General features: G+C 43.3%; 51 protein-coding genes. 37 read left to right on the top strand and 14 right to left on the bottom strand.

Annotated features, from left to right (window positions below; genetic code table 11):
* Positions 1-35: 35 nt before the first annotated feature.
* Positions 36-377, bottom strand: coding sequence for a YciI family protein (locus JMY02_RS05485; RefSeq protein ID WP_201596066.1), 342 nt, complete (start codon positions 375-377; stop codon positions 36-38).
* Between the two features lie 197 nt (positions 378-574).
* Positions 575-1,126: a septation protein IspZ gene (gene ispZ, locus JMY02_RS05480; RefSeq protein ID WP_201596064.1), complete on the bottom strand. Its 552-nt coding sequence runs from the start codon at positions 1,124-1,126 to the stop codon at positions 575-577.
* Between the two features lie 207 nt (positions 1,127-1,333).
* Between ispZ and JMY02_RS05475 the strand changes: the two genes are divergently transcribed.
* Together JMY02_RS05475 and JMY02_RS05470 are read left to right on the top strand one after the other, a co-directional pair.
* Positions 1,334-2,215: a PHP domain-containing protein gene (locus JMY02_RS05475; RefSeq protein WP_201596062.1), complete on the top strand. Its 882-nt coding sequence runs from the start codon at positions 1,334-1,336 to the stop codon at positions 2,213-2,215.
* A 160-nt stretch (positions 2,216-2,375) separates the two neighbouring features.
* Complete coding sequence (locus JMY02_RS05470; RefSeq protein WP_201596060.1) at positions 2,376-3,836, top strand: GGDEF domain-containing protein; 1,461 nt, start codon at positions 2,376-2,378, stop codon at positions 3,834-3,836.
* Here the strand turns inward: JMY02_RS05470 and truD are convergent.
* Complete coding sequence (gene truD, locus JMY02_RS05465) at positions 3,831-5,114, bottom strand: tRNA pseudouridine(13) synthase TruD (RefSeq protein ID WP_201596058.1); 1,284 nt, start codon at positions 5,112-5,114, stop codon at positions 3,831-3,833. The two genes, JMY02_RS05470 and truD, sit on opposite strands and share 6 nt — an antisense overlap.
* Before the next feature lie 252 nt (positions 5,115-5,366).
* Between truD and JMY02_RS05460 the strand changes: the two genes are divergently transcribed.
* Together JMY02_RS05460 and JMY02_RS05455 are read left to right on the top strand one after the other, a co-directional pair.
* The gene (locus tag JMY02_RS05460) at positions 5,367-7,001 is read left to right on the top strand and encodes an FAD-dependent oxidoreductase (RefSeq protein ID WP_201596056.1); all 1,635 of its coding nucleotides are present in this window, start codon (positions 5,367-5,369) and stop codon (positions 6,999-7,001) included.
* Between the two features lie 237 nt (positions 7,002-7,238).
* A complete protein-coding gene (locus JMY02_RS05455) occupies positions 7,239-7,847 on the top strand; it encodes a GNAT family N-acetyltransferase (RefSeq protein WP_201596054.1) in 609 nt (202 codons plus the stop codon).
* Between the two features lie 237 nt (positions 7,848-8,084).
* Here the strand turns inward: JMY02_RS05455 and JMY02_RS05450 are convergent, their stop codons facing one another.
* Complete coding sequence (locus JMY02_RS05450) at positions 8,085-8,297, bottom strand: hypothetical protein (protein ID WP_201596052.1); 213 nt, start codon at positions 8,295-8,297, stop codon at positions 8,085-8,087.
* A 215-nt stretch (positions 8,298-8,512) separates the two neighbouring features.
* Here JMY02_RS05450 and JMY02_RS05445 point away from each other — a divergent pair, with 215 nt between their 5' ends.
* Both JMY02_RS05445 and JMY02_RS05440 read left to right on the top strand, forming a co-directional pair.
* On the top strand, positions 8,513-8,881 hold the full coding sequence (locus JMY02_RS05445) for a hypothetical protein (protein ID WP_201596050.1): 369 nt from the start codon (positions 8,513-8,515) through the stop codon (positions 8,879-8,881).
* Positions 8,882-8,981: 100 nt separating this feature from the next.
* Entirely contained in the window at positions 8,982-10,058 is a 1,077-nt protein-coding gene (locus JMY02_RS05440) for an XAC2610-related protein (protein ID WP_201596048.1), read from the top strand.
* A gap of 44 nt (positions 10,059-10,102) precedes the next feature.
* Here JMY02_RS05440 and JMY02_RS05435 read toward each other — a convergent pair whose 3' ends face one another.
* Together JMY02_RS05435 and JMY02_RS05430 are read right to left on the bottom strand one after the other, a co-directional pair.
* Positions 10,103-10,555 carry a threonine/serine exporter family protein gene (locus JMY02_RS05435; protein WP_201596046.1) on the bottom strand — a complete coding sequence of 151 codons (453 nt, stop codon included), beginning with the start codon at positions 10,553-10,555 and terminating at the stop codon, positions 10,103-10,105.
* Position 10,556: 1 nt separating this feature from the next.
* Complete coding sequence (locus tag JMY02_RS05430; protein ID WP_201596226.1) at positions 10,557-11,357, bottom strand: threonine/serine exporter family protein; 801 nt, start codon at positions 11,355-11,357, stop codon at positions 10,557-10,559.
* 301 nt (positions 11,358-11,658) lie between these two features.
* Here JMY02_RS05430 and JMY02_RS05425 point away from each other — a divergent pair, with 301 nt between their 5' ends.
* From JMY02_RS05425 to JMY02_RS05415, 3 genes are all read left to right on the top strand, one after another.
* Complete coding sequence (locus tag JMY02_RS05425) at positions 11,659-12,384, top strand: hypothetical protein (protein ID WP_201596044.1); 726 nt, start codon at positions 11,659-11,661, stop codon at positions 12,382-12,384.
* 40 nt (positions 12,385-12,424) lie between these two features.
* Positions 12,425-12,706, top strand: coding sequence for a DUF503 domain-containing protein (locus JMY02_RS05420; protein ID WP_201596042.1), 282 nt, complete (start codon positions 12,425-12,427; stop codon positions 12,704-12,706).
* Between the two features lie 371 nt (positions 12,707-13,077).
* A complete protein-coding gene (locus JMY02_RS05415) occupies positions 13,078-13,539 on the top strand; it encodes a DUF2846 domain-containing protein (protein WP_201596040.1) in 462 nt (153 codons plus the stop codon).
* Between the two features lie 126 nt (positions 13,540-13,665).
* Here JMY02_RS05415 and JMY02_RS05410 read toward each other — a convergent pair whose 3' ends face one another.
* Together JMY02_RS05410 and JMY02_RS05405 are read right to left on the bottom strand one after the other, a co-directional pair.
* The gene (locus JMY02_RS05410; RefSeq protein WP_227678424.1) at positions 13,666-14,169 is read right to left on the bottom strand and encodes a hypothetical protein; all 504 of its coding nucleotides are present in this window, start codon (positions 14,167-14,169) and stop codon (positions 13,666-13,668) included.
* Between the two features lie 342 nt (positions 14,170-14,511).
* A complete protein-coding gene (locus JMY02_RS05405; RefSeq protein ID WP_201596038.1) occupies positions 14,512-15,243 on the bottom strand; it encodes a hypothetical protein in 732 nt (243 codons plus the stop codon).
* A 195-nt stretch (positions 15,244-15,438) separates the two neighbouring features.
* Between JMY02_RS05405 and JMY02_RS05400 the strand changes: the two genes are divergently transcribed.
* Positions 15,439-16,068 carry a LysE family translocator gene (locus JMY02_RS05400; RefSeq protein WP_201596036.1) on the top strand — a complete coding sequence of 210 codons (630 nt, stop codon included), beginning with the start codon at positions 15,439-15,441 and terminating at the stop codon, positions 16,066-16,068.
* A gap of 155 nt (positions 16,069-16,223) precedes the next feature.
* On the opposite strand, the gene JMY02_RS05395 is transcribed toward JMY02_RS05400, so the two are convergent.
* Both JMY02_RS05395 and uvrA read right to left on the bottom strand, forming a co-directional pair.
* Positions 16,224-17,243, bottom strand: coding sequence for a hypothetical protein (locus JMY02_RS05395; RefSeq protein WP_201596034.1), 1,020 nt, complete (start codon positions 17,241-17,243; stop codon positions 16,224-16,226).
* 211 nt (positions 17,244-17,454) lie between these two features.
* Positions 17,455-20,361: an excinuclease ABC subunit UvrA gene (gene uvrA / locus JMY02_RS05390; RefSeq protein WP_201596032.1), complete on the bottom strand. Its 2,907-nt coding sequence runs from the start codon at positions 20,359-20,361 to the stop codon at positions 17,455-17,457.
* 584 nt (positions 20,362-20,945) lie between these two features.
* Between uvrA and JMY02_RS05385 the strand changes: the two genes are divergently transcribed.
* From JMY02_RS05385 to JMY02_RS05320, 14 genes are all read left to right on the top strand, one after another.
* Complete coding sequence (locus JMY02_RS05385; RefSeq protein ID WP_201596030.1) at positions 20,946-22,310, top strand: MFS transporter; 1,365 nt, start codon at positions 20,946-20,948, stop codon at positions 22,308-22,310.
* A 95-nt stretch (positions 22,311-22,405) separates the two neighbouring features.
* A complete protein-coding gene (locus tag JMY02_RS05380; protein WP_265087956.1) occupies positions 22,406-23,008 on the top strand; it encodes a DUF3833 domain-containing protein in 603 nt (200 codons plus the stop codon).
* 446 nt (positions 23,009-23,454) lie between these two features.
* Complete coding sequence (gene ssb, locus JMY02_RS05375; protein WP_201596028.1) at positions 23,455-24,069, top strand: single-stranded DNA-binding protein; 615 nt, start codon at positions 23,455-23,457, stop codon at positions 24,067-24,069.
* A 551-nt stretch (positions 24,070-24,620) separates the two neighbouring features.
* Complete coding sequence (locus tag JMY02_RS05370; protein ID WP_201596026.1) at positions 24,621-25,265, top strand: hypothetical protein; 645 nt, start codon at positions 24,621-24,623, stop codon at positions 25,263-25,265.
* Positions 25,266-25,369: 104 nt separating this feature from the next.
* Positions 25,370-25,894, top strand: coding sequence for a BLUF domain-containing protein (locus tag JMY02_RS05365; protein ID WP_201596024.1), 525 nt, complete (start codon positions 25,370-25,372; stop codon positions 25,892-25,894).
* A gap of 53 nt (positions 25,895-25,947) precedes the next feature.
* Positions 25,948-26,385, top strand: a complete 438-nt coding sequence (locus JMY02_RS05360) for a BLUF domain-containing protein (RefSeq protein ID WP_201596022.1) — start codon at positions 25,948-25,950, stop codon at positions 26,383-26,385.
* A 285-nt stretch (positions 26,386-26,670) separates the two neighbouring features.
* The gene (locus JMY02_RS05355; protein ID WP_201596020.1) at positions 26,671-26,994 is read left to right on the top strand and encodes an H-NS histone family protein; all 324 of its coding nucleotides are present in this window, start codon (positions 26,671-26,673) and stop codon (positions 26,992-26,994) included.
* A 207-nt stretch (positions 26,995-27,201) separates the two neighbouring features.
* Positions 27,202-28,026, top strand: coding sequence for a type II secretion system protein N (gene gspN / locus JMY02_RS05350; RefSeq protein ID WP_201596018.1), 825 nt, complete (start codon positions 27,202-27,204; stop codon positions 28,024-28,026).
* Positions 28,027-28,923, top strand: coding sequence for a type II secretion system protein N (locus JMY02_RS05345; RefSeq protein WP_201596016.1), 897 nt, complete (start codon positions 28,027-28,029; stop codon positions 28,921-28,923).
* Positions 28,924-29,047: 124 nt separating this feature from the next.
* Positions 29,048-31,300: a type II secretion system secretin GspD gene (gene gspD, locus JMY02_RS05340; RefSeq protein WP_201596014.1), complete on the top strand. Its 2,253-nt coding sequence runs from the start codon at positions 29,048-29,050 to the stop codon at positions 31,298-31,300.
* Positions 31,301-31,495: 195 nt separating this feature from the next.
* Complete coding sequence (locus JMY02_RS05335) at positions 31,496-31,711, top strand: hypothetical protein (RefSeq protein ID WP_201596012.1); 216 nt, start codon at positions 31,496-31,498, stop codon at positions 31,709-31,711.
* 168 nt (positions 31,712-31,879) lie between these two features.
* Entirely contained in the window at positions 31,880-32,851 is a 972-nt protein-coding gene (locus JMY02_RS05330; protein WP_201596010.1) for a TatD family hydrolase, read from the top strand.
* 173 nt (positions 32,852-33,024) lie between these two features.
* Entirely contained in the window at positions 33,025-33,840 is an 816-nt protein-coding gene (locus JMY02_RS05325; protein WP_201596220.1) for a tRNA threonylcarbamoyladenosine dehydratase, read from the top strand.
* A 16-nt stretch (positions 33,841-33,856) separates the two neighbouring features.
* Positions 33,857-35,695 (top strand): GAF domain-containing hybrid sensor histidine kinase/response regulator, encoded by a 1,839-nt coding sequence (locus tag JMY02_RS05320; RefSeq protein ID WP_201596008.1) that lies wholly within the window; start codon positions 33,857-33,859, stop codon positions 35,693-35,695.
* A 209-nt stretch (positions 35,696-35,904) separates the two neighbouring features.
* On the opposite strand, the gene efp is transcribed toward JMY02_RS05320, so the two are convergent.
* On the bottom strand, positions 35,905-36,477 hold the full coding sequence (gene efp, locus JMY02_RS05315; protein ID WP_201596006.1) for an elongation factor P: 573 nt from the start codon (positions 36,475-36,477) through the stop codon (positions 35,905-35,907).
* A gap of 157 nt (positions 36,478-36,634) precedes the next feature.
* Between efp and epmB the strand changes: the two genes are divergently transcribed.
* The 8 genes from epmB (at position 36,635) to JMY02_RS05275 (ending at position 47,515) form a co-directional block, all read left to right on the top strand.
* Positions 36,635-37,642 (top strand): EF-P beta-lysylation protein EpmB, encoded by a 1,008-nt coding sequence (gene epmB, locus JMY02_RS05310; RefSeq protein WP_201596004.1) that lies wholly within the window; start codon positions 36,635-36,637, stop codon positions 37,640-37,642.
* A 223-nt stretch (positions 37,643-37,865) separates the two neighbouring features.
* Entirely contained in the window at positions 37,866-39,680 is a 1,815-nt protein-coding gene (locus tag JMY02_RS05305) for a hypothetical protein (protein ID WP_201596002.1), read from the top strand.
* Positions 39,681-40,004: 324 nt separating this feature from the next.
* Positions 40,005-42,089 (top strand): EAL domain-containing protein, encoded by a 2,085-nt coding sequence (locus JMY02_RS05300; protein ID WP_201596000.1) that lies wholly within the window; start codon positions 40,005-40,007, stop codon positions 42,087-42,089.
* A 104-nt stretch (positions 42,090-42,193) separates the two neighbouring features.
* Positions 42,194-42,652 (top strand): c-type cytochrome, encoded by a 459-nt coding sequence (locus tag JMY02_RS05295; RefSeq protein WP_201595998.1) that lies wholly within the window; start codon positions 42,194-42,196, stop codon positions 42,650-42,652.
* Positions 42,653-42,738: 86 nt separating this feature from the next.
* Positions 42,739-43,731 (top strand): AAA family ATPase, encoded by a 993-nt coding sequence (locus JMY02_RS05290; protein ID WP_201596218.1) that lies wholly within the window; start codon positions 42,739-42,741, stop codon positions 43,729-43,731.
* 99 nt (positions 43,732-43,830) lie between these two features.
* Positions 43,831-44,868 carry a hypothetical protein gene (locus JMY02_RS05285; protein WP_201595996.1) on the top strand — a complete coding sequence of 346 codons (1,038 nt, stop codon included), beginning with the start codon at positions 43,831-43,833 and terminating at the stop codon, positions 44,866-44,868.
* The gene (locus JMY02_RS05280) at positions 44,865-47,177 is read left to right on the top strand and encodes a transglutaminase family protein (RefSeq protein ID WP_201595994.1); all 2,313 of its coding nucleotides are present in this window, start codon (positions 44,865-44,867) and stop codon (positions 47,175-47,177) included. The genes JMY02_RS05285 and JMY02_RS05280 overlap by 4 nt, the downstream gene beginning before the upstream one ends.
* A 20-nt stretch (positions 47,178-47,197) precedes the next feature.
* A complete protein-coding gene (locus JMY02_RS05275; RefSeq protein ID WP_201595992.1) occupies positions 47,198-47,515 on the top strand; it encodes a DUF4031 domain-containing protein in 318 nt (105 codons plus the stop codon).
* A 7-nt stretch (positions 47,516-47,522) separates the two neighbouring features.
* On the opposite strand, the gene JMY02_RS05270 is transcribed toward JMY02_RS05275, so the two are convergent.
* Positions 47,523-48,413 carry a LysR family transcriptional regulator gene (locus JMY02_RS05270; RefSeq protein WP_201595990.1) on the bottom strand — a complete coding sequence of 297 codons (891 nt, stop codon included), beginning with the start codon at positions 48,411-48,413 and terminating at the stop codon, positions 47,523-47,525.
* 410 nt (positions 48,414-48,823) lie between these two features.
* Here JMY02_RS05270 and JMY02_RS05265 point away from each other — a divergent pair, with 410 nt between their 5' ends.
* Positions 48,824-49,948: an S-(hydroxymethyl)glutathione dehydrogenase/class III alcohol dehydrogenase gene (locus JMY02_RS05265; RefSeq protein ID WP_265087954.1), complete on the top strand. Its 1,125-nt coding sequence runs from the start codon at positions 48,824-48,826 to the stop codon at positions 49,946-49,948.
* 153 nt (positions 49,949-50,101) lie between these two features.
* Here the strand turns inward: JMY02_RS05265 and JMY02_RS05260 are convergent, their stop codons facing one another.
* Together JMY02_RS05260 and JMY02_RS05255 are read right to left on the bottom strand one after the other, a co-directional pair.
* On the bottom strand, positions 50,102-50,797 hold the full coding sequence (locus JMY02_RS05260; RefSeq protein ID WP_201595988.1) for a haloacid dehalogenase type II: 696 nt from the start codon (positions 50,795-50,797) through the stop codon (positions 50,102-50,104).
* A 29-nt stretch (positions 50,798-50,826) separates the two neighbouring features.
* Entirely contained in the window at positions 50,827-51,480 is a 654-nt protein-coding gene (locus tag JMY02_RS05255; protein ID WP_201595986.1) for a DsbA family oxidoreductase, read from the bottom strand.
* A gap of 466 nt (positions 51,481-51,946) precedes the next feature.
* Here JMY02_RS05255 and JMY02_RS05250 point away from each other — a divergent pair, with 466 nt between their 5' ends.
* The 4 genes from JMY02_RS05250 (at position 51,947) to JMY02_RS05235 (ending at position 57,540) form a co-directional block, all read left to right on the top strand.
* Complete coding sequence (locus JMY02_RS05250) at positions 51,947-52,606, top strand: 2Fe-2S iron-sulfur cluster-binding protein (RefSeq protein WP_201595984.1); 660 nt, start codon at positions 51,947-51,949, stop codon at positions 52,604-52,606.
* Entirely contained in the window at positions 52,603-53,595 is a 993-nt protein-coding gene (locus JMY02_RS05245) for an FAD binding domain-containing protein (RefSeq protein WP_201595982.1), read from the top strand. The genes JMY02_RS05250 and JMY02_RS05245 overlap by 4 nt, the downstream gene beginning before the upstream one ends.
* 2 nt (positions 53,596-53,597) lie before the next feature.
* Positions 53,598-56,036 carry a xanthine dehydrogenase family protein molybdopterin-binding subunit gene (locus JMY02_RS05240; protein WP_201595980.1) on the top strand — a complete coding sequence of 813 codons (2,439 nt, stop codon included), beginning with the start codon at positions 53,598-53,600 and terminating at the stop codon, positions 56,034-56,036.
* Positions 56,037-56,148: 112 nt separating this feature from the next.
* Positions 56,149-57,540, top strand: a complete 1,392-nt coding sequence (locus JMY02_RS05235; protein WP_201595978.1) for an XdhC family protein — start codon at positions 56,149-56,151, stop codon at positions 57,538-57,540.
* Positions 57,541-57,671 lie beyond the last annotated feature (131 nt).

Raw genomic sequence — 57,671 nt, 5'->3', positions numbered from 1 at the left:
ATAGATGCGACTATTTAATAAAAATAACCACTGACTCACGATACTGTTACCTTTGTAGATGGTTTATTTTCAGAAGTGTCTTTAGGGGTCGGTAACGCTTGCACAAATGGTTTGATATCCACATGACTGTATACGCCATCACGCAAATAAGGCTCAGCGCTTGCCCATGCTTGTGCCGCATCGAGAGACTCAAAATCAGCGATAATAAGGCTGCCTGACATCTCGTTTTTACCGTGTTCGATGGGTGTGGGGCCTGCAATAATAAGACGCTGTTCGCGACTCAATGCTTGTAAACGTTCAACATGCTCAGCACGTGTCACCTGACGTTGGGCACTGCTATCTGCAACGTCGTAACCTATAATGGCAAATAAGGACATGAGGCTTCCTCAATGAATAATTAAGAATAAAACGCTATAGTCAGATCAATATACAAAAGATTTAGCGGGACTGGGATAAGTTTTTTGCTGCCTCTGGCAGCAACGGCATAGCAAGCAAGAAAAAATTATCCCAGTCCGTCATTATAATATCGCGTATCGATTTTATTTCGTATCGACTATGGTATAAGATAATAAAACTACTTGGCTGTTTTGTCAGTCAATGCGGGGTTGAGATGCTTTTTTAACACCGCAAATTGGGCGACAACGAATACCAGCATAATCGGAATCCAGCCATAGGTTTTAAAGTTAATCCACGCCTCATCTGACATCGTAAACGCTGTGATATAATGCAATACGCCCATAAAAGCGAAAAATAGCGCCCAAGCGATGGTCAGTTTTTTCCAGCCGCTTAACGTAAGCGTAAAGACGTCTTTCATTGCCAGTTGCATCAATGGCTTATTAATCGCGGCACTGACCAATAACGTCAGAGCAAAGATACCGTTGATAATGGGTGATTTCCAGCGCAGATAGATATCATCGCGCAAGAGTAATGTACCACCGCAAAACAAAATGGTTAATAATAAGACAACCCATTGCTGTTTATCGAATTTACCTTTTTGGCGAATAAAATGAATCGCATAAATAATAATGGTGGCAACGAGCAAGGCGCCAGCTGCCGCTAAAATACCGTTATAACGAGCGGCAATAAAAAAAGCAATTAACGGAATGAAGTCTAATAAGGCTTTCATAAAAAATAGGATGTCCAACAAAAACGTATGGGGTAGTTTACACGTCTACTGAGCCAAAAAAAAGCAATCAACACGATTATCGTCCTATATGACATGCCTTAGGCATTTGCAACTCGTTTTACTGATAACATAGCTATCGTCATTATCGTATTTTAAGTGACAACATCCTTATATTGACAACACATTCAAAATCTTAAGGACGGCTTTATGAAAATCGACTTACATTGTCATAGTACTTGCTCTGATGGTACTTATGCACCAGCAGAAGTGGTACAACGCGCCCATGCAGCTGGCATCACTGTCTTGGCATTGACCGATCATGATACGCTGGCAGGTATTGATGAAGCGCGCGCGGCTGCCAATGCTTGCGATATGCAACTCATTAATGGAGTTGAGATCAGCTGTGAGCATACGTTAAACGGTGGTTATGGCAAAAACAAATCGACCAATAAAATTGTCCACGTGCTTGGGCTTGATTTTACAGATCGTGAAAAAATGCACCAAACATTGCAGCAATTGCAAGACAGTCGGGCAACCCGTGGGCAGCGCATTACCGAAAAGCTCAGTGAATTGTTGGATATCAACTACGACGAGCTATGGCAAGCGGTACTTGATAAAGCTGGCGGCAATCCGCAAGCGGTTGGGCGTGCGCATATTGGTCAAGTATTGTTTGAGCGCGGTGAAGTCAAGACGGTACAAAAAGCCTTTGATAAGTATTTGGCGGACAATAAACCCGCTTATGTGGCTATCGAAGCACTGACGATGCAGCATGGCATCGAGCTGATACATGCCTGCGGTGGTAAGGCGGTGCTGGCACATCCAACACGTTATCAGCTATCAGCGACGAGAGTACGCAAGCTTATCGAAGAGTTTGCACAGCTTGGTGGCGATGCCTGTGAGCTACCTGCTAATAGTGAGCCCGTTAGTACTCGTAAAATGGTTGATCGCAGCATCACCGAGCACAATCTTGTCACGTCGATTGGTAGCGACTTTCATGGGAGCAATATGCCATGGCGACGTTTGGGTGATGTCCCAACATTGACTCCTGATCAGCAGGGCGTTTGGCAGTCTTTTGCAGCATTATCTTAAAAGCATTGTCTTAAAAAACCGTCATGGAGTAATGCAGGAACTTCTCAGACCAACCGATAGATATCCAAGACAAACATTGCTACATTCAATAAGTCAGTTTAAGCTGTATCTCTGATCTGGCTTTAGCTTCCTAACCTTCTCTGTCCGCGGTAGCCCGATTATGATTGTATCGATATCTCATCTAGGCTATAGAAAACTCTCTCGAGTGATTTTTGAGTGGCAAGCTGCTGATCGGACATCGCTGCTGGCGTTGTTTATTTTAATGGAAGTTTTCTCACATTGGCTGTGGTGTTTTTTTGTTTGGTGTCGTCAAGATATCTATGGTGCCTATGTTGATATGACGTTGCTGTATCCTTTATGGGTTGGCGTGACATTGATGGGTGCGTTTTCTTTTTGGATGAGTGGCCGTTTTTCGCCCATCAAAAAAGACAATGGCTCGTTACATAAGTGGCAGGCCATTTTAGTGACGCTTTACAGCACTTATATTGCTTTGGTGATTTTAGTCATGGGACACAGCAGTTTGGTGTCTGGAGTTTCGCTAGTCGGTGGAGCGATGTTGGCAATGATGCTCATACGGCGTCGTTATGTATGGCGGGCGTTTTTAGGGCATGCTGCGGTGATTTTAGCAGTGACACTCATTCCGTATTTTGGTGTGGCTCTACCCAATCTACGTCAAATAACGATTACCTCTTTTCCTTTAAATATGAATAACTATCTGGCCTATAACGAAATGAAGGCAATTGAAAGTGCGATCTCTGCCTCTGCGTTAAAAAATGGTCTACTAAGCTGGGATAGCTTGAGTCAACTACGTTTTTCCTCAGCGTTTTTTTGGCGCAGTACACATATTTATATGGCGCTTCCCAAAGCTCTTTTTATTGTTTATATATTTCGAGCGTTGTTGGCGATATTAGACGACAGCAAAAAAGAAATCTTGCAACATGCCAATCAAGACGAGCTGACCCAGCTTAAAAGTCGCCGTTATGGTTTGACACAAATGAAACAAGCACTGGCGGCAGTAAAAGACAGGCAAGACTTTAGCGTGATTTTATTGGATTTGGATTTGTTTAAGGAAATCAATGACAATTATGGTCATGAGGTTGGTGATCGAGTTTTGGTAGAAGTGGCACAAACGTTATCACAATCTTTAACGGACGAAACCATCATTAGCCGTTATGGCGGTGAAGAGTTTTTAATCGTGCTGACAGATACCAGTCACGATAGTGCGATGCTCATTGCTGAGCAGTTGCGGCAAAGCATTGCAAAGCGAGTCATTGCAGTCAATGATAATCTCACTTTCAATGTGACCACCAGTTTGGGCGTGTATACTTTAACGTATGACGAGCGCACCTGTATCAAAAAAGCCCATAAAAAATTCGTTCAAAAAGATGATGAGAGTCAGTTTGCAAAGCCACAAACGTTTAGGTCACGCAGTAGCAAACGAGGTAATCGTCCGCTTTCAACAGCAGCACAGTTACCTCATGATATTTGTCAGCGCTTAATTTGTATGGCGGATAAAGCTTTGTATGAAGCTAAAAACTGTGGTCGCAATCACGTCGTGAGCGCCAACGAGATGTCAGCAGAAGATAATAGTATGGAGTCACTTTATGGTACTCAGTTATGAGATCAATTGCTGTACCAAGCTTGCCAATACACTGGTCGCAAAACTGCCAGTGGTTAACGTAAAATTTAGCACCAGTGTTTGATCGTTATCCCATCTCCAAGACAGTGCTTCGATAGGTAATCGCAGCGCTCGCCGTTGTGCCTTGATGTCGCGCGTCTCTAAGCCTTTTGCGAGCGGCATTAATAGTGGATTGCCCTGAACAACGTCCTGCTCGATGGCGGCGGCTGTGCCACTGACTTTGTCGTTATCCACACCCCATAACACTCCAGTTGGATGGATATCACCGCTGGCAAGTCGCGCGCGCAGAGTATCGTCGATCGTTTCGCTCGTAAATATCGATCCCGAGCCATCTAAGTTAAACACTTCACCTGCTAGACCATTATTCCAACTGCCATCACTGACGCGTGCTGCCAATATCTCATTGAATATCAAGCTACGCGCAGCAGACAACTCCATGGTGTTTTGCTCACGTGGTACGCGCTTGCGTTTGCTCTTTTTTGCTTGGGGTTGCGGCGCGCGCGGTGGACGCGCAAACAATGCCAAGGCTTCTCTAACATTATTGCCATTACGTCCAAAGCGCTGCGTGCCAAAATAATTGGGTACACCATGCGCACTCATGTTTTCTAAATGCTGCTCGATATGATACTTAATATCTATGGTTTCAGACATTTCAGTGTCTAAAGGTGCAAACTCGATATTGCGCAACGTGATAATAAATTCATTGGCTCTGTGAGTACCGCGATTGAGCTTTTTGTTGTGCCAATGCTGCGCGAGAATAACGACGGATTCGCTTTCGCCAATATCTACTGGCGCAAATTCAGTAGGTGGCAATTGCTTTTTGGGTATTCGTAAGCTAAACCACTGTGTGGTCAGGGCATGACGGTCTTTGAGACCTGAGTAACCCACATCTCGTAACGGAATCTCAGCCCATTCTGATAGGAGTTTGGCAAGATAAGCGGTATTCATGCCTGATTTTTGGATATGCAACCACAAGTGCTCGCCTTCGCCAGTAAACTCTAACGGCAATAGCTCGTTGACAATAAAATCTGTGGTATTGGCTTTATAGTGTGCTTGTTTTAACGGTGGCTGTACGGGCTGCGGTAAGCGTGAGGTGTCAGTCGCTACAGCTATATCGATATTTGAGATATCGCATGCTTCATTATGCACAGGCTTATTATCCAAAGCCTCATTATTTAGCACCTCATTTTTCAGTGCTATCTCTTGAGCCGTAGAGGGAGGATTGGTTGTCAGGTTGATATCTTTCTCTTGAGAAGTCATAAAACGGTCTTTTATTTTTGATGATAAGTTTTAAAGGGATATGGTAAAGGGCGGTGTTAAAAGCAAGTAATTACGTTTTGCAACGCAGCAAACCTACAAAAAAACAGCGTAAGCCAAGTGGTCTTGCTACTATCAATATATAGGTACTGATGGATATAGACATACGTCACTTGAGACGACTGGCAGCACAGGCTGCAATCAGGAAATAATAGCATTCAATTAGAAAATAATTATAACCGTTAAGGAAAATTTATGAGCAACGCAACCATTAAGACAGTCACTATTAGCAAAGCGGATATTCCAAGTGGCGGTATGAAATCCTACAAACAGGATGACGATAGTATCATTTTAATCACTCGTGATGAGGACAAATTTAGCGCCTTTGATGGCAAATGTCCGCATGCTGGGGCTGATTTAGGATCAGGCTTGCGCTGTGGTAATCGTGTGGTCTGTCCTTGGCATCATGCAAGCTTTGATAGCCAAGATGGCACGTTACTAGAGCCAATAGCGATAGAAGGCTTGACCCGATATGAGCTGACAGATGATGGTGACAGCGTGACCGTGACGACCTCCGCCAAGATAAATAAGTCGATTGAAAAGGACAAATTGATCGACACACATACCATCATCGTGGGTGGCGGCGGTGCAGGCTTTATGACGGCGCATCAGCTACGTCAAACGGGTTATGGTGGCAAGATCACGCTTATCAGTGCTGATGAGTCCGCGCCTTATAACCGTCCTTTGTTATCCAAAGCATTTTTGGCAGGCAAGATGGATGCAGAAAAACTGCTACTGGGCGGTGCTGATTGGGCGAGTAACAACAATATTGAGCTGCGTTTAAACCAAACGGTCAGTGCAGTATTGCCCAATGAGCGTACCATCGTGATTGAAAATAAAAACGGTCAAAGCACACAGCAAACTGCCGATTTTTTAGTCGTAGCGACAGGGGCGCAGCCTAAGATACCACCCTTTAAAGGTGCTGAGCTTGATGGCGTTTATACGTTACGCAGTATGGATGATGCCAAATTAATAAAGGCGACCAGTCATGACCAGCGTGTGGTGATTGTCGGTACCGGTTTTATTGGTATGGAGGTCGCTTCTGCATTAGCACAAGCGGGTACAACCGCTTCTATTACCGTCATCGGACAAGGCAATCGTGTGATGGGTAATATTGTCTCTGAAACCGTTAGCAATGCGCTCATTAAGCTGCATGAAGAAAATGGGATACGGTTCGTCTTTGATGCCAGCGTGACCGAAATCGTTGAGCTCGAACAAGCCGATGATAGTGAAAACAATTTCTCACGAGTGAGTGGTATTAAATTAGCAAATGGTGAAAGTATTGATGCAGATATCGTGATTTTAGGGACGGGCGTCGCACCACGTACTCAACTGTTCGAAGAAGTAAACGCGCCAGATGGCGTGCAAGTAGATAGTCATTTGCAACTGCGTGATGGCGTTTATGCGTTGGGCGATATCGCCAAAGCGACTAACCAGATGGGACGACTGCGTATCGAACATTGGCGTGTGGCCTTGCAGCATGGTTTGGTGACGGCGGCCGTGATCATGAACGATGACACGGTTGACTCACTGGAGGCGCGCATTCCTTTCTTTTGGACGATGCAATATGGCAAAAGCCTGCGTTATAGTGGTCATGCCGCGACACCCGATCACGGCATTTTATTTGGTTCGCCAGACACGCTCGATTATATTGAGTACTATTTCGCTGACGATGCCGATGAGAGGCGTGCCAGTGCGGCAAGTACGCTTGGACGTGACAAAGAGTTGGTGGCTTTCTCTGAGCTACTGCGCCGTGGTCATGCACCAACGCGTGCGCAGATTGATGCTGGGTTCGATATTATTGACCAAGCGCATGCATTATCGCACTAGCCTGTAACAGGGTATAAGCCTTATGATAAAGGCTGGCCTGTTGATTCAGGTCAGTCTTTTATAATAAGTTGATACTGAATAAAATGGATACACAATATTATGATGCGAGACTGGTACAAATTTTTCTCGCTTGCTGTGTGCTTTGCACTCCAGAGGCGTCAAAAAATTTACCCCAGTCTCGCTGACTCTCTTTTATATTAGCCTAACTATAAGTCAATAAAAAAGGAAAATTAGAATATGAATAAGGATGCTGTGTTTTTACGTCAAGCCAAAACGGATGATATTGGCGCACTTGAACAGTTATTAAATTGCTGTTATCGGGAGACAGCGGGCTGGACCAATGAGGCGGATTTGGTCAGTGGTATTCGTATCACCCCAGATGAGCTTGCGAGCACCATAGCTAATCCCACACACTATTTATTTGTCTATCCAAAAACGACCACAGGTGAGCGTGATGGAGAAGAGACAGGTGAGATGCTTGGTTGTATCGCAGTCGATATGAAAGTCGATGCTGACGCGAACAAGAGCGCGTATATTGGTATGTTTGCCGTCCATCCTGAGCTACAAGGGCAGGGCGTTGGTCATGAGGTATTGCAAGCGGCAGAGACGTTTGCCGAAAGACATCTACAATCAAGCACTGGCGTCTCTGATAAAAGCATTAATGAAAAGCCTGCACGTCTGACCATGTCAATTTTGAGTCATCGGCCTGAGCTTTTGGCTTATTATCAGCGCCGTGGCTATGAGCTAAACGGTAATAAAATGCCGTTTCCAAATGATGGTAATAATGGCGAGCCAAAGCGTCAAGATCTAGAGTTATTGGAATTAGAAAAAATCGTTAGCGAGTAAATGCTATCTTGATTAGGGCGTGCTTGATATTCACAAATAGGCACTGCTGATCGCTAAAACTGTTCTAGACAAGGTGCAAGTCGATGATAATGTGAATACCTTAGCGAGACTTGCAACACCGTATGGGGCAGTTTTAGCATCAGCCCCATCATAAAAACAGGGGACAGGACTATTTTTAGCACAGAAGCGGCAAAAAATAGTCTCTGTCAGTGCCATGGTTGAATTATCAAACACGCCCTAACCCCAAAAATGACCAAACGTCATAAACAGTCCGATGCTTAGTAAAATAAATGCCACAACAATTAAGCGCTTAAACCAGTTAAACGCTGGTAAGCGCGTGGCATTGTCATCAGACATCAGATAAGCAAAAAAGAACAGCAAACTTGCCGCAAGCGTCATGATGCCAAGACCAATTGGTAATATAAAAAGGTAAATTTGCCACACAGTCATTTCTCAACAGTCAGTATTAATCGCATCATAGCAGGATCGCTGTATTTATTTTATAGTGGATCGACGATGTGAGCCACACTTTAAGTCTTTTAAAGGGATTGATTTGTAAAACACGCAGGGTTCAATTAAGACGGCAAAAAAACATAAAATTAAGTTGGGTTTTAAGTGGTAATTCTATATAGTTTAAATAATTTTATAAAAATAGTGAGAACGACATGACCCACTTTAAAAAATTAGCGGTGATCGCAGTATTAACTCCATTATTTGCCGCATGTTCGAACGCGCCTCCCGAAAGTACAGTTAAAGGCCTAATTGAAGCTCAATATGAGCAAGCAAATACGATGGTAAATGATGCGGTAGCGAATGCAGGTAATGACGAGATGGCAAAAGCCATGAGCGGCATGATGGAAGGCATGATGCCAAAACTTGAAAAAGTCGAGAATATAAACTGTGATACCACGGAAGGTAAAAACACCTATATATGTACGGCTGATATCACGCAGGCAATTGCTGGCAATAGCCGAACCAACAAGACAAATTTTAAGGTGTATCAAGTGAATGATGAATGGGTGTTGGGCAATTAAAACTAAGCCATTCTTTTGCATATTATTCACGACAAAAATAGTAAAGCTTTTCACGCATAAACAGTCTTATTTTTATTTTCTCATGTCGTTAAGGATATATATGAATATCGCTTTTATGCCTAAAGGGTCATTTAAATCAGCCACTTTACTATTAATATTACTTTTTTTCATGTCTCCAGCCGTTGCTAAAACCTATCAAATCCAAGATTTTTCTGACGACTACTATGCCGTCATTAAGCCTCACTCAAGTACCGAATCAAACACCGATGAAGACAGCGAAACAAACAGCCTCATAGAGATTATCAATACCAAGACTAAGAAGATTCTTATTAGTCAGCCTGCTGATATCGATATAGAGTATGAACTGGATAACAGTCAAGAACATCAGCTGGGCGAAAAAATAAGCGCCAATATCGTCAGTCTTCCGTATGGCGAAAGCAGCGTCTTGATTTATGATGATTTTAATTTTGATGGTCAAGAAGATTTGGCAGTGAGAGATGGCCGCTATGGCTGTTATGGCGGACCTTCTTATCAAGTGTATTTAAAAAAAGGTGCCAAATTCGTTCATAGCAAGGCGTTTACCGAACTGGCACAAGGCTATTGCGGGTTTTTTGATGTTGATGAAGACAGCCAAACCTTGAGTACTATGACCAAAAGTGGGGCAGCGTGGCATCAATATTCAGAGTATAAAGTGATCAATAATAAGCCCGTTGCCGTTCATATTATTGAGGAAGAAGGCAAGGCAAATGGCTTGTTTGCTATTACTGAAAGCACCAGAGTCAATGGCAAAATGGTGGTCGATCATTATGACATGCTACCGATGTACGATGATTCAGAGACTGATGGCAAATCACCTTTTATCTACACGTTTGATTTAGACAATGGCAAAAAAATGGTGATAGACAGCAGTTATAGCAATGATACTGACGGCGAGCAGCTATTTTATGTATTTGCGGACAAAGGCGGTAGAGTGGAGCTGTTTTACGACGGGCAGTTTGATTATGATGTATCGACGCAGACGCTTCGCTTCACCAATAAACCCGTACGCTATTACATTAATAAGCAAGGCATCACGGTAAAAGTGTCTAATAAGACGGTTTCGTTAAAGTCGCAACCCAAAAGCGTGCAAGGCAGTTTGGACAATCTTGCCAAATTTGAGAATGTAAGTGTTAGATAAGTGATGATGGATCATCTAAAAAATAGCCTGCTATTTAAACCTGCTTAGACAATGGCACGACGTCTATAAAACAACAGTCCAGGAATAGACAAACCCAGCACCAATCCTGAGGTTACAAACAATGCCTCAAAAAAATAGACCATCATTTGACTAAATAACTCGTCCGAATAGCCAAAATAACCGATCTGCACCATACTGACCATCGCCTTATAAGCGGCGATACCGGGCATCATACAGATGACACTGGGCGAAATCAGCGCTTTGGGCGGTAGGGTATATTTTTTAGAAAAATAGACACCCAAAAAGCTGGCAAGCATCGCCCCAAAAAAGCTAGCAACCACGAGATGTACCTGCTGATAGACAAGGGCGGTTTTTAATCCAAAACCAAACGCGGTCATCAGTAAACACGGCAAAATATAGCGTTTGGGGACGGTGAACATCAGCGTCCATCCAAGAGTAATGATGCAAGCGAGGACAACCGTTTCAATGAACCACATCTTAAAACCCCCAGTGCTGTATTTGCAGTAAGACCAGCGCCATCACGATGCCAACGCAGGCGGACAACGTCAGCATATAAGTAAATACCGCGCGGCCAATCCCAATATTGACATAGCCTTTTAAAATATCTGAAAAAGAATTGATCAACGGAAAGCTAGGTATCAGTAGCAGCACGCTAGAGGCAACGGCGATATCTGCGTTGTTGCCAATATCAAAATAATAGGTCGTCGCACCAATAAGCGAGGCAATAAAAGCCGTCACAATGACGGTGATAAAGGGGTTAAAGTGGTGCTTGGACAGATAAATACGTGTGAGCATTGCCACCATACCAGCGATAAAGGTCACGGCAGTAATCGACCAACTGCCGCCATTCAGATAGGCGAACGCCGCACAAGACGCGCCAACAAAAATGCTCACTAGCCACGGTGGATAGACCGCTTTATCTAACTCATCAAACGCCAGTGTGGTGCGTTCAGTCAGTTCGGATTTCAGGTTATCATTGTCTGTAATGGCTTCGGTTCTATTAACGATTTGCTGAATTTGCACCAATAAATTGACATTGATGCTTTGATTGATCGTGTCTCTGGTGGTGGTGATACAGCGTTCATCACAGATGGTGGTCAGTGTAAGCGCATTAAAATTGAGAGAACACTCTACGCTGTTCATTCCCAAGGCAAGCCCTAAGCGTTTGGATAAGTCCACCACAACGGCAGACTCAGCACCATACTGCATAAGGAGCAATCCGCAGCGCACGCACAATCGAGTGATGCGCTGCTGCTGGACGTAACTGATAGAAGTCATGGGTAGGATACGCAACTTGGTCATTGATACGCTATTATAAAGGGTCTGGGTGGTGATGGGGTATGGTTTGGCTAAGGTAATCGCATAACTTGAGATATTTATTTAGGTGAGGTAGATATATGGGGCTAAACTGCGTCTCAAGGCAGCTATTTAGAGTTAAGTATCATGGGCGCTCTTGCTGGGTGCTGCGCTTTTTACTAAATCTATTTGCTATAAATAAGCTATATTTAGTTATACGTTTCTAATATTCCAATTATTCGGGTATTCAATGTTCATTAAAAAACTAAGCAAGTTGATTGCTATGATGGTGATCTTTACGCTCATCACATCTTGTAGCGACTTATTTTCTGAAAATTATATTGGTGATTTGGGTGGTGTTCCCGTTGATCTAACCAAAAACCTCGTACATTTGGTTGAGTATAACGGCGATCCTGCATGGGGTAAAAAACGGGAAGGTCCAAAACCCACACGCAGCTATGACTCAAAAATCAATAGCTTTGGCTTTGATGTGCGTTATACCGATAACACCATACTTGATAAAAGCGATAAGAGCCTTAAACGCGCTTATGATGAAGAAAAAAACTTAGGGAATAGTCCTTGGGTATCGGTCAATGTCACTTCTGGAGACAGGTATCATGGAGCAGGTGGAATCCATCGTATGGGCGATGGAACGATTAGTGCAAGTGACGTAAACCCTGTTTATCGGTATGAACAGCTTGATAACAATCAATATGGATTAGAAGTCTATGCACAGCCAGGTATCGACCCGAAGACCAATAAACCATGGCGTGAAGACAGTGATGCAGAAGATGTGTTTATTCAACGAGATAAAATGGGACAAATCATAACCTATATAAAGTGTAGTAACAGAGACGTGCCAAGCCCGCCTTGTCAACACCTTTTCGATTTAGAACCACAGATGGCATTAGATCTTAGTGTGCAATATTCTCGCCATAAGCTGGCTGATTGGCAACAGATAGAGCAAGTAGTCAGACAACAGGTTTTAAACTTTCGTAAAACGTCATAAGTGTTGCTATCAAACTTAATTTAGGAGTACGGAGAATAAAATGCATATCGCTATCTTAACGCTCACCTTTACTTTACCCGGATGTGGCTCGTTAAAAGAAAAACGCCAACGTATGGGCGGCTTGCATGAGCGCTTCGGTCGTAGTCCAAGCGTGGCAGTGTGTGAAAGCGGCGAGCGTGATCGCCATGACGCCAGCGAGTGGACGTTTGTCGTCGTAGGACTGTCCAAACGTGAGGTCGAGTCACAGTGTCGTGAGATTGAAGAGAAGATAGAGCGTATTGTGGATGCGCGGGTGATGGATGTTGAGAGGGAGTTTGTTTAGGAAGTGGCTTTTATAGAAAACTAACACCTAATCTGCCATTTTAATCACGTCCAAGTTGTGCTCCGTGACCACGATGGTATTACCTTTTATCTATTGGCATTACCTGAGCCTAATAAAAAATAGATTTCCAAAATAATATAAGCAAATATCGATAAATTAAGTTGAGTTTTAAGAGGATTATCTGTATTGTACTGTAACAAAATTTATACATTGAAGTTATGATAAAGAGATCGTAGAAGCTACGAATAGCTTGCCAACCAAGCGATAAGCTAGTGGTCAGTTATTAGGTCTAAGTCTTGATTTCTCTATTCTCAACCGTAGTGGCATTAAAATTTTGTCAGTCAGGTCAACTTTATCACTAGAGAAATATTATGCTAAAAAAAATCGCTTTTTTAACCATGACTTCAGTCCTATTTGCTGGTTGTGCTTCTATTCCTACAGAACAAGCGCAAGTATCTGATGTCTTAAAGCAAGTTCAACCGCCTGCAAACGATAAAGCAGGATTATATATCTATCGCTCTAACAGTGTAGTTGGTGGCACTTTGAAGAAAGATATTTTGATTGATGATGAGTGTGTTGGTGAGACAGCACGCGGAACATTTTTTCACCAAGAAGTGCAAGGAAATATGACGCATAAAGTATCTACTGAGTCTGAATTTTCTCCAAACGATTTGATGGTAAATACGACAGCGGGTCAAAACTACTTTATCAAGCAATATATCAAGCCGGGCGTATTTGTTGGTGGGGCTGGACTTAAATTGGTTTCAGAATCTGAAGGCAAAGATGCAATCTCAGGTCTTAAGCTGGGTGTAAAAGGTAAGTGTAGTGAATAGCAAATAATATGATTTATTTTAGTATAGACTAGAGCCTCATAAAAACCTATTACTGCATTAAAAAAGCATCAGCTTGTTAACTGATGCTTTTTTAATGGTTCATAACAAAAGGGCTTTTTAATTTGACTAACTGTTATTGTTAATCCACTCGATAATATGAGGCAACTGATTTCCCAAATTTTGTTTTAAGTGAGGCGCACTGTTATTTGTCCACGTCTCATCGCACCAATCACAGCTATTGTATAAATTGCCAAGCCAACAAGGGTAGTATGCAACGTTAGCAGGTAAATCTCTCGGAGCGTCCATAAAACCAAAATCAATATTATTAATGACTCTACAGATATCCATAGGAGTAATTTCATCATTTAGATACCTTTCAACTAAGTGAATTAAATATTTAGCTGCTAAGATTTCTGCACTCAATGATTGAGGTGAAAAATCTGGTTCCGTAGCTACAGTTAGTCTGAAAAGAATATCTTCAAAATGATGTTTTGGCGCATAAAAAAGTTCAAATACTTCTTCAGGAATGTTGTCGTGATTTCTAACGAATGTATCAGCCCATTGGATGATTGACTCTATGTCTGTTTTGTCATACCAACATTCTACTAATATTTCTTGACTAGTTTTCATAGTGTTACTCAGAATATGACGCACTAATATAAATCATCCACTATAACGACTCCATTTAAATCTGAAACCAAATCGATACCAAATCGAGGTTCAGCATAGATATCCATAGCTCTATTAAGATACTCAATATAACCAAATACACTTTCCTTGAAGACTAGATTTGTATTCTTATCTTTGTAATAGTAGAACTGACCTTGCGTGCTACAGAGGTCATCTTCCTGCCAATAGGTAAATAATTTTTCACATGTATCTAATAATGTATTCCCAAAGGTTGTTCTACTATAGTTAAGACAAGTATATCTAGGATTAAGATAAATAAATTTCTAAAAGCATAACTCTGCTTTAGATTGTTTTTATGACTCCACCGACACCTTTTTCTGGAAAGTCCTCAGCATTTATCGTAAGTTCATCAAATCTAGAAGGGTCTTTTTCTGTCCATTCATTACAAATGCTAATCACATCGTCTTCATCTAATATAGATATAATAAGATCATTTTCAACGTTTTCATCACTAAACATTACTTCGGTGGCCTCACTATTGCTTAACCCTGATAAGTTGACGAACCCTAGATGCTTTTCCTCTGGAGTCTGTGAGCCAATGTTTACTAACACTTCACCATCAGCATAAGCAAAATGCCTGATTATTTCGCTGTTTTCGACCTGCTTCCATGCTACAAAACCTACAATACGATAACTACCAAATGCATAAAAATTTGCTACTACATTATCTAGTAGATCCAGATGTGACTCTATAGAATGAATGACATAAATCCAGCCGTCGAAAGCTGATGAAATATATATCTGTTTCTCCTTATTGTTTAAATATTTATAGCCAAAGCCGACGCCATCATTCCAAGACATAGGCTGTTGTTCTTGAATATTCATTGCATTAGCAAGATCGAAAATCGTCCAATCTTTAGCAATTAATTCAGACTCAGGAATCATATACCAATTAATCTTATAGCCAAATCCTGACAGTGGTTCACTTTCTATTAAGGGGTTCGGTGATACAGATTCATCAACTTCTATAACAGACTGGTCACTATTGAAAATTTTTTTTAACCATGAAAACATAGTTTTATCTCTATTTTTGAAAGTAGATTGGTTTCGAGATGTGAGACTCAGTAAGATATCTCAACTTTACATTAGATCATACAATGCTCATAGGTATTTTGAGCCTGTAAATTTTCTAAAATAATAAGATTAAAATAGAAGTTTGTTTATTCACTCAATTATACTTAGGTATTAATGTACATATAAAGGACTGTCATGACCATCACCACTATCCAGCTATTTACCTTCATCATTGCTGTATTCATATTTATTATGACGCCGGGTCCTGGTGTATTTGCCACGATTGCCAAAGCCATGACACAAGGCTCCTGGGCGGCGCTGCCCTTAATCATTGGCCTTGCCGCAGGCGATACTATTTATATGGTGTTCTCAGCTTATGGACTGAGCGCGTTAGCAAGTAATTTCAATACATTGTTTACTATAGTCAAGTTTGTAGGTGCGGGTTATTTATTTTACTTGGCGTATAAAATGTGGACGACGGTGCCGCCTGAGATTGTCACCGAAAATGTAGTATTAAAAAATAAGAATGAGGGGTTAAAAAGTGTGATGTCAGGCTTTTTGGTATCCATCAGCAACCCAAAAGTTATTTTATTCTACATAAGCTTATTACCTAGCTTTTTCCCAGTGACTAGCCTGACAGGAATAGATATTACGATTCTATGTCTGGTGATTTTCAGCTGCGCTATTGTTGCCATGATGATGTATGCCTTTATGGCGAGTTACGCGCAAAAACGTCTGAAAAGTCCTAAAGCTCGTCAGAAATTTAACCGAGTAGGGTCTTCATTTATGGGGTTGGCTGGCACATGGCTGATAGCGAAGGGTTAGATTTCTGATATTTGGAAAACTTTGTATCGGCTAAACATAGGCAACGTAATCCAAATAGTGATACCTAAATGAATATTTCATTAGCTAGTCATTTGCCAAAATGGATAAAAGCTGCCAAAAATCGTGAGCAGGTTTTAATGAGGAAAAGCTAAGGTTTATAGTTCTTGAGCTATTTTTATAAAGTCCGATAGGCTTTTCCCTAAAATTGCCATCCCTGCACTGTGTGGATTTTCTAACTTGTAACGATTCTGTGCTGAGCCATTCAAAGCGTAGTCAAACCCCTTAATTGTAACGATACACCAATGACTTTCTCTACATTCAACAATTACTTCATCTGCATAAAAAGGCCAATTTTCATTATATTCCGACCTTAGAATTTTTTTTGATTTATATTCTGGGTTTGTTCTTCTTTGAACTTCGTCAAGCATTGTTCTCTTGTGTACCTTTTGGGGTCTCTCCTTATATCTTGTAGTTTCATGCCTGTAATCCTTCATACCAAAGTCTTTCTCATATAACATTCCATAGTTGAAAAAGCTTGTGCCTGAAAGGCTTGTGGCCTCTTCACCTAAACACTTAAAAATAAACTGTCTTGAAAGGGCGGAGACGTATCTTTCAAAAACTATTATTATGTAGGTTGATATTTTTTGATAGACTTCGTGGTTCAGGTTTAAGTCTGCTAGTTTTTTATAATCCTCTAAATCAAGAATTTTATTCTCAAAATCACTCCACTTTTCTCTTGTATTTATGCCAATTTTTGTATTACCAGTGATTAAATCAAAGTTATAATATCGTGCTAATTTACCAAACTCGGAAAGTATAGCAAGCAGTTCTTTTAAGTCTTTGTTTGTTCTAATAAAGTTGTTATCTAACTCAAATTGATGTCTTTCATAGTCAAAAAAATAATTATCAACTATCTTTTGTAGTAGTTTTTCTAAGTCATGACCCCAAATATGGTTGGCATTTGGGAGATTTTGACATTTATGGAAGTGACCTAAGCAAATATAGGCTTTCATAAACCTTTCAAACCCTTGCGATAAAAGTTGAAAAGGAAGAAAGTAAAAATTATTGCTAGGATTGATATTTTGAAGTTCACCAAAGCCTAGAGCAATTAATTTTTCAGAAGTTTCCAGTTCCTCCAAAAGTGCAAAGTATTTTCTGGTTTCAATTTCTAGCATAAAACTTCTCTCTTAAGTCTATTCATTCTTGGCTTCTATATTCTCTAAAATAACAATAACACGGTTTAGGCAAGTTGCCGATGCTTAGTGTTGAAATGATATTGAAGCAACAAAATCTCTTAAATCTTAGCTACTGTTTTGTCGAGAATGGCTACACAAAAAAGGCCACCCTATAAAGAGTAGCCTTTTACAAACAATGAACCAATTTGTCTTAACTCACGTCTTTTAACCCTTGCTCAAGCATTGGCTTTAAGAACTCACCCGTATACGAGCCTTTGACTTCTGCCACTTCCTCAGGCGTGCCTTCAGCGATGATGAGTCCGCCACCTTTACCGCCTTCAGGGCCAAGATCAATGACCCAATCCGCCGTTTTGATAACGTCAAGATTATGCTCGATGACCACGATGGTATTGCCTTTATCGCGTAGGGCATGCAGGATATGTAGCAGTTTATCGATATCATGGAAATGCAAGCCAGTCGTTGGCTCATCCAAGATATAGAGCGTCTGCCCCGTATCACGTTTGGCAAGCTCACGAGCTAATTTAACACGCTGGGCTTCACCACCTGATAGCGTGGGCGCAGACTGACCCAAGCGAATATAACCAAGACCAACATCCATCAACGCTTGCAAACGACGATAAATCGCTGGAATGGCTGAGAAGAACTCAGTCGCATCTTCAACCGTCATATCGAGTACGTCGGCGATGCTCTTGCCTTTATAGTGAATCTCTAAGGTCTCGCGGTTATAGCGCTTGCCTTCACACGTATCACACGGCACATACATATCAGGCAAGAAATGCATCTCAACTTTAATGAGACCATCACCTTGGCACATCTCACAGCGTCCGCCTTTTACGTTGAAGCTAAAGCGACCGGCTTTATAACCACGGGCACGCGCTTCTTGTGTTTGGGCAAACATTTCACGCACAGGAGTAAACACGCCCGTATACGTCGCTGGGTTTGAGCGCGGCGTACGACCAATCGGGCTTTGATCGATATCGACCATTTTGTCCAAATGCTCAAGTCCACTGATACTATCATGCTTGTCCGCAATCAGCGTTGAAGCGTTATTCAGCTGAGTGGCGGCCAATGGCATAAGCGTACGGTTAATCAAAGTCGACTTACCTGAGCCAGAGACACCTGTAATACAAGTCATGATGCCAATAGGTAAGGTCAAATCAACATCGTGCAGGTTATTGCCAGATGCACCTTTTAGCTCAATCGTCATCGGGACTTGTTTGGGCTTGGCTTTCCCTTTGACTTCCATATCTATCGTTTTGGCTTTATGACGAATGGCTGGAATCTCGATTCTTTTCTTACCAGACATGTATTGTCCAGTGAGTGATTCTTTGTTTGCCATGATGTCATCGACCGTACCCTGAGCGATGATGTGACCACCGTGAACACCTGCGCCAACACCGATATCGATGACGTGATCCGCTTGGCGAATGGCGTCTTCATCGTGCTCCACGACCAATACGGTGTTACCCAAATCACGCAAGCGCGTTAAGGTTTTTAGCAGGCGATCATTGTCACGCTGATGCAGACCAATGGACGGCTCATCGAGCACGTACATCACGCCCATCAGACCCGCGCCAATTTGGCTGGCAAGACGAATACGCTGCGCTTCACCGCCTGATAGGGTTTCGGCAGAGCGGGCAAGCGATAGATAATCAAGACCAACACTGACGAGGAAGTTTAGACGCTCATTGATCTCTTTAAAGATTTTTTCTGCAACTTCGCCTTTATGACCGCCAATCTTTAGCGTTTTATAATAGTCAGCCGCGTCACCGATAGACAGTTTGACGATTTCGGCGATGGTATGATCCTCAACACGGACATTGCGTGAGATTTCATTGAGACGCGCGCCATCACAGACGTTACACGTAGTATCCGCCAAATATTTCGCCAGCTCATCACGTACAAGATTGCTTTGGGTTTTGGCATAACGGCGTTCTAAATAAGGAAGCACGCCTTCAAATGGCACGGTCTTGTTGGTTTTACGACCACGCTCATCGGTAAAGTTAAAAGTCAGCTTCTCTTTGCCAGATCCTTGCATGATGAGTTCTTGCTGCGCTTTTGGCAGGTCTTGCCACGGGCTGTCCATATCAATTTTAAAATGCTGGCAAACTGTCGAGAGCAAACCAAAATAATAAGCATGACGCTTATCCCAACCGTTGATCGCGCCTTGATTGAGCGATTTTTCGTGATGAGTGATGAGTTTTTCGGCAGAGAAATATTGACGTTTACCAAGACCATCACAGCTAGGACACGCACCATATGGATTGTTAAAACTGAACATACGCGGCTCAAGTTCAGAAACCGCACGATCACAAACGGGGCATGAGTGCTTGGCCGACATCACTTGGTTTTCGTCGCCCCCTTCTTTTGGATTGCCATCCATAAAGTGTAGCGTGACTAATCCTTGACCCAAGCGTAGAGCGGTCTCTAAACTTTCAGCGACGCGGTTACCCAAGTCATCACGTACTTTGAAGCGATCGACCACCACTTCGATGGTGTGTTTTTTCTTTTTGTCCAATGTTGGTAACTCGTCGGTATCGTAGACATCGCCATCGACACGTACACGTACGAAACCCTGCCCAATTAATTGCTCAAGCAAGACCGTGTGCTCGCCTTTACGCTCACGAATGACCGGTGCCAAGATCATGATCTTGGTGTCAGCGGGTAATCCCATGACTTGATCGACCATTTCAGTGACTGATTGCGCGACCATGGGTTCGCCATGTTCAGGACAAAAGGGTGTACCGATACGCGCATAAAGCAGGCGCAGATAGTCATAAATCTCGGTAATTGTTCCGACTGTTGAGCGCGGATTATGGTTGGTAGATTTTTGCTCAATAGCAATTGCAGGTGATAGACCTTCGATACTATCGACATCCGGTTTTTCCATCTGCGAGAGGAACTGACGCGCATACGCGGACAAGCTCTCGACATAACGACGTTGTCCTTCGGCATAAAGGGTGTCGAATGCCAGCGAAGATTTACCTGAGCCAGACAAACCGGTAATCACCACAAACTTGTCTCGTGGAATGTCTAGGTCGATGTTTTTTAGATTATGAGTACGTGCGCCGCGTATTGCGATATGGTCATGTGCCATCGGTGATAGGTTTCCTATTTGCTAAAATGGTATTTGAAAAGATGTCTAAAACGTAAAAGGGTCAATGAAGATGAATTCACTGCTTAATCAAAATTATGAATGGTTGTTTTTATTTTAATCTTACTGAACGAATTTAAATCAAATGAGGGTTAAGTAACAGGGGGTGTTTGTTATAGATTTAGTCAGATACTGTCATTCTGGTTTGATACTCTCATTGAGCACAGTTATTTTATAGTGCCGTTTGGCATTTAAAGTTTATGAGACAATATTGCTAATGACGTTGTACTTTATTGTCATGATCGGCAGATTATTCAAGGTATGGCGATGCCCCAGATGCACTTAGTAACAAAAGTATCGCCTCGCATGTATGGGGAACGCAGGAATGATTGGGATAACGTAGAAGTGGCTAGAGTAATGGCAAAAAGACAAAAGTCTCGGCAACCTGACGGCGAATGTCTTATACTATGGGGCTTGATTTATCGGCTGGCATTTTGCCATAGCAGCAGTGATAAATTAGCAGTGCAGTAATGATGAATCAGTAGGGCAGTATGATAAACCAGCAATGAGCAACCAGTGAGGCAAGTATGAATAGCGTAGAAAAACGGGCAATTCTTGGGGTCGGTGGTATATTTGCTTTGCGGATGATTGGCTTGTTTATGATTGTGCCTGTGTTTTCGGTATACGGTGATAATTATGCGCATGCCACACCATTTTTGATTGGTCTGGCAGTTGGTATTTATGGCTTGGGTCAGGCTATTTTTCAGATACCAATGAGCCTTGCTGCTGATAAGTTCCCGCGTAAACCAATTATATTTTTGGGTTTAATTTTATTTGCCGTTGGAGGCATCATCGCTGCTAATGCGACGGATATCTATGAGGTCATCATTGGTCGAGCGCTGGCGGGTAGTGGTGCGGTCTCTGCGGTGCTCATGGCACTATTGGCAGATGTGACTCGTGAGGAGATGCGTACCAAAGCAATGGCGACGATGGGACTCACCATTGCTACCTCTATCATGCTGGCTTTTGCTTTTGGCCCCTTGCTTGTGGGTTCGCTTGGTATTTCAGGGTTGTTTTGGCTGACCGCAGGCTTTGCTGTGTTGGCGATGGTGTTATTGTTGGTTGTACCCACACCGTTACGCGTACTCAAGCACAATTTAGACAATAAATCGATTGGTGAGCAGTTAGCAACCGTCCTCAAAATCGGCGATTTGAATCGCTTGCATATCGGTATCTTTGCGCTACATCTGACTATGACGGCAATATTTGTCATTTTGCCGCACCAATTAAACGAGGTGATGGGGCTGTCGGTACGTCAGCAAGGCTTGGTGTATTTGCCTTTATTATTTATCGGCTTTGCGGTAGCGATTCCCTTTATCATCATTGCCGAAAAGAAACGTAAGATGCGCCAAGTGTTTTTGGGCGCAATTGCATTAATGACCGCTTCTTTGGTCATACTGGCGCTCGGTAGTCAGGTCGGTGTTGGTATTATTTTTGGGTTATTATTATATTTTATGGGTTTTAATCTACTTGAGGCGACGATTCCTTCGTGGATATCGAAGCGCGCACCAGTGGCCAATAAAGCGACCGCGATGGGGCTCAATTCATCCAGCCAGTTTTTTGGTGCGTTTGTCGGTGGTGCAATGGGTGGGTTACTATTGAGTCAGCCGAATGTGCTGGCGTGGGGGATATTGGCATTCATCATGGGTGCGGCATTGCTGCTAATTATACCCATCGCTCAGCCGCCTTATCTATCGAGCACGACAGTCACGATTCCCAAAAACATCAATATTCAAGACTGGTCACGGCAAATGCTGGCAGTAGATGGCGTTGATGAGCTGGTTGTGATGGCAAAAGAACAAGTCGCTTATTTGAAGTTAGATAAAACGCAATTGACAGAGGATTCACGGCAGCAGCTATCGAGCTTGGCACAAAGTCCATTGGATATTTAGGACGTGCTGAGCCGTTGCTATCAGTGCCACAGTCACAATCATAGCCAAATTTATAATACACCTTAAGTTTTTATCTCTATTTAAAAGGAATTAATATGAGTAAATTTAATACGTTATCTAATATGATTGGCAAGACAAACTTGTCGACCATAACTAAGTTTGGAACAGGTCTTGCGTTGTCAGTCACTTTATTGATCTCAGGCTGTGCCACCCAAAATATTCAAACTTATCAAAACACCACACCAACGCTCGATATGCATGAGTTTTTTTCAGGTCAGATTGATGGCTGGGGCATGTTTCAAGGACGAAGCGGCGAGGTCAAAAAACGTTTTTATGTGGATATCAATGCGACCCATGAAGGGGATGATGTCATTGTTTTAGACGAAAAATTCTCATGGGCAGATGGTTCAAAGTCACAGCGTATATGGCGTCTGACGCAGCAAGCTGACGGTAGCTGGAAAGGCACGGCTGGTGACGTCATCGGTGAGGCAACAGGGGAAGTGGTTGGCAATACGTTGCATTGGCAGTATCTATTAGAGCTACCTGTCGATGATAAAACTTATAAAGTCAATTTTGATGATTGGATGTATTTAATCGATCAAGATGTCATGCTCAATCGTTCAGTAATGAAAAAATTCGGTGTGGAATTGGGTAGTGTGACGTTAAGCTTGCATCGCAATAACACTGACGCCAAATAATGTTGGTTGATAAGCTTACTTTAAAAACAGTGGTGATTGCTGGTGTTCATCCACTTATTAAAATGGCAAAATAGTAGCTGTATTATTTTTAATCTATAAAAATATCGATGAATATATTTCTTGCGACAAGTGCTGTCGCATCCAGCCGATGGCTTGTAGATATTTAAACAAAAATTGGTTAATATGCCATTATATGATTGATAGTATGTATTAGGGCGTGTTCTCATTTTGAAAATGGTTATAAAAATGAGATAAATTGAAGCCAAACAAGGAAAATAGCGCTGATAATATCGGGATATTAACCAGCTATTTGACGCAGTTTGGCGAATATTTAGCCATTTTTAACGCATTTAGTGGCTATCGTTCAGATTGAGGACATGCCCTAATGCTATTCAATGACGATTAAAACGATTCATCAGATTATTCATAAGTAAAAGGACGGTATCATGCGCGGAGTTAATAAAGTTATCATCATCGGTAACCTTGGAGCAGATCCTGAGGCACGTCAATTTAACAATGGCGGTAGCGTGACCAATATTTCGGTTGCGACATCAGAGCAATGGACAGACAAACAGAGCGGTGAAAAAAGAGAGGCGACGGAGTGGCATCGCATCTCATTATTCAACCGTCTAGGAGAGATTGCCGCGCAGTATTTGCGTAAAGGCAGCAAAGTCTATATCGAAGGCAGCTTGCGTACCCGTAAATATCAAGACCAAAGCGGACAAGATCGTTATATTACCGAGATTCGTGCTGAGCAAATGCAGATGCTAGATGGTCAAAGTGGTGGTCAAGAGAGCGGTGGTGGATTTGGTGGCCAGAACTCAAACAGCTATAGCAATCAAGGCGGTCAAAGCAACCAGAATAACTTTGGTCAGCAAGCAAACAATCAGCCAGCACAGCAAGGCGGCTACAACAATCAAGCTAGTGGTGGCCAGAATAGCTTTAACAATCAAAGCGCACCTGCTCAGCAAAATCAGTTCAATCAACCAACGCAAAAACCGGCTCAGTCAAAGCCGACTGCCATGCCAGATGGCCCTGTAGATGACGATATTCCGTTTTGAGGAATACATAATTAAGTAATATTGATCAAATAAAAAACTCTGCTACGGCAGAGTTTTTTTGTGTTTGATTATAAATATGATTGGTTCTAAATAAAAAAAGCATCTTGAGATAACACTCAATAATAAAACGTTTGTTCGTTTTTAATCAAAAAATTTATATTTTTTAATAAATTTTTTTCAACAAAGTTTTATTAAAATATTTAGGGAGAAGAAGAATAAAAAATGTTTTTTTGACTTTGCTTATTATATGTTTATTGCCGATATTTTATCAATGTCGTCTTAAAATTTATAAGGCATACCGTTCATACCTTATATCAACCGTTCACTCTATTCGATTTAATTAATGCTAACCATCCGCTAAAAGGGGTTGCTATAATCCTTTCAAATAATAGTTCGAGTAATATTAATTATTGAGTATCTACTTAAAGTAATTCTTAATAATTAATGAAAATTCAAAGTTTGGCCATTTAATGGCGTAAAACATAATAAGTCATTTGGTCGGTCGCTCAAGATAAGCGCGCCTATCTTACGGTTACTGCTAGGTATACAGAATGAATTATAGTGATGTGTTTCGAAAAAGCGATCTTGGAAGAGAGGAAATACAGTCTCAAAGTCTGGGTATATTGCCACGAGAAGCAAGAACGTTACTCATTATGATTGATGGCAAACGAGATTATCGAAGCTACCTAGAGACACTTGACGATAGCAAAATGTTTGCGGGTTTTGGTGGCGTAACACCACTTTTTGAGCTGCTTTTAGAGCTTGAATATATTGAAATGGTAGGCGTTGCCTCTACGGCTACCAGAGCAGATATATCGCCACAAATGCCTGTGGCTCGTCCTGTCGTTCCTGAGTCTCAACCAATATCACAGTCTATTGATACAAATATTGAGACAGATTTTGAGCGTACGTTCAATAATAACAACTCAAATAAAATCACTACGTCAGGCAAAAACGCAATCGGTAATATCTTCAAAAATAAACTGTTCAAAACCAATGACGAAACAATAAAGTCGGATTTGGCCACTTATATCGAAAAAAATGCGCCTCCTGCAGAGGCTTGGGGGTATCTGCTTATGTTAGAGCAGTGTGAAAATAACTCGCAATTATCGATTTTGGTGCAGGAAATACAGAATACCAGCAGTGAAAATTTAGCGCGTGGTATGAATGAATTTATCAGAAGAATTCAACAGTAATACTAGGGCGTTTCCTAAATTTTTTTATGCAATAAATAAAAATTTGTTGAAGACTAACTGAATTGTGATATTTGAAAAATTCAACAAACTACTTGGAGTGTTTTATGGAATCCGTTGATATCTCAGAATTAAATCGTTTAAAAATGCTTCATGGTGAACATATCATTTTACGCTTAACTTATATCAGTCGTTATAATAATGACAACCCTAATGGGGAAGTGACGCGTATTCTTGATCAGGCGCAGCAAAATAATGAGTGCAATGGCATCACAGGTGCTTTGGTGTTTAACCACAATTATTTCTTGCAAAGTATTGAAGGGGCCAGACCGGTCATCAATGAACTGCTTAGAAAGCTGGTGAAAGACGATCGACATCATGCCTTGCAAATTATTGAATGCTGTGAAGTTGAACAACGTCGCTGGAGTAAGTGGTCAATGAAATATTTGATTCCAAGCGAAGAAAACAAAGGGCTGGCATTGAAGTTTTCTACTGGCACTCAATTCAACCCTTATTTGATGAGTACTAATCAAATTATGATGTTGATTGATACGCTTTCAGAGATTCAAGAACAAGAACAAGAAGAAAAGAACGTTTCTAAAAAGAAAAAGCCTTGGTTTTCTATCGGTTAGTTGACCTTTAGCAAAAATATCCGACCCCATAAAATTTTTATGAGAGACATAATATGACATCAGTCATTGCAGATGCGCACATTTTAATGAGCATGACATATGCGAGCCGCGCCAACCCAGACGTGTCTGCTAAAGATTTTCATGAAATCTTGAAGCAAGCACAAATAAACAATGCCGCCAATGGTATCACTGGTATGCTGACGTTTAATAAAGATTATTTTTTGCAGACAGTCGAAGGACCAAGGGCGCAGATTAATCGTTTATTGTATAGTTTGATTGCTGATCAGCGTCATCATGATTTACAAGTCATCGAAACGCGTGAATTGACTCACAGAGCATGGGCTGAGTGGTCAATGAACTATGCGTCTCCAACTGAAAAAAACGCGGCGATTTATCTAAAATATTCTACGACTGTTGATTTTAATCCGTATTTATTGAGTGCCGCATCCGCGCATGACTTAATGAACGCGCTTAGCGATCAACAAGATTAGTGAACGAAGAACTTTTTAATAAATCAAATATAGCGATAAATTTTTGGGCCATATGTTTGGCGTTCGTAGCTATTTTAATTTTATTAGCTATTGGCTTTTGTTATAAAAAATAATCTGCTATTGTTTTAACACGGCTTTTTGGTTATATTGTCTGCGCTTATAAACACTGTGGTTAATTATGCTTTTGGCAGTTGAAAAAGACAGTAATTCGTTACATTTATGACGAATGAATAGAAATTTTTAGTTTTTTAAAATGACATTCCTTATTTTACAGTTGGATTTACTATGAGCAAAAATAACGCAATGGATTTAAACAGTTTAAATGTCGATGAGCTACGTGCCATCGCCGAAAATGCCCAGCAGCTTATCGCTAAAAAACAGCATCAGCGTTTGTATGATGCTTATATGCAGTTTGAAACAATTGCAGAAGAGAGCAATGCTACTATTGAAGATATTTTAAAAGCTGGTGAAAAACTAGAGAAAAAACGCAGTATCAAATATCGTAATACTGACAACAAAGAAGAGACTTGGACTGGCCGTGGTCGTAAGCCAACTTGGTTGGTTGACGCGCTCGCAGCAGGTCGTGATCTTGAAGATTTTGCTATCTAATCGCTTGTGAATTTCATAGCAACGTGCGATTTTATGTTACTTTCATGAGGAATTTATCATGATTGCATAAAGGCACATCGCTAGACAGAAGCCAGTATCTTTATTGCCATTATTTTGGTAAAAAGATACTGGCTTTTTTTCTGTCATCTGTATGCCATTGTTTGTTATGATAATGACGTTTTTGGCTTATATAAGAGTTAAGCAATCGTGCCCCAAGTATCCGCGTCTTCTCATAAGCGCCCTCGTAAGCTGTGGTGGCTGGTTGGGTTCATATTGTTTGCACTATTTGCCATACTGCAAATGCCCGCGGCGTGGCTACTTGAGAAGTATGCGCCCGATACGCCTTATGTACAGCATGTGTCTGGCAATATATGGCAAGGCTCAGCCATTTGGCAGATGCCTCTGTCAGCGGCGCCGCTGACAGGGATGGCTGAATGGTCATGGCAGCCATGGCATTTGTTGTTTGGCAAGTTGGGTGCAGAGGTCAATATCAACTCAGAACAAACCAGATTGAATGGACAAGTAAAAATAGGTCTGAGCTCGTGGCAAATTGATGATTTGAGCGGTAAGATTGCTCCTGAGACTTTGGCCAATGTGGTTGATTGGCAGCTGCCCAATACCCCGATTCAGGTCAATAATGTCTCGCTAAAACGTCAGTCTGGCTCTCAGGCAGAAGATAATGATTCAAGCAAAAATCTCTCTGGATTTAGTCAAGCGGATGGGCAGTTGACATGGGTCGGTGGTGAAGTGGGCTACCCTAGCGGCGGTAAGGTTTTTTATATTACGATGCCAGCGCTACGTGCAGAACTAAGTACCGAACAAAAAAGTAATAAGAACCTGCTGCATATCAATCTACTAAACAATCAGGATAAGCGTTTAGGTGATTTGTATCTCGATGGCGATAATATGCTGGATGTCAGTTTGACGCAGCGTCTGTTGGAAAATATGCCTGAGTATAAGGGACAAGCGCCGCAAGACACGCCAGTCGTCAGTGTGCGTCAACCGCTGTTAAATGGACTGGGGACGCCTTAGATGATGAATGTCGCGACCACTTTCAAACCTGTGCTTAATATTCTGAATCGTTTCTCAGGTTGGTTGTTATTGGTAGCCATTGCTTGGTTATGCTGGACAGCAGCGCGACTGTTATGGCTGTTGTTGGCTGCGCCATTAGCGCCCGCATTACCATTAACGCCTTTGCAAACCACCGCCACATCTGGCAAAGATTACAGTAGCCTATTCGCCATTTTTGCAGATCCTGATCCTGTCGCGGCAGCGGTGCAACCACCGCCTAGTGTGGGTTTAAAAGGGGTTTTGTTGGCCATACCAGAAAGTCTATCTTCGGCGCTCTTGGACGTAAATGGCGAGGTAAAAAACTATCGCATCGGTGATACGCTAAAAGACAGCGATTACACCCTGATCGCTGTCGACTGGAACGCGGTTATCATCGCTGATGCCAATGATAAGCAGACGGTTATTAGCATGCCAGAGGCCATGCCACTAGACCAAAGCGATATGATCGCAGGGGCAGTGAGTAACCAACGTCTGCCAGACAATAATATGTTGCCTAACGCCCCTCAGTCAGCTCAAAACGCTGATGATAATTCAGCCGAGACGGGTGGCGACAGCAATCCGCAATCCGCGATTGAAGAAGCCGTCACAGCGCTGCAAGAAGATCCTACCAGTTATCTGAGCAGAATGGGTGTCATGGCGTCAGGTGAAAACTATCAAGTGACCGCAGCGATGCCTGCCAAATTGCGCAATCGTCTAGGGCTTGAGCCGGGTGATCGGGTACTGACGGTCAATGGTCAAAGTGTGGGTAACAATCCTGCACAGGATGCGGGTGTGCTACAACAGGTACAGCAAGCAGGTGAGGCGCAGATAGAGGTGCAGCGTGGCGAGCAAGTCATTACCATTCGTCAGCAGTTTTAAAAATCACTGGGTTAAATATTTTATTTTAAGTAAATGAGCGTTTGGTTGTTGCTATGGTGAGTGAGTCGCTCACTGACAACACTCAGTACATACTAAAGCGACATCACTGTAGGTAATCATCAATATGGTAAGTTTTAAGAGTTTTTCAGTCACGCCCTTGCACCATATCTTGCAGCGTTTGATGCGACTGTGCCGGCCTCTTTGCTTAGCAGTGCCATTATGGGCCGCCAGTACTGGTCTTGTGAATGCTGAGAGCTGGAAAGTCAATTTACAGGATGCGGATATCAAAGCCTTTATCAATGAGGTGGCGACCATCACTGATCAAAACTTTGTTCTTGATCCGCGTATCAATGGCAACGTGACAGTAATATCTAACAAAGCCTTATCCCGTGATGAGATTTATCAATTATTTCTCAGCGTAATGCAAGTGAATGGCATTGCAGCCATTGATTCGGGCACAACCATCAAGTTGGTGCCCGACAGTGTCGCCAAACAATCTGGCGTGGCGGTTGATTTGCGCGGTAATAGCATGGGTGAAACGCTGGCAACTCGCGTTATTTATCTGACAAACACACAAGCTGCCGAAGTATTGGGTGTCATTCGACCCTTGATGCCGCAGTCTGCCCATGCCGCTGCTGTGCCCGGGGTAAATGCCCTAGTATTGTCCGATCGTGCTGAGAGCCTTAATCAATTGACCGCGCTTATTCGTGATTTGGACAGCAATGTCAATGATAGCTTGCGTGTGATACCGCTGCGCCATGTCGATGCTGAGCGCATGATGGACTTGATCAGCTCGCTGGTGATGAGTGCGGGTAGTGGGCAAGCACAAGGAGGTAGCAATCAGCTTAAAGTGATCGCTGATACTTCTAGTGATAGGCTGCTGGTTAAAGGCAGTCCTGAAATGATTGCTAAGGTTCAAGAGATGGTTAATCAGTTGGATACGACACCCACAAGGCGTTTGAGTGGTCTGCGTGTCTTTCGATTAAAATATGCCAGTGCGGGTCACATTGCAGAGATGCTACGTGGATTGCTCGCCAATCAATCAATTAATAGCGCTGGGGCAGTCTCTTCGCTAGAGTCAGCCTCATTGAACGATGTGAGTAGTACAGGGGCTGCATTGACTAATGAGGCTAGTGGTATTAATACCAGTGCCGCGAACTCAATTGCTGCTAGCTCAAGTTCAAGCACCAGTGGCGCAGGTACAGGTGTGGGTGGTCGCCCGTTTAGTATTATTGCTGACGAAACCCAAAACGCCGTTATTGTTAATGCGGCACCTGAGTTGATGTTTGAGATTGAAGAGGCCGTTAATCAGTTAGACAATCGCCGCGCGCAAGTACTGATTCAGGCCGCTATCGTCGAAGTCTCAGGTGATGATGCGACTCAGCTTGGTGTGCAATGGGCGCTTGGCAATGCCAATAGTGGCTATGGAGTGGTAAACTTTAATAATGTTGGTGCAAGTGCCGCTTCGCTTGCCGCCGCTGCGTTATCAGGTGGCGGTGCTGCCAGTATCAGTGCCGCCGCAGGTTCGATAGCTGGCGCTTTAATTGGCATTGGTGATAGTAGTAAAGACAGCAAAGGCAATACTCAGTTTTATGGGGCTATCTTACAGGCACTTGATTCCTCTACTAGCGCCAATTTATTGTCTATGCCATCGATTTTGACATTGGACAATGAAAAAGCGAGTATTTTGGTTGGTCAAAACGTGCCTTTTGTGACCGGCTCCTTTACCACCAGTGGCAATAATTCAAACAATCCGTTTCAGACCATTGAACGTCAAGACATCGGTATCAATCTTAATGTCATTCCACACATTGGTGATAATGGCACTGTACGCTTAGAGGTCTCACAAGAGGTCTCGTCTGTTGTACCCGGCAGCACTGGTAACGCGAGTGGTTTGATTACCAATAAAAGTCTGATCAACACGACGATTTTAGCCGACGATCAACAGACCATCGCTCTTGGGGGGCTGATGCGTGACAATACCACCACACGTCAACAAAAAGTCCCAGGTCTAGGTAATGTGCCATTCATTGGCAGGTTGTTCCGTTCTGATAATGACAATACCCAAAAGAGTAACTTGATCATATTTTTACAACCAACTATCCTGCGTGATGGCGGCGCAGTAGCCAGCGTCACTGAGCGCAAATTCAATCAGATGCGCGTGCTGCAACTGGTCATTGATAAAAACGGTACGATTAAACAGTTGCCATTAAGTGGCACAGAAGGTTGGAATGGTGAGGTCAGTGCAGATTATGAGTTGATGCCGCTTAATCCTCTCATCCCTAAGCGCGATCAAACTCCAAAAGCCGCGCCTCAAGGTTTCACTAAGGTGGACAGTACAAGTAATGATATAACGACCTATCCGCTAAATCGTTAATATTGCTGCAAAGAACTGTTTTAATCCGATATAAATCAAGCGCCTGTTATCTATGAATCATAATGTTTAGATGTATGATGCATAGATAACAGGCGCAGTTCGTATCGGGCATCTCTTACATTGATTTGCGCATTCATAACACAGATAAACACAGCGGTTTTTATATCGAAGTATACTAAATGCTAGTAAAGTAGTATGAACACGGCAAAGTATGATACAAATGTAGAGAAGGAAGCGACAGTGATGGGCTCTAAAAATGCAAAAAAATGGGTTCTCTTGGCAGCTGTTGCTACGGCTTTGTTGATTGTTCCTCGACGCAGTAGCCGAAAAGCTGACATCACTTTATCTAATAAAAAACAGGTAAATGCCAACAATGACCACGTTGATAGCGCCAAAGCAGATGCTATGTAAAGAGTGACATAAAAGTAAAAGGTTTTTGACTTGTCCTATTTTGATAGTTGTCAGTATTACTAAGAACTCAGTCACGCAGCTGTGTGCCTTTTTAAGCAAAGACTAATTAAGCAAAGACTAACGACATACATCACAAATCGCAAAAAACATTGATTTTGGAGTCTCTCAATGACCCCTATTAATTCATATACACCCTGTACAAAAATATTATCTAATATTTATCCTCTTATTGACACGCATACGCATTTTGATGCCTCAGTATTTGATGATGACAAGGCGTTACTAGCACAACAGGCTTATGCGCAGGGAGTACGACATCTCGTACTAGTGGGTTATTTGCATCAATATTTTGAGCGTATGTACGAGACTGAGCAATTACTCAAAACGCAGTGGCAATCTTCTACAATAGCCACTAATAACCAAAATGAGTCACATACTGACATCCATATTGCGTTGGGTTTGCATCCTTTTTATATTGAACAGCATACCGCAGATCATCTCAAAGACATGGCGACAATGATAGCTGAGCGGCGTCCACTAGCGATTGGTGAGATTGGATTGGATACTTTTACTGATGCGATGAAAGCCCCTGATATGTTTGCCAAGCAAGTACAATTTTTTATGGCACAATTGGATTTGGCTGTGACCCATCAATTGCCAGTGCTGCTACATATTCGTAAGGCACATGCAGAAGCATTAGCCATACTAAAAGCGCATGATTATGACGCGCACAAGTTGGGCGGTATCGCGCATAGTTTTAGCGGCGGCGCGCAAGAGGCAAAAGCGTTTGTGAAATTAGGATTCAAGCTTGGTGTAACAGGTCAAGTCACCAATCCAAATGCTAAAAAACTGCGACGCGCTATTCAAGCAGCCGTTGCCAGTCATGGTATTGAGTGTTTGGTGATAGAAACAGATTGTCCGGATATGACACCTATCATGTGTCAGACAGCAAATGACAGATCTGTTCCTGATAGCTCGTTTCATAATGGTTCTATGCATGACAGAAACGTGCCTGCTAATCTGCCATGGGTATTGCTGAGCTTAAGTGAGTTACTTGATGTGTCACCTGCTATTCTTGCTGAGCAATTGTGGCACAACAGTTGCACTGCTTTAAAAACGACATGGGCTTATCCACAATGATTTTACAGTCATAATAGATTATCATTAGTTATGTAAGTGCTAACAAATAATAAGTGTTAGCAAATAAAATGCTAACCAAAGCCAGTACCACCAAAATAATCTACAAGAGCATTTAAACTGTTATGAATGAAACACGACAAATGGAGCAGCCAGTCACTACTGAATACGATACCATGCAGGCTGACCTCAATGAAGAAAATGAGCAGTATGAGCGTCGTTTCCAAGGGACAAAAACGCTCTATGGCGCACCAGCAGTCAATACGTTTGCTGCCGCTCATGTGTATGTTATTGGCGTAGGTGGTGTGGGTTCTTGGGCTGCGGAAGCCTTAGCTCGAACAGCAGTTGGGACGATTACTTTGATTGATTTAGACGTGTTGGTTGTCTCTAATGTCAATCGCCAGCTGCCAGCGCTAGACAGCACCTTTGGGGAAAGTAAGATCGCAGCGATGGCAATGCGTATGCGTGAAATCAATCCCAAGATAATGCTAAACTTAATTGATGATTTTTTGACGGTAGATAATATAGAGACACTGTTGCCCAGCCGTCATGAGGCAAAGGCTGCCGCTGCCCAAGGCAAACCTATTGTCGTACTCGATTGCGTAGATGACATGAATGCCAAATTGGCCATTGCCCTGCATTGCCGTTTTAATAAACTCAAGCTGGTTTGTGCAGGCGGGGCTGGGGGTAAGACAGATCCGAGTCAAATTAGAGTGAGCGACTTACGTGAAAGTTACCAAGATCCGTTACTTGCCAAATTGCGTTATAAGCTACGCCATGAAAAAGGTATTAATACGGCGCTTAAAGAAAAATTCGGTATCAAGTGTGTTTATTCTATAGAGCCACCGCGCGTGGACAAGAGCTGTCAAACAGGTGGATTGCACTGTGGTGGTTATGGCTCTGCAGTCGTTGTTACCTCGGTTGTAGCAATGATCATGGTGAGCGAAGCATTGCAGTTGCTGATAAAGCAAGCAGGCGAGCATAAAATCTAGCATATGATATTACTGAATGGAGACTGTCTTGCCTATACTTAACCCACCTAAACATAGTTACCCAGTAGCGGTAGACGATGCCGAGCGCATTAATAAACTTAGAAAGTACCAAGTGCTCAATAACAATGATGAGCCAGCATTTAAGCGCCTTATTGACCTTGCAAAGCTGTTTTTTGACATGCCAGTGGTTACGATCACTTTTATGGATGAGGAAGCGCAGTATCTAAAATCTGTCTATGGCTTAGGTGATATCTGTCGCACGACGCGTGAAGTGGCTATTTGCAACTATACGGTGCTGTCTAACGAGGTTTTCATCGTACCAGACTTGTTAGAAGACGAACGTTTTAGCCAAAACCCATTGATAACACAGTCTCCTTACCTGCGGTTTTATGCAGGCGCACCCATTATTTTACATGAGAACAATAAGAGCTATCGTTTGGGCTCTCTATGTTTAATGGATATGAAGCCCAATCATAGCTTTGATGATCAGCAAGCAAAGGTATTAGCGCAATTTGCGATGATGGCAGCCGATGCCTTGCAGCTACAAGATAAGCAACGCGAGGCCAAATATGCCAATGAGATGAAGTCGGATTTCTTGGCCAACATGAGTCATGAAATTCGCACCCCAATGAACGGTATTATTGGTATGGTAGAAATGCTAGGCGAGACTGAACTTAGCAGTGAACAGCAAGGATACGTCGATAATATCAAAGTTTCCAATGAGCATTTGATGTCAATCATCAACGGCATCTTGGATTTATCGAAAGTAGAGTCTGGAAAAATGACTATTGACTCTATTCCTATTAATTTATCGGCATTGTGTAATGAAGTGGTCAGTCTTTTTACGGTCAAAGCACGTCAGCGCGGATTGACTTTAGATTATCATTATACTGAGTCGTTATCGCCTTACGTGCAAGGTGATCCAGTACGCCTCAAACAAATCCTCGCAAACCTCGTCAATAATGCAGTGAAGTTTACCCGTGAAGGGGGACGAGTCAGTATCGATGTCAAACACGTGCCTAATTGTCACTCTGACGATTTTGATGGTTACAGTACTGATTCATCATATCGCACACAGGACATTCAAGAAAGAAATGTGGATAAAGATACACCTCAGAATACCATTAATAAGGTTGTCTCTCATGAAGTGATGACTCTATGTATTGAGGTCACAGATACTGGTGTCGGTATCAAAGCAGAATCATTGGATGCAATATTTGATGCTTATGGTCAAGCAAACAAATTCACACACCGTCTCTACGGTGGTACAGGTTTGGGACTCTCCGTTTGTAAGTCATTGGTCGGCTTGATGGGCGGTTATATCGATGTCTATAGTGAAGTTGGTGTCGGCACTACTTTTAGGGTTTTGCTGCCGCTACCGTCTATCGACGAAAAACACTATGAAACGTGGCAAAATTTAAATGACTTGACCTTGATAGAGCCTACCCACGAGCGTGCAGGTCATATACTGTTGGTTGAAGACGATACCGTCAACGCTATTATCGCTAAAAAAGCCCTAAATAATGGGGGGCATACAGTTACTCATGTCGTTGACGGCCAACAAGCCATTGAGACCTTTGCTTTATCCCCTGAGCGTTATGATATTATTTTGATGGATCATCATATGCCAATTTTGGACGGTGTACAGGCCACCATCAAACTGCATGAACTTTATGACCCTCAATTATTACCGCCTATTATTGCTTTGACGGCCAATGCGATGGATGGTGAACGCGAAAAATATTTGAAGGTTGGCATGCAAGATTACTGCACCAAACCTTTTAAGCAAGAACAGTTGAATGCGTTGGTACAGTATTGGCTGATACAAAAACAATTGGATGACGAAGAGGAATAGCGGTTCGAAAGATTGATATAGTGAGTTTAGGGCGTGTCCTCAATTCAATCGATTATCCACTTTATTTAGGATTGATTATAACTATAAAAAAAGCGGAACCCCTTAATAAGGAGTTCCGCTTTTTTATTGAAGAACCGAAAGACGCTATATTTCAGAAACTATTTTTTAGAAGCTATGTTTTAGAGGCTGTCTGTTCTTTTTACAGGCTATTAATTAACGCGGGTTTGGTAGTCACCAGTACGAGTATCGACGCGAACCACTTCACCTTGCTGTACAAACAATGGCACACGGACGACAGCGCCTGTTTCTAGCTTGGCAGGTTTACCACCGCCACCTGACGTGTCACCGCGGACACCGGGATCTGTCTCTGTGATTTGCAATTCAACAAAGTTAGGCGGAGTCACTGATAAAGGTGCGCCGTTAAACAAGGTAATGGTACATAACGCATTGCTGTTCTCTTTTAGCCACTTTACTGAGTCACTCATCGCTGTCTTGTCAGCTTGGATCTGCTCAAAGCTTTCGGGATGCATGAAGTGCCAGAACTCGCCATCGTTATATAGATAGTTCATTTCAGTATCCATTACATCAGCGGCTTCTAAGCTGTCACCTGATTTGAATGTTTGCTCCAATACTTTACCACTACGAAGATTACGCAACTTGACACGGTTGAAGGCTTGGCCTTTACCGGGTTTGACAAACTCGTTTTCAAGGATGGCGCAGGGATTGCCATCAAGCATAACTTTTAGACCAGCTTTAAATTCATTAGTAGAAAAACTTGCCACAAGAGACTCCTAGGGATTGTAAGTATGATGATAGGTAGGGCTTACTGCACAAAAAGCTGTGGTTACGCCAAGTGTTTCGAGGCTAACGGGTATACTTTGATAGGGTACACCGTAAGGGCGTATAATATCGCCTTTTAGGCACAGATAATAGGCTGTCATGATAAACCATTTAATCACACAAAAGAACTGGCAAACGCAATTATCCGAAGCCATTACCTCCGTTGATGAGCTACTCAGTCTCTTACAGCTCGAATCACGACGCGCAGAGGTCTATGTGCCCACGCATTTTGAGCTACGAGTGCCGCGTGCGTTTGTGGCAAAAATGACCATTGGCGATATCAATGATCCTTTACTCAGACAAGTACTGCCAGACCAGCGTGAGCAAATTAAGGTAACGGGCTATGTGGCAGATCCTTTAAGTGAAAATATGCAAAATCCAGTCAAAGGCATGCTTCATAAGTATCAGTCAAGAGTGCTACTGACCATTACTGGCGCGTGTGCCATTCATTGTCGCTACTGCTTTCGTCAGCATTTTGACTATAGTGCCAATATGCCAACAGCGGATGCAAAAGAAAACATCGTTAACTATATCGCTGCTCATCCTGAGATTAATGAAGTGATTTTGAGTGGTGGCGACCCACTAAATGTGACAAATAGGCGTTTGTTTGCGTGGTTGGAGACGCTAGAATCCATTTCTCAATTGACAACCATTCGGTTGCATACGCGTTTGCCATTGGTCATTCCAGCGCGTCTGGACGAGGCATTACTGGAACGATTGTCCCAAAGTCGCTGTCATATTGTGATGGTGATCCACTGTAATCATGCCAATGAAATCGACACCCTGACGTCAGAATATTTACAGCGCGCTCGCGCGGCTGGCATTACCTTATTAAATCAAGCCGTCTTATTAAAAGGCATTAATGACAGTGTTGAGACCCAAACGCAATTAAGCCAGCACTTGTTTTCCGCTGGTGTATTGCCTTACTATTTGCATGTGTTAGACAAAGTAGCAGGTGCGGCTCATTTTGATAATGAACAGCAGGCGTCAATTGCGCTTTATTGGTCATTACTGGCAGCATTGCCAGGTTATCTGGTGCCTAAGCTGGTGAGAGAGTTACCGAACAGACCTTTTAAAGTGCCAATTGATATTTACAGTGATACTTAATATAAACATTATGGTATATTAAAAAATTAGTAAACAAAGAGTGATTATTAGAAAGTGATAGTTGGAGAGGAGGCAGGTTTGGCTCAAAAATAGTGGATTCAAAAAAGTATGCTCTATGGATAGCCAATACTAGTGCGTGTTGAATACGCCCTAATGTCATGACTAAAATTTATCTCGTTTTCAGGTTCAAAATTAGGCCGCGCCTTAGTTACTAGGAATGCTCATGATAACCTTATCGACGTTTCAAGCGTATTTGTCTGCTATAGAGCTATCACCACCATCAACGAATCAAGCAATCAGCGTTCATGAGCATGAGTTGCTCAAGTTGCTGGCAACCTTGCCTGCTCGAACGCAAGCCCAGCAGGCTGAGCAACTAGAAAAAATTCTCACTATATTACGCACAGCAGATATAGATGGGCCGCAACGTCTCAAACTGACGGCTGCGACGATAGATGCCTTAGATCAATTGGTGGCTACTTTGCGGCAGTACTATATTTATGAGACAGGAGCGCTGAGTGCTGCTCAGTTGGGTTATGTGGCGCAGACAAAGTCACTGTATTATCTGATGATTATGATCTACGACAGTGTTATACACCGAAAAGTATCCTTATTAAATAGTCAGAAGAAACATACTTTAAGCAATAACTGGCAGCGTTATTTTAAAGCCACCAAGTCCTCATCAACCACCACACTGGCTGTCGCTATTTATCAAACACTGCTGATGTATCAAAAGCTATTGGGTGAGGATGCGATTTGTTATCAAAAACCATCACCTTACTTATGGGCCAAAATCAATCATCTGTACTCCCTTGCTCATCAGTATCAGGTGGCGGATACTGATTTGAGCAAAAGTATCGTTACTCAGCACTCAAATAATATACATCGGCTGTATTGTCAAATTTGCTTATATAGTTTGTTGAACGTACGTGCCATGCGTCGTCCTAATATCTTGCTAGTACAACGTTTATTACCTGAGTGGGCCACCCGCATTATTGCGACGATAGAGCCAGAAACCGAGACACGGGTATTTGTTGATCTAAAAAGCGACATGCTGCCAACCTATTTGACGGCCAACTCTGACATCAACCCATACGAAGATTGCCATCATTGTTTATTTATAGAACTTGCACCGATGGTTGAGTATTTTGAATCACGTATACAAGTCTTAATTGAAGAGGGCAGTGAAGGGGTTGAGTGCTACTTACTTAATAAAGTATTGATGACACTCAGTTATCGGTATTTACAGTCACCGCTCACGCCAAAAGCCAAGTACCCTATCAAAAAAGAGGCTGTTTTAATTACTGGCTTCAACAACATTCATTACCGTGTTAGTGGGTCGCAAAGCTTCACAAGCTTGATTGCTATGCAGGAGCTGCCAGATGGGCAGCGCCCTCGTTATGATACGGTTAATCAGAAACAAGACAGTATTGGCATAGTCATCAGCGAAACCCTTGGTAGTCATGATGCGTTATCATTATTTCGCACTCTGCGTTTGCCCGCAAAATCAGACAATTTAGACGCCATTGATAAAGAAATACCACAGGCAACATTTAATGATGATGAGGTGCTGAAGGATAAAGCGTGTCTTCACAGAGATGACCTTAATGTGGTGATGGTGGACAATGATGCTGCTACAACGGAACCGCCACCCTTATATAACATGAGTCTTTTTTTGATCTGCCGCTCTGATACGCTCACGCCAGCTGATTGGTCTATGGGAATAGTGCGCTGGCTGAATCTTGACGCCAAAAACCCAGAAGTTGAGTGGCAAGTACTTGGTCATAAGCTCGTGGCTTGTGGCTTGCGTTTAGAAGGTAGAGAGGTGCGTAGTCGACATTTTGTGCCAGCATTTATGCTTGGTAGAAATGAGCAATTAGGAACTATTGGTACGTTGATCGTGCCAAATGCTCATTTTCAGGTGAACGACAAAGTCATAATGCGTATCAGTAATAAACAAGTTCCTTTACGTTTGGGGCGCAGATTGCTGATTACGGATGAATTTAGCCAGTATGAAGTGGTCAAACAGTCGTTTATGTGACGGCTGATAAAAAATGGACAAATGAGGGCATAAAAAAGTTATCATGTAGAAGCGTTTTTACAGAAGTACGCTAGATAACGAGGATAGTAAGTTAACCTGCAACCAATTGAATTATTGTCTATAATGATGGATAGAATGGCAAAAGTTTATACAGTAATGCTGATTTAAAAGCATGTCATCTTCATGCAGAAAAACGTACCCGTCAATCAAAATCGCTCAGTCTAATTCTTATAGTGCTTTTTGCGCTATGTGGATGTTTGGACAAGCTGTAAGGTATCACAAGTAAGACACACCAATAAGATCACAAGACTCAAAAGGCTTCTTATGCGCGCACAGTCCGTCTTAAATCTATTAGTCATTGATGACGATCAGCTCTACGCTGAGCGCCTTGTGCACCTCCTAGATTGTTATTACGAAACCGTCAATTTGGGATTTTTAGATGACAAAGAGGAGCTGCTAAAGTCACTGCGGCAACCTTGGGACGTTCTGGTTTTTGGCAATGCTTATGATATGAGTTTTACGGATGTCGTGGGCATTGTTCAAGATCAGAATATCGATCTGCCTATGATCTGCCTGATGAGTGAAGAGATGGCAGCGATAGCCCATAATAATGAGGGATTGCCTGATATTATCAGCGGAACAATGGTCAAGGCGCTCACAGTAAAGCAAGAAATGGCCGTCGTAATGTCTATTTGCTTACAACATGATAACTTACGCAGTCGCCACGAGCTTAAAGCGTTACGGCATGTACTTTCTGAAGCCGAGCAACGTGCCAATGTCTTGATCAAAAACTCTAAAAGTGCCGTTGCTTATATCGATCAAGGGATACATATTTTCGCCAATGATCCTTATCTTCAGCTTTTTGGTTTTGAATCATTGAATGATGTGATGGGTGTTCCTATTATTGACCTGATTGCAGGCAGCGATAACGTCAAGGGTTTCAAACAATTCTTACGCCAATTCAATAAAGGAAACCGGCAAGACGTAGAGTTTAAGTTCGAAAGTGTGCGGATGGATGGCAGTACTTTTGAAGCAACATTACAGCTGGCTGCAGCGACCTTAGATGGAGAGCCAGTTACTCAGGTCATTATTCAACAAAACAACACCAGCAGTGCTGAAGTGGCCAAGCGGTTGGCAGCGGCTGAGCGTAAAGACAGCTTAACTGGTATCGACAATCGCCGCGGTTTTGAAGAGCAAATGGCAAGTGTATATAAACAATCGCAGCAAGGGACGGTCACGGCGGCGCTATTCTATATTCAGCTCGATAATGTCGGTAAAATTAGAAGCAGTTTGGGGTTACAAGGAATCGACGCGACGGTCAAGCATGTTGCCTATATGTTGGATGAGCTGATATCAGATGGGCATGTGAGTCGTTTTAGTGATACGGTATTTACCATTTTGGTGGAAGACAAAACAACGAAAGAGCTGGAAAGTTTGGCTGATCATATTGTTTCACGTATCAAAGATACGTTCATTGAGGTGGATAAGCGCACCATTAGTACGACGGTCAGTATTGGTATTGTCAAAATTGAGAAAAACACTGCCGAGCCAAATATATTACTTGAGCGGGCGATGGAGGTTATTAATCAAATTATGATAGAGACCTCTGACCATGGTGGTATCTATCATTTATATGACCCAAGCGAACACGCCAATAGTGATGATCATGCCCTTGCTGAGTCTTTGATCGATGCCATAACCAATAACCGCTTTGAGCTGTCATTCCAACCAATATATGACATCAATAATGATCGCAGCGATTTTTTCGAAGTATTTCTGCGATTGCCATTGTCAGATGCCGACAACACCGTATTGACACCCGATCAATTTATGGCAGTTGCCAAGACGCATAAACTGCGTGAGAAAATAGATCGCTGGGTATTGATTAATGCCTGTAAAAAAATAAATGAGATACGCAAAACACAACCTGAAGCCAGATTGCTGGTGCAGTTGAATAGTGCGTCACTGACCGATAAAAAGCTGCCCAATGTCGTTAGTCAACTCATAAAAGCTGTGGGCGGTGCGGCGGGTGTGCTAACCTTACAGTTTAACGAAAAAGAGGTCTCGGATCATTTAACGGTGGCGAAAACTCAGTTTTCTGCACTCAGTCAAGTCGGCTGTCAATTGAGCATCAAGAACTTTGGCTCTTCTGCCAAATCGATAGAAATTGCAAGTTTTGTGCAGCCAGATGTGGTGCGTTTAGCCCGTAACTACGTGGAAGGAATTGATTCAGCGAACAATTTAGAAACGGTCAAATCTCTCATTATGCTTACCAATGAAATCAAGGTTGATGTGTTGATGCCTTATATCGAAGATGCCTCAACCATGTCTGTCGCTTGGAGTGTGGGCGCGCGCTATCTGCAAGGTGATTATTTAGAAAAGCCGAGCAGTACGATAGTGGTGAATTAAGCCCATAACATGTGCTAATCAATGACATGCCTTACAACTGTCATCTCGGTATTGTTTATATTATGCACTTATAGCGGATGCTTCTTAACTAAAGATTGCCAAAAATGCCTATCATCAGTAAATGTCAAATGAGCGGTCTTTTTGCCGTTGTTTTATTACTCACTGCCTGTGAGCAAACGCCACCCGATCACCGTGCTCCTGTCACACTGCCACTATATACTCAGGGTGATGATGTTAAGGGCGCTATCATTTATCGAGAAGCTTGTGGTCAGTGTCATCAGCTCAATGCAGGTCTCAATAAAAAAGGCCCACAGCTGATGAACATATACGGTGCGCAAGCGGCTGAGCTAGAGGATTATACTTATAGCCAAGGATTAGAACAATCAGGTTGGATATGGGATGCTAAGACACTTGATCCTTATATTGCCGATGCCCAAAAAGCCATGCCAGAATCAAAGATGCTATCAAACCCTATGCCGGATGCCAAAGAGCGTGCAGATGTGATCGCTTATCTGTCAACGCTGCGTGCCGCGGCGCCGATAACTGAAGCTGCTGCCCAGTAACGCCTGATTTATCATCACTACTCCCCTAAAAAATGAGCCAGTAACTTACTATGACCCATTCAGCTACCGAAATACCATCTGCGTTTATGCATCAGTCAACAGTAAAGGATGCCAGTCCATCCACCGTTAGTCCTGCTGACTATCACCACAATCAACAGAAAATTGCCCAATTAATGGCGCAATTAAATCAAATCGTATTGGACAAACCGCAAGCGGTCAAGTTGGCCCTCAGCGGCATACTGGCAGGTGGTCATTTATTATTGCAAGACTTGCCAGGTATGGGTAAGACGACTTTGGCTCAAGGCTTGGCACAGTTGCTAGGGTTGAGTTTTAGTCGGGTACAGTTTACCAACGATATGCTACCTGCCGACATCTTAGGTATGAGTATCTACGACCAAAGCAAACTAAAATTTGAGTTTCGTCCTGGCCCTATTTTTACGCAATTGCTGCTCGCTGATGAGATTAATCGCTCCAGTCCTAAGACGCAAAGTGCTTTACTAGAAGCCATGGAAGAGCGGCAGGTAACGCAAGATGGGCAAACGTATCGCTTGCCGCAGCCATTTTTTGTGATTGCCACTCAAAACCCACTCCAGCAAGCGGGCGTATATCCATTACCTGAGTCGCAGTTAGATCGTTTTTTACTGTGCTTATCGCTGGGTTATCCATCGCCTGCAGCAGAGCGCGAGCTATTAAAAGGTCAGGATCGCCGTGAGCTATTAAAAGGTCTGGACGCGGTATTGGACACAGAGGCTGTTTTGTTGGCTCAGCATGGGGTCAAGCAAGTTTACGTCGCAGATGTGGTATTAGATTATCTACAGCGTTTGGTCGCAAAAACCCGAGCCAGTCAGGAATATCATGGTCTCTCGCCGCGCGGTGTGCTGTCATTGCAACGTGCCGCACAGGCTTATGCCTATGTGTCGGGTCATATGGAAATGACGCCTGAAGATATCCAAGCGGTATTTGCAGCGGTCACAGATCACCGTTTGGGTCAGCGTTTTGTACCTGCTCATGTCGTGGGTGGACAAGCAGTGCAGACCATCGCCCAACGTATTTTGGCAGAAGTGCCCATTGTTATTTAATCTTTTCTTGCCTAGGGCGTGTCATCAATTAGCACATTAATGATATGCCCTAAGACGCTTTGACTATGTTTTCAATTTTATGGTAACGATAGGGTAATCATGAGCCTTTTGCCAAAAGCCTTAACTGTACCTATAACGTCAGCATTGCGCCGTTGGTTTGCGTCGCGCGCGCCCAAAAGTGACAGCGTTACGCTCAATTTTCGAAACGTCTATATCTTTTTTAGCTGTGAAGGCATGCTGTTTGCGCTGTTATTAATCATCACTTTTATCGCAGGTATCAACTACGGTAATAATTTGGTGCTGGGTTTGTTTTTTTATCTGGTCAGCGTTTGGCTCATCAGCTTTCATGTGACCTTTGCACATATCTCAGGATTGCAAGTGCGTATATTGGAAGTGACCACGGCAGAAGCAGGCGCTCCTATTTGGGTTACCTTACAACTCCGTAGTGAGAGCCGTCAATCTAGACGCCAGCTTGTGTTTGACTTTGAGCAGCTGGATAAAAAAATCAATAAGCGTGCTGATAAAAAGACTAAAGACAGTAAGGATAATCAACATTCTGTGCTGGTGAACCAGCTACAAGGTGAGCAAGTCATTCGTCTGCCTATTCAGACTCATACTCGCGGTCAGCTTGAATTACCACGGTTAAAAATAAAGACGGTTTATCCTTTGGGTATTATGCGTGCATGGTCGTACGTGTATTTTGCGCGTACCGCTTGGGTGTATCCAAAGCCAGAAGCATTTGATTGGCAAACGCAGTATGCAGTCGTCAGTATGGACGATTTGCCAACGGGTGGACAGTATCGACAAGGTCAAGATGACTTTGAGCGGCTAGATAATTATATAGAAGGTGAGTCATTGGCACGGGTTTCTTGGGGTCATGTGGCGCGTGGTCAAGGTATGTTTACCAAGCATTTCGGTGATCCTGTCGGCCATGAGCAAATGTTAGATTATGTTGATATGCCAGCGGCACATCATGAGCATAAGCTTGCGCAACTGGCTTATGGTGTGATGACACTGGCTCAGCTAGGAGTGCCATTTAAAATGCGCTTACCCAGTGAAGAACAGACTGTTGTACCAATGGGTGAGGGCGACGGCTTTGCGCAAGTTTGCCTGCTAAGATTGGCGAAAGCACCATGACTGACTCTCAGCCCTTAAGCAAAACGTTTTCTAACAACTCATCTGAAACAGGCTTTACAACGAGCGCTGCTACCAGCTTTGAGTGCTTGGCATTGGGTCAATATACCAATGCCCAAGTTGGAGTGAGCCGTGATGACATAAGCCGCGATGACATTAGCCATGATAACAAAGGGTATCGCAAATTATTGGCATTGCCAGCATATTATTGGGTATTAATTGCCCAAATGATCGTTATTTTACCCCATGCTGCCCATTTGCCCCTGTGGCTAATAGGCTTTGCGGTCGTCAGTATTGCCGCCCAATTGCCACAGGTAAAGGCGCGATTTAGAAAACTGCGCCATTTAAAACGACTGTATCAAGCCATGCAAATGCTTGGCTTCTTATTGGGATTAGTTGGTTTATGGCTGACCTACAACACGGCATTTGGGCTAGATATGGGCGTGGCATTTTTGGTGCTGTGCTTGATCAGTAAGCTTTGGGAGTTATATAAGCGCCGTGATGCCTATGTGGTATTGAACTTGTCGCTATTCGTACTTGCTGCGCTGTTTTTGATGAATCAAGGTCTTGTTACCACGCTTGAGGTAGTGGTCGGTGCCGTTGTTGTGTTGTTGGCGTTCATCGCACTCAATGATGATGGCAATACTCGCGGCGAGGGTCGCTTGCGTACTTTAGGTATATTGGGTATCGGTGCATTGCCTTTGCTGGTCGTGCTGTTTTTGTTTTTTCCGCGTCTGCCACCGTTATGGTCAGTACAGTTATCCGGTCAACAAGCGACGACGGGTGTTTCTGACAGTATGTCACCTGGTGATTTTGCCAATCTAGGACAATCGACTGAGCTGGCTTTTCGTGTTGAGTTTGAAAATAACCGTCCGCCACAACAGCAGCTTTATTGGCGGGGTTTGGTTTTTAGTGATTTTGATGGCGTTACATGGCGTCCAAGCCCTCAGCAACGACAATGGCAACCTTCGCCGCAAAGGCCTGCTTGGATTGAAAATGCATTTGCGACCGTCCCTGACGCGGTAAAAGTCGCGCCCAGCAACTATGAGATCATCTTAGAACCCACGCAACAAAACTGGCTGTTTGGACTCGACTATCCTTTTAGCCAGCGTCCAGATGTCAGTGTTACGTCAGACTTTACGTTACTCAAAGATCAACCTGTCACGCAGCAACTGCGCTACGATGTATTACAATTTGCGCCGATGCGTATCGATCCTATTTTGGACAATGAATTGCGGCAGCTGAATTTGGCATTGCCAGCTGATGGCAATCCGCAAGCACGGGCATTGGCTAAGCAGCTTTTTGCCCAGTCAGGCTCTGATCCCGTTCGCTATATGAATGCTATTGAGCGCTGGATTAATCAAACAGATTTTCGCTACACGCTGTCACCGCCGCGACTGAATACCAACCGTATTGATGAGTTTTTATTTGAGACCAAAGCGGGGTTTTGTGAGCATTATGCTTCTAGCTTCACCTTTATGCTGCGGGCAGCTGGTATTCCAGCACGAGTCGTGGCGGGTTATCAAGGCGGCGAGCTGAGCCGCGGTGGCACTGTCTGGGAAGTGCGCCAAAAAGACGCGCATGCGTGGACGGAGGTTTGGCTTGAAGGCCAAGGGTGGGTACGAGTGGATCCGACGGCTTTTGTTGCTCCTGAGCGTGTAGAGCAAGGTATGGATGCGATGACGCAATCACAAGGTGCGGCGATGTTTGGAGAAGGCGCTGGCGCACAAATCAGCTATCAGCAGTATCAGATGCTCCAATCTTTGCGGCGCTTATCCGATCAGGCCAGTTACTATTGGCAAAAAGACGTTGTCGGCTACGATCAGGATAAACAAGCAGATTCGCTATTAAAGTGGTTCAATATCCGCTCAATCGGGCAGCAAATTGTCTGGTTGGCTGCTAGTGCTATTACGGTTATGTCGGTGTTGATATTTATTATTTGGCAGCGTCGCCGCAAACGGTGGCATACAGCGGATCTACCCCTTTTCCAGCTCTCAAAACGTCTGAGTAAGCGCGATAAATTACTGGCGCGCGGCGATAGCGAAGGGCAGTTGGCGTGGCTTGAGCGTTTGGCAGCAACGCTGGATAACCGCACTGCCGATACGATGACTCAGCGTCGTCACCTTGAAAGTGATAATGCCAATCAATCAAAAGATCGCGTTCATTCAGAAGATATGCGCACAAAAATTGAGCAGATTCAACAAGACTATCGGCAGCTGCGTTATGGACGCCTTAGTACATTGGATACCAATGATCGCGAATATCAAACACAGCTAAAACAGCTTAAGAAGCATATACGTCAATTGATGTAAGCGCTTTAGGGAATGGTAAAATGGCCATATACGTAGATTTTGTGAAAATAACATTTAAAGGTTATCAGTGGTGTCATATGTTGGCCGATACGTTGCAAGAGCTGCATGAGTTTGCAGCACTTATTGATGTGGATGCGCGTTTATTCCATCGCCATGCTAGTTATCCGCACTATGACATCACGGTACAAATGCGCGAAATAGCCATTGCTCAAGGTGCGATTCCTGCCGATCGAAAAAAAATTATCGAATGTGCCAAAAAGTTAAAAGTAGAACTGAATGACCAATTGATGCGATTTGAATTGTCAGAACAGTGCTTTTCTTTGAGAAATCTGTTTTGACCGAGTGCTAGGCTAAGCGCTTCGCCAAATAATCTACTAGCAATCTAATCTTTGGCGATAAATGACGGTTGTGGGGATACACTGCCCAAATGCCTTCGTCAGGCTCTCTGTAGTCGTCTAAGAAACTCACCAGCGCCCCTGATGCTAAATGTTTTTGTACATAGTAATCGGGTAGCTGGACGATACCCAAACCTTTTAGAGCAGCGTCAACCAGACTATGGCCACTGTTGTATTGCACCGTTCCGGCCACGCGTAAGTTCCTTTCTTTATTCACTTCCTTATTCGCTCCTTTATCTGTTTCAATAAAATGCCAATAGTCACGCGTACCGAGTAAACAGTTATGTTGACTCAGCTCGTCTAGCGTGTGCGGGATACCATATTTATCAAGATAAGTGGGTGCAGCGCAGACAAAGTTTGTGCGACGGCTGAGCTTTTTGGCCATCATGGTTGAGTCGCTTAATTTGCCGATACGAATAGCCAAATCATAACCCCCTTCGACCAAATCAATCTTTTGATTGCTCAAAAAAGCGGTCACTTCGACATCGCGATACTGCACCATAAAATCGTTGATGAGTGGCAATAATTGCTGCTCGCCATAGGTCACAGGTGCGGTCAGTTTAATTCGGCCTTGTGGTTTTGACTGTAAATTGCTCACGGCTTGCTCCGCAGCATCCAAACCATCAAGTACGCTGCGGCAGTGCTGATAAAACACGCGGCCTTCTTCTGAGAGTGCGACTTTGCGTGTGGTGCGATACAGCAGTTTGATATTCAGCCGTTTCTCTAACGCGCTTATTTGCCGACTGACTTGCGCGGTCGATACGCCCAATTCTTTTGCCGCGCGCGTAAAACTCTCGTACTCTGCCACGTAAACGAACTCGCTAATACCATCCCAGCGCATTATTATTACCAATATGTAAAAGATATTTGCAAATATAGCATATTGTTATACCTACAGAAAAAACTATAATGGTAAACATCGGTGAAGATAAAAATGCTTACTGTTCTCAAGCTTGCCTATCATCAGTAAGCAAGATAAGCTGAAAGGGTCTTTATTCAGATCAGTTGTTACCGCATGGCCTCAAGTATAGGCAATTCATAATAGAAATGGTGCATTCGTCCATTGTGTTGTACTGGTATCAATTTTCTTTGCTGGCTGTTCACAAGCGTGACAGAGGCTGCAAAAAATTATACCCGTTCCGCTGACCCGTTTTTATACTGAACTCACTACATATTGAAATCATTATAATGACACTAAAACAGTAGCGATGTGTATCGTAAAAAAATAACCAATTAAAAGAGAGTATTTATATGTCAGACAAATTTATTAAATCTAAAGCCGCCATTGCGTGGGGGCCAAATCAGCCATTGTCGATTGAAGAGGTGGATGTCATGTTGCCGCGCAAAGGGGAAGTGTTGGTCAGAATTGTGGCAAGTGGCGTTTGTCATACTGATGCTTTTACGCTGTCTGGTGAAGACCCAGAAGGCGTGTTTCCAGCGATTTTGGGTCATGAAGGCGGCGGTATCGTTGAGCAAATCGGTGAAGGCGTGACCAGCGTCCAAGTCGGCGATCATGTCATTCCTTTATACACAGCAGAATGTGGCGTCTGTAAAATGTGTACGTCAGGCAAGACTAACCTCTGCTCGGCGGTACGCGAAACCCAAGGTAAAGGTCTCATGCCAGACGGCACCACGCGTTTTTATAAAGACGGTGAGCCAATTTATCACTATATGGGCTGTTCAACCTTTTCAGAATATACCGTCTTGCCAGAGATTTCTTTGGCCAAAGTCAACAAAGCCGCGCCGTTAGAAGAAGTTTGCTTGCTGGGTTGTGGCGTGACCACTGGCATGGGTGCTGTCATGAACACTGCCAAAGTTGAAGAAGGCGCGACGGTTGCTATTTTTGGCCTAGGCGGTATTGGGTTATCTGCGGTGATTGGCGCTGAAATGGCAAAAGCCAGCCGTATCATTGCGATTGACGTTAACGAAAGCAAATTTGAGCTGGCCAAAAAACTTGGCGCTACTGATTGCATCAATCCGAAAGATTATGACAAGCCAATTCAGGAAGTCATCGTTGAGCTAACCGATGGCGGTGTTGATTATTCGTTTGAATGTATTGGTAATGTTGACGTCATGCGATCAGCGCTTGAGTGCTGCCATAAAGGCTGGGGTGAGTCGGTCATCATTGGAGTCGCAGGCGCAGGGCAAGAAATCTCTACTCGTCCATTCCAGTTAGTGACGGGCCGTGTCTGGAAAGGCTCAGCATTCGGCGGTGTGAAAGGTCGTACAGAATTGCCAGGATATGTTGAGCGCTATCTGGCGGGTGAAATTCCTTTACAAGACTTTATCACGCACACGATGCCAATAGAAGACGTCAACGAAGCGTTTGACTTGATGCATAAGGGTGAGAGCATCCGTACGGTTGTCAATTTCTAAGAGCAGTTGCTGACGGTAATATCAAGGTTACGGTTTTAAATTGCCGACTTTACAATAAAAAATGCTGTTTCAAAATTGAAGCAGCATTTTTTTGCGCTATGGTTTTTTGAAAGCTACAAGATAGGCTTAATAGCACTCTAGCGAACGCCTGTATTAAGCACCCTTTTTGCTAATAATTTGATCTGCTAGCGTCGATAAATCTGATGCGGTCAAATCCGGTACTGGTACATTTGGCGCGTTAAGCATCGCATTATAAGGACGCGTCAAAAATGCACCACGACAACCTGCCGCTTGCGCGCCTATGGTATCCCAAAGATGACAGGCAACAAGGCATAAGTCTGACGTTTTAACAGATAACTCCTTCGCTACCATTTGATAAGTTTCAGGTGCAGGCTTGAACTTACTGACGGTCTCAACGCTGAAATGCTGCTCAAAAAAGTGGCTTAATCCCGCTTTTTCTAAAGGAGTTGGGGAAGCGCCACTCGCTGAGTTGGTCAGCGTTACCAATCGGAACCCTGCCTCTCGTAAACGAGTCAGTGCTGGTATCGCATCCGCATGGGCAGGCATGTTGTTCATACGCTCTTTTAATTCGGCAATATCGCTCTCTGTCAGCGTTGTCTGATGAATATCAGCTACCATGCGTAACGCACCGATGCCAAGCTCACCAAAAGGTGTATACAGCCCAGATAAAGTCATGGTCTGTGAGTACAAAACCAGTTGTGCGAACCATTCTCTCAGAACAGCTTGCGTACCAAAGACCCGTGTAAATAAAGGCGCAAGCGTATTGATATCAAGCAGGGTTTCATTAACATCGAACACAATGATATTTGGGCTGTAATCAGAGGACATAAAAAATCCTTTTTATTCTAAATAATGATTCAGTCAGGCATGGTGGCTAACTGCTCTAAAATACTTATGTAATTATCGACGCCTTGAGCACCGCTGACAAGATGGCGCTCATTAAAAATAACCGCTGGTACACTTTGAATGCCTTGTTGTTGCCAGTGCTGCTCTGCCGTACGTACTTCCTTAGCAAAGAACTGACCTTCCAATACTGCCAGCGCCTTGCTACGATCAAGCCCAATCTCTGCTGCGATATCAGCAAGTACATTGATATCAGAGATGTCTCTGTTATTGGTGAAATGCGCGACAAACAAGGCTTGTTTTAAGTCATGCATACGGCCTTGCTGATCTGCAAAATGCAGGAGCTGATGCAAATTAAAGGTATTGTGCATACGCGTATCGTCATTGAAATTGAACTCAAAGCCCACTTCACGACCTGCTTCGGCCATTCTAACTCGGCTCGCATCGGACTCTTGCTTCGTCGAGCCGTACTTCTCAATGATATGCTCGCGTAGGTTCTGACCCTCGCTTGGCATGTTAGGGTTTAACTCAAACGGATGCCAGTGGATGGTATGAGCGGTATTGGTTTGCTCAAGTGCTTGTGCCAGTTGACGATAGCCGATGACACACCAAGGGCAGACAACGTCTGAGACGATGTCTATTCGAAGTGGTTTTTCTGATGGTTCCATAATGCCTCGCAAGTAGTGTTATTTATATTTTAAAGGAGATGTGTCTGGTGTGTTGTCCAGCCACATCCGTGCAATCAATATTAAGAGAATGATACGGTGATTACAATGCACTCTAGGTTACGACTTAAGTAGCGCAAATGTAATCGTCGTTAACGACAAGGTAAATGATAGGTATAAAGTTTTGTTGATTGGAATAATTGAAATAAAGGTATGCGTAGCGGTGATACAGCAGGGGTAAACACTAGTGATAGGTAGTCATAATTAGTTGTTAAAATAGGCTCTAACAGAAAGTAATACACCAAAAGCCTTCTTATTTTAAGGACGTTCTAGATTAAAAACTACACTCTAATAACTACAAAGTGAAAACAAAATAACCGTTTTGATACGGCATAATAAATCTATCGACGCTCTTTTATCAGGCGTTCTTTGCCATTCCATTCTGTTCATCTGCCAGCGAGAAGCCAGCATGTCTACTTTGACGTTAACCATTAATAAAAAGGATTATCAGCTTGATAATCTTGACACACGCACGACGTTGCTCGATGTCTGTCGTCAACACTTACAAATCACCGGACCCAAAAAAGGCTGTGACCACGGTCAATGTGGAGCTTGCACAATGCTCATCAATGGTCGACGGGTCAATTCTTGTCTGACACTTGCAGTCATGCATGATGGTGATGAAATTACTACCATCGAAGGCATCGGCATGCCTGATTCACTATCAGCATTGCAGCAAGCGTTTAAGGACAACGACGCCTTTCAGTGCGGATATTGTACTCCTGGACAAATTTGTTCGGCGACAGCGCTGATAGAGGAAGTGAAGCAAAATTGGCCAAGTCATGTGAGCACAGATTTGCAGCACCCTGATGGCTTGCTTGTACAAGAAATTGCTGAGCGCATGAGTGGCAATATATGTCGCTGTTCTGCTTATCCTAATATCATTAAAGCCATCTCACAAGTGCTGGAGGAGCAAGTATCAGCGTCTTCAACCTCTCAAACAGCTGACAGCTCAGTGCAAGGGGCAAGCGTGACAGGAATTTGGTCGCCGCCGCCTAGTGAGACCCAGCTTGGTAAAAAATCAACAAATAATAAGACAGCAACTGGTACGACAGGAGGTCGCTCATGAAACGATTTGAATATGACCGTGCTGCTGCACCAGAGCAAGCTGCCACATCTGCTAGTGCCGAAGACGCTACTTTTATCGCAGGTGGTACTAATTTATTAGATTTGATGAAACTAGAGATTGAAACGCCCATTAAATTGGTAGATATCACTCGCCTAGAGTTAGAGCAGGTTGAAACCACTGATGATGGTGGTTTGCGTATTGGCACACTAGTGACCAATAGTGATCTGGCAGCACATCCTGATATCATTGCAAATTATCCCGTGTTAGCGCGGGCGATCTTGGCAGGGGCGACTGGACAATTACGCAATAGAGCGACTACTGGTGGCAACTTCTTACAGCGTACGCGTTGTTATTATTTTTATCAGACAGACAGTGCCTGTAATAAACGAGAGCCAGGAACGGGTTGTCCAGCCATCAATGGCGAGAATCGTACACTTGCTATCTTAGGCACGAGCGATGCCTGTATTGCTCAGCATCCATCCGATATGGCCGTGGCCATGCGTTTGCTTGATGCAAAAATTGAGACAGTAAAAGCCGATGGCAGCACGCGCACCATTGCTGTCAAAGATTTTTATTGCTTACCAAAAGACACGCCGCATATTGAGACGGTATTAGAAGAAGGCGAGCTTATTACTCATGTTGTGTTACCTGCACCTATTAAAGGTATCCACACCTACGACAAAGTACGTGATCGCGCCTCTTATGCGTTTGCACTGGTATCGTGTGCCGCAGTTGTAGACGTTGATGACAGTGGCAATTTGAATACCGTACGACTGGCATTTGGTGGTATTGGTACTGAGCCATGGCGCAATGAGCAAGTTGAGACACTATTAACGGATACCGATGGCAATAGCGACATTATTACGCAGGCCGCTGATTTATTATTGAATGATGCCAAAGGTAATGGTCAAAACGACTTTAAGATACCGTTGACGCGTCGCCTACTAAAACAAGTCATTCAGCGCGCACTAGCGGGCGAGGGAGCATAATTATGGCATTATTTGAATCAATCACTCAGTCAGAACCGACCAAAAAAATGACCATGGATAAGCCTGTTGAGTCTCTACTGAGCAAAACGCCGAGCAAGCTTGTCGGTAAGCCGATCAACCGTGTTGATGGTTCGCTAAAGGTTAGCGGTCAAGCGAAATATAGCGCTGAAATACACTTGAACAATCAAGCTTATGGTGTCTTAGTTGGTGCGACAATTGCTAAAGGTCAAGTAGAGAAAATCGACAGTGACTCTCTAAAAGGTATTCCAAATATTATCAAAGTTGTCACTGATCCTGAGCATTTTTTACGTAACTCTCAACAGGGCGGCGCAAAAAAAGCACCGAAGCAAGGGGTAACTGAGATCTTTTATCATGGCCAGCCGATAGCGGTTGTCATTGCTGAAACCTTTGAGGCGGCGACAGAAGGAGCGAAAGCGCTTAAAGTAACCTACAAAAATGAAACTGACCAAGCGGCATTGAATTTCACCCAAGAGCTGTCCAATGCCCATGCAGTCGATGAAAAAAATGGCTCTGACAAAAATTATGTGCAAGGCGATCCAGATAAAGGCCTAGCCGATGCCGAAGTAACGATCGATCGTTTTTATCATACACCAAGTCAAAACAGCGCTGCCATGGAGCCACATGCGACATTGGCACATTGGGAAGAAGATAAATTAATCCTCTATACCGCGAATCAAATGCTTGCCTCTTGCAAGCAACAGGTGATGGACGCTTTGGACTTGAGTAAAGACCAAGTGCAGCTCATCGCTCATTACGTCGGCGGTGGCTTTGGCAGTAAGCTTGGTATTGCCCCTGAGTCTATTGCCGCTGCTATCGCCGCAAAAGAGCTTGGTCGCCCAGTATTGATTACTATGACCCGTCCACAAGTGATGGAAGCAACGGTCAGACGCTCAAATACTCGTCAGCGTATCGCAATTGGCTGTGATAAAGAGGGTGTCATCGATACGTTGATTCACGATACCGTTTCTAGCAATTTGCCCGGAGAGGCATTCTTTGAACCGACCGCTTTGTCTACGCATTACTTATACCGTGGTAAAAACCGCCGAGTCCATTATGAAATGGTAGATATGAATCAAGTGCTATCAGGTTCGATGCGTGCGCCTGGTGAAGCGGTTGGTATGATCGCGGTTGAATGCGCAATGGATGAATTGGCTTCTCAATTGGATATGGATCCTATCGAGCTACGCCGCCGTAATGAACCCGAAAAAGACCCTAGTAAAGACATCCCATTTTCGACACGGCAGCTGATTGCTTGTATGGAACAAGGTGCTGAGCAGTTTGGCTGGAGTAAGCGAAACACCAAACCAGCCAGTCAATTAGAAGGGGACTGGTGGATAGGAACTGGCATGGCTGCTGCGGCACGTGGCAATCAATTACAGCCCTCTGAGGCACGCGCAACGCTTCAGGTAGATAAATCAAAAACACTCGGTGTCAAAGCTGTCATCGAAACAGACATGACCGATATTGGTACTGGCTCTTATACGGTGTTCTCTCAAGTGGCTGCTGACTTATTAGGACTACCCATTGATCATATCGAGATGAAATTGGGAGACAGTGCCTTGCCCCCTGCATCAGGCTCAGGAGGCAGTTGGGGAGCTGCAAGTGCAGGTAGTAGTATTTATCTTGCTTGTGAACAATTGCGTGAAATGCTGGCTGAAAAAGTTGGCCTATATCCTGATACCATTCAGCTGGCTGACGGTCACATCAAGCAAGTTGGTGAGCATGAGCTAACTGCTGTAGAGACTGCTAAGAAGAATAGCCAAGCATTCGCTGATAGCACCATTAACAAGATATCAGAAACCACAGGAATTTCATTATCAGAGCACGTGTTGAAAGAACAATCAGAATCAGAGAAGTACGATTTTGATAACAATGACTCTTATGCGCTAACAGATATTGTCGGTAAATATGACGAGCAAAAAATCAGTGCAAAAGGTCAGATAAAACCGGGCAAAAACGGCAAAAAATATCGTCAATCTTCGTTTGGTGCGAATTTCGCTGAAGTTGCCGTTCATAAGGTTACTGGTGAAATTCGAGTGAAGCGTATGACGGGCGCATTTGCCGCTGGTCGTATCCTCAACCAAAAAACTGCTACTTCACAGTGCTATGGTGGCATGGTGTTCGGTATCGGCTCAGCGCTGATGGAGCAAGTGATCCATGACAAACGCGACGGTCGCCTATGCAATCATGATCTTGCAGAGTATCACGTGCCAGTCAATGCGGATGTACCGCAACTGGATGTGATATTGGTAGAAGAAAATGACCCTTATACCAACCCCATGCATATTAAGGGTATTGGCGAAACGGCGATTGCTGGTGCCGCCGCTGCCATTGCTAATGCTGTCTACAATGCTGTGGGTGTACGCGTTTATGACTTCCCTATTACTCTCGACAAGCTGCTTTATGAGATGCCGGAGTAGCTTTTACGAGCCATATATATGACAAAAACCCGCTTAATGAGCGGGTTTTTGTAACTCAATCGGTGGTATCTTTTATCATTATCAAAAAAATAATTATTAAATAAGAGGCGTTATGAATCAAGTTGCTGACATTCTTAAGCTGGCAAGTGAGGCTCAGCAAAAAAACGTTGATGCTGTACTGGCAACCGTTGTGCGTACTGAAGGGTCGGCATATCGCCGCGCTGGTGCCATGATGCTCATCTGTGAAGATGGTCGCTCGGTTGGGATGATTAGTGGAGGTTGCTTAGAGCCGCATATTATTAAACGCGCCTTTTGGCTCACCTGTAATGGCGCGAATGTACAAGTCTATCAGACAGGCGATGATGTTGAGTATGCTGAAAATGGTCAAGCACAAGTAGCGGTCAAAAAAGACAAGTCTGATATTGAAAAATCTGATGAGCTAGACTTTGAACCAGATATTGAGATAAATATTGAGCCAAACACTGACTTAGGCACTGAATTAGATGAGCTAAATTTTGGGCTAGGTTGTAATGGACGGGTGCATGTGTTGTTTGAAAGAATGACTACCGCAAAACCACTATTAGAGATAATCTGTCAGGTTCGTTATACTCAGCAGCCCGCCACAATAGCGACTTTGATTCGCTCTGATAACTGCCAGCAGCAAAGTACTAAATCGCAAAAAAGCGCTGAGTTACAAATTGGCATGCGCATCAATCTAGATGACTATAGCCAATTAGGAAAAATAGGGGTGATAGGTGCTGGTAAAGATTTGGATCTAGCACCCTCTGAGTTTTGGCAAAAATTGACGAATATGAGTGCAGCATTGTTAAAATATGAGCCGCTTGATAACGATGCTAAATACGTTGTTTTAGATGATGGGGACGGAACCACAGAGTGGCTCATACAACGGCTACAACCTCAAACTCGCTTGTTGATTTGCGGTGCAGGCAATGATGTGATGCCACTGGTCACGATGGCAAAACTGCAAGATTGGCATGTCACGGTTATAGACAGTCGCGCGCAATATGCGACTCGGATGCGTTTTCCTCAGGCAGATATGGTGATGCATCTGCCATTAGAGAGTACCGAAAAGTTACTCAAGCTGAGCAATAATGCGGCTGTTGCGTTGATGTCGCACAGTCTTAGTCAAGATCGTACTCGTTTGGCAGTACTGCTGGCGCATCCCAAAAATTACAGATATATTGGGCAACTAGGACCACGCTATCGCACTGAGCGCTTAATTAATGAAATTAGCGCTACTATCAGTCATCCTACTGTTCTGGATGCTGGTATTAGTAAGTTGCATTATCCGATTGGCTATAAGCTCGGTGGAGATGGCCCCGAAGCCCTCGCGCTTGGTATTATGGCTCAGATAAATGCCGTTATGCACGAGCAAACAGCGCCCGACGAATTTTTGCACAATAACGTTGCAAGTGCGGCAGCAATAAGCAGTGATATGATGAGCCGTGACATAGAGACAGATACTGCACCGAGTAGCGTATGAGTAGCGATAGCATTACTGTCGTAGATGCTAAAAGTCACGCGCAAAACTATGTGAAAAACTATGTGAAAAACTATGTGAAAAACTATGTGAAAAACTATGTGAAAAACTATGTGAAAAACTATGTGAAAAAC

Source organism: Psychrobacter vallis (genome assembly GCF_904846715.1).
GTDB classification, from domain to species: domain Bacteria; phylum Pseudomonadota; class Gammaproteobacteria; order Pseudomonadales; family Moraxellaceae; genus Psychrobacter; species Psychrobacter vallis.
The sequence above is the reverse complement of the archived record's forward strand: the minus strand, read 5'-3'. Positions and strand labels throughout refer to the sequence as shown.

Bases quoted from the DNA above. Each gene is read 5' to 3' on its own strand.
- JMY02_RS05355 (WP_201596020.1), top strand. From the start codon at position 26,671: ATGAGCAAAAATAACGCAATGGATTTAAACAGTTTAAATGTCGATGAG.
- JMY02_RS05400 (WP_201596036.1), top strand. From the start codon at position 15,439: ATGACCATCACCACTATCCAGCTATTTACCTTCATCATTGCTGTATTC.
- JMY02_RS05380 (WP_265087956.1), top strand. From the start codon at position 22,406: ATGAGTAAATTTAATACGTTATCTAATATGATTGGCAAGACAAACTTG.
- JMY02_RS05290 (WP_201596218.1), top strand. From the start codon at position 42,739: ATGCATCAGTCAACAGTAAAGGATGCCAGTCCATCCACCGTTAGTCCT.
- JMY02_RS05255 (WP_201595986.1), bottom strand. From the start codon at position 51,480: ATGGAACCATCAGAAAAACCACTTCGAATAGACATCGTCTCAGACGTT.
- JMY02_RS05455 (WP_201596054.1), top strand. From the start codon at position 7,239: ATGAATAAGGATGCTGTGTTTTTACGTCAAGCCAAAACGGATGATATT.
- JMY02_RS05330 (WP_201596010.1), top strand. From the start codon at position 31,880: ATGACCCCTATTAATTCATATACACCCTGTACAAAAATATTATCTAAT.
- JMY02_RS05235 (WP_201595978.1), top strand. From the start codon at position 56,149: ATGAATCAAGTTGCTGACATTCTTAAGCTGGCAAGTGAGGCTCAGCAA.
- JMY02_RS05360 (WP_201596022.1), top strand. From the start codon at position 25,948: ATGACATCAGTCATTGCAGATGCGCACATTTTAATGAGCATGACATAT.
- JMY02_RS05305 (WP_201596002.1), top strand. From the start codon at position 37,866: ATGATAACCTTATCGACGTTTCAAGCGTATTTGTCTGCTATAGAGCTA.
- JMY02_RS05265 (WP_265087954.1), top strand. From the start codon at position 48,824: ATGTCAGACAAATTTATTAAATCTAAAGCCGCCATTGCGTGGGGGCCA.
- JMY02_RS05370 (WP_201596026.1), top strand. From the start codon at position 24,621: ATGAATTATAGTGATGTGTTTCGAAAAAGCGATCTTGGAAGAGAGGAA.
- JMY02_RS05420 (WP_201596042.1), top strand. From the start codon at position 12,425: ATGCATATCGCTATCTTAACGCTCACCTTTACTTTACCCGGATGTGGC.
- JMY02_RS05325 (WP_201596220.1), top strand. From the start codon at position 33,025: ATGCAGGCTGACCTCAATGAAGAAAATGAGCAGTATGAGCGTCGTTTC.
- JMY02_RS05320 (WP_201596008.1), top strand. From the start codon at position 33,857: ATGGAGACTGTCTTGCCTATACTTAACCCACCTAAACATAGTTACCCA.
- JMY02_RS05365 (WP_201596024.1), top strand. From the start codon at position 25,370: ATGGAATCCGTTGATATCTCAGAATTAAATCGTTTAAAAATGCTTCAT.
- JMY02_RS05270 (WP_201595990.1), bottom strand. From the start codon at position 48,413: ATGCGCTGGGATGGTATTAGCGAGTTCGTTTACGTGGCAGAGTACGAG.
- JMY02_RS05300 (WP_201596000.1), top strand. From the start codon at position 40,005: ATGCGCGCACAGTCCGTCTTAAATCTATTAGTCATTGATGACGATCAG.
- truD (WP_201596058.1), bottom strand. From the start codon at position 5,114: ATGACTTCTCAAGAGAAAGATATCAACCTGACAACCAATCCTCCCTCT.
- JMY02_RS05430 (WP_201596226.1), bottom strand. From the start codon at position 11,357: ATGACTTCTATCAGTTACGTCCAGCAGCAGCGCATCACTCGATTGTGC.
- JMY02_RS05470 (WP_201596060.1), top strand. From the start codon at position 2,376: ATGATTGTATCGATATCTCATCTAGGCTATAGAAAACTCTCTCGAGTG.
- gspD (WP_201596014.1), top strand. From the start codon at position 29,048: ATGGTAAGTTTTAAGAGTTTTTCAGTCACGCCCTTGCACCATATCTTG.
- JMY02_RS05410 (WP_227678424.1), bottom strand. From the start codon at position 14,169: ATGAAAACTAGTCAAGAAATATTAGTAGAATGTTGGTATGACAAAACA.
- JMY02_RS05415 (WP_201596040.1), top strand. From the start codon at position 13,078: ATGCTAAAAAAAATCGCTTTTTTAACCATGACTTCAGTCCTATTTGCT.
- ispZ (WP_201596064.1), bottom strand. From the start codon at position 1,126: ATGAAAGCCTTATTAGACTTCATTCCGTTAATTGCTTTTTTTATTGCC.
- JMY02_RS05275 (WP_201595992.1), top strand. From the start codon at position 47,198: ATGGCCATATACGTAGATTTTGTGAAAATAACATTTAAAGGTTATCAG.
- ssb (WP_201596028.1), top strand. From the start codon at position 23,455: ATGCGCGGAGTTAATAAAGTTATCATCATCGGTAACCTTGGAGCAGAT.
- JMY02_RS05245 (WP_201595982.1), top strand. From the start codon at position 52,603: ATGAAACGATTTGAATATGACCGTGCTGCTGCACCAGAGCAAGCTGCC.
- JMY02_RS05260 (WP_201595988.1), bottom strand. From the start codon at position 50,797: ATGTCCTCTGATTACAGCCCAAATATCATTGTGTTCGATGTTAATGAA.
- JMY02_RS05435 (WP_201596046.1), bottom strand. From the start codon at position 10,555: ATGTGGTTCATTGAAACGGTTGTCCTCGCTTGCATCATTACTCTTGGA.
- uvrA (WP_201596032.1), bottom strand. From the start codon at position 20,361: ATGGCACATGACCATATCGCAATACGCGGCGCACGTACTCATAATCTA.
- JMY02_RS05475 (WP_201596062.1), top strand. From the start codon at position 1,334: ATGAAAATCGACTTACATTGTCATAGTACTTGCTCTGATGGTACTTAT.
- JMY02_RS05425 (WP_201596044.1), top strand. From the start codon at position 11,659: ATGATGGTGATCTTTACGCTCATCACATCTTGTAGCGACTTATTTTCT.
- JMY02_RS05385 (WP_201596030.1), top strand. From the start codon at position 20,946: ATGAATAGCGTAGAAAAACGGGCAATTCTTGGGGTCGGTGGTATATTT.
- JMY02_RS05280 (WP_201595994.1), top strand. From the start codon at position 44,865: ATGACTGACTCTCAGCCCTTAAGCAAAACGTTTTCTAACAACTCATCT.
- JMY02_RS05440 (WP_201596048.1), top strand. From the start codon at position 8,982: ATGAATATCGCTTTTATGCCTAAAGGGTCATTTAAATCAGCCACTTTA.
- JMY02_RS05395 (WP_201596034.1), bottom strand. From the start codon at position 17,243: ATGCTAGAAATTGAAACCAGAAAATACTTTGCACTTTTGGAGGAACTG.
- JMY02_RS05240 (WP_201595980.1), top strand. From the start codon at position 53,598: ATGGCATTATTTGAATCAATCACTCAGTCAGAACCGACCAAAAAAATG.
- epmB (WP_201596004.1), top strand. From the start codon at position 36,635: ATGATAAACCATTTAATCACACAAAAGAACTGGCAAACGCAATTATCC.
- JMY02_RS05450 (WP_201596052.1), bottom strand. From the start codon at position 8,297: ATGACTGTGTGGCAAATTTACCTTTTTATATTACCAATTGGTCTTGGC.
- JMY02_RS05295 (WP_201595998.1), top strand. From the start codon at position 42,194: ATGCCTATCATCAGTAAATGTCAAATGAGCGGTCTTTTTGCCGTTGTT.
- JMY02_RS05405 (WP_201596038.1), bottom strand. From the start codon at position 15,243: ATGTTTTCATGGTTAAAAAAAATTTTCAATAGTGACCAGTCTGTTATA.
- JMY02_RS05445 (WP_201596050.1), top strand. From the start codon at position 8,513: ATGACCCACTTTAAAAAATTAGCGGTGATCGCAGTATTAACTCCATTA.
- JMY02_RS05335 (WP_201596012.1), top strand. From the start codon at position 31,496: ATGAACACGGCAAAGTATGATACAAATGTAGAGAAGGAAGCGACAGTG.
- JMY02_RS05345 (WP_201596016.1), top strand. From the start codon at position 28,027: ATGATGAATGTCGCGACCACTTTCAAACCTGTGCTTAATATTCTGAAT.
- JMY02_RS05460 (WP_201596056.1), top strand. From the start codon at position 5,367: ATGAGCAACGCAACCATTAAGACAGTCACTATTAGCAAAGCGGATATT.
- JMY02_RS05285 (WP_201595996.1), top strand. From the start codon at position 43,831: ATGAGCCTTTTGCCAAAAGCCTTAACTGTACCTATAACGTCAGCATTG.
- JMY02_RS05485 (WP_201596066.1), bottom strand. From the start codon at position 377: ATGTCCTTATTTGCCATTATAGGTTACGACGTTGCAGATAGCAGTGCC.
- JMY02_RS05250 (WP_201595984.1), top strand. From the start codon at position 51,947: ATGTCTACTTTGACGTTAACCATTAATAAAAAGGATTATCAGCTTGAT.